Annotated in this window: 36 protein-coding genes and 1 tRNA gene; 19 read left to right on the top strand and 18 right to left on the bottom strand. The window is 36.7% G+C overall.

All coding sequences use genetic code 11. The features are described 5' to 3' along the window. Positions 1–266 precede the first annotated feature (266 nt). From EHC72_RS21485 to EHC72_RS21460, 6 genes are all read left to right on the top strand, one after another. Complete coding sequence (locus EHC72_RS21485; RefSeq protein WP_131539780.1) at positions 267–857, top strand: BfmA/BtgA family mobilization protein; 591 nt, start codon at positions 267–269, stop codon at positions 855–857. Positions 858–859: 2 nt separating this feature from the next. After that, positions 860–1,834 carry a DUF5712 family protein gene (locus EHC72_RS21480; protein ID WP_131539779.1) on the top strand — a complete coding sequence of 325 codons (975 nt, stop codon included), beginning with the start codon at positions 860–862 and terminating at the stop codon, positions 1,832–1,834. 102 nt (positions 1,835–1,936) lie between these two features. Next, positions 1,937–3,247 carry an erythromycin esterase family protein gene (locus EHC72_RS21475; protein WP_131539778.1) on the top strand — a complete coding sequence of 437 codons (1,311 nt, stop codon included), beginning with the start codon at positions 1,937–1,939 and terminating at the stop codon, positions 3,245–3,247. A gap of 603 nt (positions 3,248–3,850) precedes the next feature. Then, positions 3,851–4,969, top strand: a complete 1,119-nt coding sequence (locus tag EHC72_RS21470) for a hypothetical protein (protein ID WP_131539777.1) — start codon at positions 3,851–3,853, stop codon at positions 4,967–4,969. A 445-nt stretch (positions 4,970–5,414) separates the two neighbouring features. After that, positions 5,415–5,690: a hypothetical protein gene (locus EHC72_RS21465; protein WP_131539776.1), complete on the top strand. Its 276-nt coding sequence runs from the start codon at positions 5,415–5,417 to the stop codon at positions 5,688–5,690. A gap of 173 nt (positions 5,691–5,863) precedes the next feature. Then, positions 5,864–6,202, top strand: coding sequence for a hypothetical protein (locus tag EHC72_RS21460; protein ID WP_131539775.1), 339 nt, complete (start codon positions 5,864–5,866; stop codon positions 6,200–6,202). A gap of 46 nt (positions 6,203–6,248) precedes the next feature. On the opposite strand, the gene EHC72_RS21455 is transcribed toward EHC72_RS21460, so the two are convergent. The 3 genes from EHC72_RS21455 to EHC72_RS21445 are packed head-to-tail and all read right to left on the bottom strand — an operon-like array spanning position 6,249 to position 11,280. Next, positions 6,249–6,815: a TlpA family protein disulfide reductase gene (locus tag EHC72_RS21455; protein ID WP_131539774.1), complete on the bottom strand. Its 567-nt coding sequence runs from the start codon at positions 6,813–6,815 to the stop codon at positions 6,249–6,251. 26 nt (positions 6,816–6,841) lie between these two features. Continuing rightward, positions 6,842–8,230 (bottom strand): RagB/SusD family nutrient uptake outer membrane protein, encoded by a 1,389-nt coding sequence (locus tag EHC72_RS21450; protein WP_131539773.1) that lies wholly within the window; start codon positions 8,228–8,230, stop codon positions 6,842–6,844. An 11-nt stretch (positions 8,231–8,241) separates the two neighbouring features. Beyond that, entirely contained in the window at positions 8,242–11,280 is a 3,039-nt protein-coding gene (locus tag EHC72_RS21445; RefSeq protein ID WP_131539772.1) for a SusC/RagA family TonB-linked outer membrane protein, read from the bottom strand. Positions 11,281–11,943: 663 nt separating this feature from the next. On the opposite strand from EHC72_RS21445, the gene EHC72_RS21440 reads away from it, so the two are divergent. The 6 genes from EHC72_RS21440 to EHC72_RS21415 all read left to right on the top strand — a co-directional run bounded on the left by EHC72_RS21440 (position 11,944) and on the right by EHC72_RS21415 (position 17,432). Beyond that, positions 11,944–12,489, top strand: coding sequence for a helix-turn-helix domain-containing protein (locus tag EHC72_RS21440; RefSeq protein ID WP_131539771.1), 546 nt, complete (start codon positions 11,944–11,946; stop codon positions 12,487–12,489). A 248-nt stretch (positions 12,490–12,737) separates the two neighbouring features. Then, a complete protein-coding gene (locus tag EHC72_RS21435; protein WP_131539770.1) occupies positions 12,738–13,448 on the top strand; it encodes a hypothetical protein in 711 nt (236 codons plus the stop codon). A gap of 333 nt (positions 13,449–13,781) precedes the next feature. Continuing rightward, on the top strand, positions 13,782–14,864 hold the full coding sequence (locus tag EHC72_RS21430) for a helix-turn-helix domain-containing protein (protein WP_131539769.1): 1,083 nt from the start codon (positions 13,782–13,784) through the stop codon (positions 14,862–14,864). A 12-nt stretch (positions 14,865–14,876) separates the two neighbouring features. Beyond that, positions 14,877–15,320, top strand: coding sequence for a hypothetical protein (locus EHC72_RS21425; RefSeq protein ID WP_131539768.1), 444 nt, complete (start codon positions 14,877–14,879; stop codon positions 15,318–15,320). 175 nt (positions 15,321–15,495) lie between these two features. Further along, a complete protein-coding gene (locus EHC72_RS21420; protein WP_131539767.1) occupies positions 15,496–16,251 on the top strand; it encodes an SMODS-associated NUDIX domain-containing protein in 756 nt (251 codons plus the stop codon). A gap of 2 nt (positions 16,252–16,253) precedes the next feature. Beyond that, complete coding sequence (locus EHC72_RS21415; RefSeq protein WP_131539766.1) at positions 16,254–17,432, top strand: nucleotidyltransferase domain-containing protein; 1,179 nt, start codon at positions 16,254–16,256, stop codon at positions 17,430–17,432. Between the two features lie 1,063 nt (positions 17,433–18,495). Here EHC72_RS21415 and EHC72_RS21410 read toward each other — a convergent pair. The 4 genes from EHC72_RS21410 to EHC72_RS21395 all read right to left on the bottom strand — a co-directional run bounded on the left by EHC72_RS21410 (position 18,496) and on the right by EHC72_RS21395 (position 22,141). Continuing rightward, complete coding sequence (locus EHC72_RS21410) at positions 18,496–19,707, bottom strand: site-specific integrase (RefSeq protein WP_165585913.1); 1,212 nt, start codon at positions 19,705–19,707, stop codon at positions 18,496–18,498. 245 nt (positions 19,708–19,952) lie between these two features. Beyond that, positions 19,953–20,026, bottom strand: a tRNA-Asp gene (locus EHC72_RS21405). A 103-nt stretch (positions 20,027–20,129) separates the two neighbouring features. After that, positions 20,130–21,203, bottom strand: coding sequence for a peptide chain release factor 1 (gene prfA / locus EHC72_RS21400; RefSeq protein ID WP_131539765.1), 1,074 nt, complete (start codon positions 21,201–21,203; stop codon positions 20,130–20,132). 179 nt (positions 21,204–21,382) lie between these two features. Further along, entirely contained in the window at positions 21,383–22,141 is a 759-nt protein-coding gene (locus tag EHC72_RS21395) for a UDP-2,3-diacylglucosamine diphosphatase (protein ID WP_131539764.1), read from the bottom strand. 100 nt (positions 22,142–22,241) lie between these two features. Here EHC72_RS21395 and EHC72_RS21390 point away from each other — a divergent pair, with 100 nt between their 5' ends. The 5 genes from EHC72_RS21390 (at position 22,242) to EHC72_RS21370 (ending at position 27,826) form a co-directional block, all read left to right on the top strand. Then, complete coding sequence (locus tag EHC72_RS21390) at positions 22,242–24,368, top strand: prolyl oligopeptidase family serine peptidase (RefSeq protein ID WP_131539763.1); 2,127 nt, start codon at positions 22,242–22,244, stop codon at positions 24,366–24,368. A 40-nt stretch (positions 24,369–24,408) separates the two neighbouring features. Continuing rightward, positions 24,409–25,545, top strand: a complete 1,137-nt coding sequence (locus EHC72_RS21385) for a helix-turn-helix domain-containing protein (RefSeq protein WP_131539762.1) — start codon at positions 24,409–24,411, stop codon at positions 25,543–25,545. A gap of 73 nt (positions 25,546–25,618) precedes the next feature. Then, complete coding sequence (locus EHC72_RS21380; protein WP_131539761.1) at positions 25,619–26,290, top strand: DUF2306 domain-containing protein; 672 nt, start codon at positions 25,619–25,621, stop codon at positions 26,288–26,290. A 158-nt stretch (positions 26,291–26,448) separates the two neighbouring features. Further along, complete coding sequence (locus EHC72_RS21375; RefSeq protein WP_131539760.1) at positions 26,449–27,459, top strand: NAD(P)/FAD-dependent oxidoreductase; 1,011 nt, start codon at positions 26,449–26,451, stop codon at positions 27,457–27,459. Positions 27,460–27,505: 46 nt separating this feature from the next. After that, positions 27,506–27,826, top strand: a complete 321-nt coding sequence (locus EHC72_RS21370; protein WP_131539759.1) for a 2Fe-2S iron-sulfur cluster-binding protein — start codon at positions 27,506–27,508, stop codon at positions 27,824–27,826. Positions 27,827–27,908: 82 nt separating this feature from the next. Here EHC72_RS21370 and EHC72_RS21365 read toward each other — a convergent pair whose 3' ends face one another. Next, positions 27,909–29,600, bottom strand: a complete 1,692-nt coding sequence (locus tag EHC72_RS21365) for a S41 family peptidase (RefSeq protein ID WP_131539758.1) — start codon at positions 29,598–29,600, stop codon at positions 27,909–27,911. Positions 29,601–29,773: 173 nt separating this feature from the next. Next, positions 29,774–30,052, bottom strand: a complete 279-nt coding sequence (locus EHC72_RS21360; protein ID WP_233166910.1) for a hypothetical protein — start codon at positions 30,050–30,052, stop codon at positions 29,774–29,776. A 151-nt stretch (positions 30,053–30,203) separates the two neighbouring features. Here EHC72_RS21360 and EHC72_RS21355 point away from each other — a divergent pair, with 151 nt between their 5' ends. Continuing rightward, complete coding sequence (locus tag EHC72_RS21355; protein WP_131539757.1) at positions 30,204–30,806, top strand: porin family protein; 603 nt, start codon at positions 30,204–30,206, stop codon at positions 30,804–30,806. Between the two features lie 35 nt (positions 30,807–30,841). Here the strand turns inward: EHC72_RS21355 and EHC72_RS21350 are convergent, their stop codons facing one another. The 4 genes from EHC72_RS21350 to EHC72_RS21335 all read right to left on the bottom strand — a co-directional run bounded on the left by EHC72_RS21350 (position 30,842) and on the right by EHC72_RS21335 (position 38,838). Further along, positions 30,842–33,232, bottom strand: a complete 2,391-nt coding sequence (locus EHC72_RS21350; protein ID WP_131539756.1) for a gliding motility-associated C-terminal domain-containing protein — start codon at positions 33,230–33,232, stop codon at positions 30,842–30,844. 103 nt (positions 33,233–33,335) lie between these two features. Continuing rightward, positions 33,336–34,145, bottom strand: coding sequence for a DUF4397 domain-containing protein (locus EHC72_RS21345; RefSeq protein WP_131539755.1), 810 nt, complete (start codon positions 34,143–34,145; stop codon positions 33,336–33,338). A gap of 10 nt (positions 34,146–34,155) precedes the next feature. Continuing rightward, the gene (locus EHC72_RS21340; RefSeq protein ID WP_131539754.1) at positions 34,156–35,727 is read right to left on the bottom strand and encodes a RagB/SusD family nutrient uptake outer membrane protein; all 1,572 of its coding nucleotides are present in this window, start codon (positions 35,725–35,727) and stop codon (positions 34,156–34,158) included. A gap of 12 nt (positions 35,728–35,739) precedes the next feature. Next, positions 35,740–38,838, bottom strand: a complete 3,099-nt coding sequence (locus EHC72_RS21335; RefSeq protein ID WP_131539753.1) for a SusC/RagA family TonB-linked outer membrane protein — start codon at positions 38,836–38,838, stop codon at positions 35,740–35,742. Between the two features lie 238 nt (positions 38,839–39,076). Between EHC72_RS21335 and EHC72_RS21330 the strand changes: the two genes are divergently transcribed. Then, positions 39,077–39,823, top strand: coding sequence for a DeoR/GlpR family DNA-binding transcription regulator (locus EHC72_RS21330; RefSeq protein ID WP_131539752.1), 747 nt, complete (start codon positions 39,077–39,079; stop codon positions 39,821–39,823). 128 nt (positions 39,824–39,951) lie between these two features. On the opposite strand, the gene EHC72_RS21325 is transcribed toward EHC72_RS21330, so the two are convergent. The 5 genes from EHC72_RS21325 to EHC72_RS21305 form a co-directional block, all read right to left on the bottom strand. Beyond that, positions 39,952–40,305 (bottom strand): hypothetical protein, encoded by a 354-nt coding sequence (locus EHC72_RS21325; protein ID WP_131539751.1) that lies wholly within the window; start codon positions 40,303–40,305, stop codon positions 39,952–39,954. Between the two features lie 360 nt (positions 40,306–40,665). Further along, positions 40,666–41,025, bottom strand: a complete 360-nt coding sequence (locus tag EHC72_RS21320; RefSeq protein ID WP_131539750.1) for a hypothetical protein — start codon at positions 41,023–41,025, stop codon at positions 40,666–40,668. 18 nt (positions 41,026–41,043) lie between these two features. After that, complete coding sequence (locus EHC72_RS21315) at positions 41,044–41,310, bottom strand: hypothetical protein (protein WP_131539749.1); 267 nt, start codon at positions 41,308–41,310, stop codon at positions 41,044–41,046. A gap of 65 nt (positions 41,311–41,375) precedes the next feature. Continuing rightward, on the bottom strand, positions 41,376–41,750 hold the full coding sequence (locus EHC72_RS21310) for a hypothetical protein (protein WP_131539748.1): 375 nt from the start codon (positions 41,748–41,750) through the stop codon (positions 41,376–41,378). Positions 41,751–41,759: 9 nt separating this feature from the next. Continuing rightward, on the bottom strand, positions 41,760–43,169 hold a 1,410-nt coding region (locus EHC72_RS21305), incomplete at its 5' end, for an RHS repeat domain-containing protein (RefSeq protein ID WP_317126372.1).

Below are 43,169 nucleotides of genomic sequence, written 5' to 3'. Positions count from 1 at the left end.
TGGACTGGCATAAATCTCAATTATTTATACTTAAATATCTGAAATTCAATACAATAAAACAAATTTTAAAACTTGAAAATTGAATCTTTTATCAACAAAAAGAGGTTGCCTTTTTGAGACAACCTCTATTTAGAGAACCCTCCAGGGGTTCTCATGACTGCGGGAAGCGGTCAGACAAAAGAAAAAGGAACCCTTTGCAGGGGCTGATATATTTATATATAGTGACCGTTGATTAGCCATATAGCTAATCTAATAACCAATTGCTTATGCAAAAAGAAAAGCTGAACATAAAAAGGGAAACCTTAAGAACCATCAAGTATGATTCACAGATTGCGACAAAAATGGAAAAGGTTGCATTAAAACTTGGCCGGCCAAACAGACTGATATTTGCCCAAATGGTAGAATACTTTTATCGGAGCAAGAAAGATCCGCTGGATATCAATGACGAATTATTGAAGAATACGCTGCTGAAAAGCCACAAGGATTATATCGGTTTTATCAAAACACAGGAAAGTGACCTGCTTATTCCGATTAAAAGAGAAGTAGACAGGATGATCCGGAATCAGAAAGATATCGTTAACTTCTTCAACGATCAGGGTAAGAATACTAAATCCTTGCGCTCTGAACAGAAAGAAGTCTTAACCGGGCAACAAAATTTTGATCGAAAGCTCTCAGATATAGTGAGTATTATGACCGGCATATCTGCAACTCTATCCAAAAAGGAGCATCTTAAAAAGCAATTCCATTTTATATTCAGCAGTTATATCAAAAGCAGGGATGCATTCGGTATGATGACCCCGGCAAAAGAAAAAGAGGAGCTTATCCAAAAAATTAGAAACCAGATTGATTTTTTATAGCCATGTACATTAATATTACCGATAGTAAGGAAGCAAACAACAAAGGTAGCAGTGGCGGACTTGTTCATTATCTTGAAAAGGAGAACCGTATGGATGACCGTAAGAAGCCAGAATTTTGGTTTAACGCACAGCGCCAGGATGTTGAAGCCTATGAGGTGCGCAGCGCATTGGATGGAAATACCGCTAAGCTCGGTAGAAATGAAGCAAAGTTTTTCCTCATCAATATCAGTCCGAGCCAAAAGGAACTTTACCATCTAAAACAGAATTTTAGTAACGTAGACATAAAAACTGCACTAAAGAAGTATACTGAAATAGTTATGGATGAGTATGCAAAGAATTTCAGACGGATCGGAATAAATTCAAACAAAGACCTGCTTTGGTTTGCAAAAGTTGAGCATAACCGATATTATAGCTATAAGGACAAAGAGGTGAAAGATGGAGGCAGAAGACGTGGAGAAAAAAAGCCCGGTGACCAAATGCATATTCAGCTCATTGTTAGTCGCAAGGATATTACCAATAAAATAAAGCTCAGTGCGATGAACAGTTCAAAAGGCAGGAATGCTGAACATTCAAAAAAAATGGGACAGTTCAACCGAATGGCCTTTAAACAGTGCGGTGAAGCCCTGTTTGATCAGCAATTTAACTTTGAACGGAACCTGAAAGACACCCTCGCCTATGCCAATATTCAGAAGAACGGCAGTTTATCACAGCGGGAACAACTGGATATGTTGCAACAGGGAGCCTTACAGAACTATCAGAGTAAGTCAGTAGCCAATGAACTTGCCTCAGGTATTACAGAAGGGTTGTTTGAATCAACATCCGCAATGCTGGAAACAGTTGGAAAGACAGTCACAGATTTTCTGGAGATACTAATGGAGCCTGTATATGATCCGGGAATTACTAAAGATTCTGCTGAAGAGGCTGAAAAGATAAGAAGGAGAAAATTAAAGCAGAAAAACCAGGGAGTACAACGTTAATCGGGCAGAAGGTTTCCTTTAAAGAGAGGTTATAAAATTAAGCAGGAATTTAATGCCTTTTTTGAAACCCTTTCCTATATTAGTGGTACCAATCTATCAAATATGAATAAATTATCTCTTCTCCTTACAGCCAGTTTAGTATTTACGCTTTCTTCAATTTTTGCCCAAAATAATGTTGATTTCATTAAGAAAAATGCAGCAGAAATAGCTATTGATATCAATAATGAGGATTATACCGATTTTAATAAATTATCGGAGAGTATTAAGGACTCAAGAATAATTTTCTTAGGAGAAGAATCCCATGGGGACGGAACAACGTTTGAAACTAAGGCACGTTTAGTGAAATTTCTTCATGAAAAGATGGGATTTAATGTCCTTGCTTTTGAAAGCAGTTTATATAATGCTGAAAGAGCCTGGAGAGTCGCTCATTGGGATAAAGATCCGGCAAAAGTTATTCAAAATTCGACATTTGAACTTTGGGGGCAGACCCAGCAGTTCTTGCCCCTTGCCAGCTATATTGCCAGTTCTATCAAGACACCCAATCCACTTCGGGTAACAGGATTTGACCCTCAACTTCATGGGACATATTTAAGACGTGACCTGCCCGTTGACTTTTTAATGTTTCTCAAAGCTAAAAATATTGCTTTTAAAGATATGGCTGAACAAGATACATTTTATAGGGTGTATAATACTTTGAACTTTGGAGTAAAAAAGAATAATGTTGTAGATCAGGAATTAAAATCACAAATAATACAGAGATTACCATCATTTAAACGTATCCTAGATCAGAAAATCAGTGAGATATCCAATTTAAAACAGGATAGCCTTGTTAATTTCTGGAAACAATTCTGGGTATCAACAAGGGCTTACCTACCTGTAATTCTTGAACAGAAAGAAATAGAAACTGGTAATACTTTATCTAAAAGCACCCGAGACTCATTAATGGCTCAAAATCTTATCTGGATTGCGAAAAGTCAATACCCGGCAGAGAAAATAATTATTTGGGCCGCCAGTATGCATATTGGTAAGACTTACATCGAAACAAACGGAAAAGCGGAAAAAATTGCTGTTCCGACCATGGGGGACTTTTTAACAGACAGGCTCACTGACCGGTATTACTCAATCTGCTTTACTGCTTATGATGGGGAAATTGCCCAGTATTATAGTCCGACTGTTTCAAAAATAGATAAACCTTCTGCGGATTCATTTGAGACACTATTTGAAGAAGCTGGATTTAAAAACGCATATCTTGACTTAAAATCACTTTCAAAAACGAATAAAGGAAAATGGTTGAATGATCCCAGAAGTATGAGACCCTATGGTTATCATCCATTAGTGAGAAAATGGCCACAAATATTTGACGCAGTTATCTTTAACAAGCAAATGTCCAGGGCAATTCCAGTCAAGCAATAGGCCCCTGGCAGTTGGTCTTTCTCTAATAATCCATTAAGAAAGGCCTTAAGTCTGCTATGGGTAAAATATCGAATGATATTATCGCTTAGACTAAATATTGTAAGGTTAGGCGTTAATGAACCGTTTGCTCAGGTGTCTATCATGCATAAATATAATATTAGCTGCCCACCCCGCATTTTCGGCCTGCGAAATCCCCACGCTAGTCCCTTACAATTTCGCCCTTGCTCCTACACTAAAACCTGAAGCGTTAACATTTTCGTAAGTAAAATGGCTATTGGTTTGTCTTTCATCCAAACCTTCTCTTTTATTTGAATTATCGAGACAAATACTTCGATTATATTAAATAAAAAACGTTAAACCGTAATTTCGGGACAAATGTCTGCTGAATTTAATTTTTATTTCCGTAACTTAATGATAAGCAAAGGTTAGGGGCTCATATCCCAACCGGCCTTTGCTCTTCCCGCGTTCCTTTTTCTTAAAAAGGATAATAAACGCTGCTATCCAAAGCGGCACTAGAGGGATGCAATCAATTCACATGGTTTTTTAATTATAGCCCACCGGCCGCATTCACTGCGTAAGGAGGCTTCATTATATGATAAGAAAATGATTACAAGTATATATGTTATAAAAGCGTTTGCAGATCAGATTATCTCGCATTCGCAACAGGTTCCACAGGAACTTGTCCTCGCTTTCCGGCAGGAATGTGAGCGTTTCCGGGCATTGCTTTCAGAAATGATGTTCTCAATAGAAGACCCCGATAAACTTAGTTTAACCTTTTCAATTCATCATCAGGAACTAACGGGTTTAGCGAATAAACTGTTTCTTAAAGCTAACGCTTCTGGAAAAACGCTAAGGATAGCTCTTGAAATTGTCGTTGATCTGCTCCGGTTTATTGAAGAGAAATATGGTGGGATTCTTGGCGAAAATGCATTGGTTTGCGCATTTACCGTAAAAGGGGTTTCAAGAGAAGTTTCTGCATTGACCACAGAACTCAAAATGAAACTTCAGCATAAGGGAGTCTCCGCCCCTCTGCTTTTTCAACTTTTTAAAGCACATGATGATCTTTTTAGGGAAAACAGGTATCCCGCATTTACAACCGGGAACCTTAGGTATCTGGAAACCATTGCTCCGCAAATCCAGAAATTTGCGAACGACAAACGAGAAAAGGACTGGAACAAAAAACTGCGCCAATTACTCATTAAGTACAATTTCAATCACATGGGATTGTACAATTTTTTCGAAAATGAACACCAACAGCAAGTTCTTCAGGGAAGAACAACTCTGGACCGGCAGCGCTTGCTCTATAAAAAAGTTTTGGCAATAGAGCAGATCCAGGTTTTACCTAACCTATCCTATGACCCCAACGCCGAGCGGTTGAAGGACATGCTGCTCAAACACTTGCACCTCATGCAAGAAATGATGAAAGATGAAGTCAAAACAGGCAAGCAGGAGGTACAAAAACTCCGGTACAACGTGAGCGTAAATGAGCTTGCACTTGACTTTCATTACCGTTACGGAGAGAAGGAATTCATCTATAAAACCAAAAAGGAAGCTGCACAGGCCTTTTGCCAAAACAACAGCAGCAAACAGGTCAATGACATCTCCCCGCATTCGATGCTCAAGTTCGATAAGCTCGAACAATATGATGCAGCCATCAAGCTCTATCAGCGTAACCTGAGGATACAGAACAGGCTTATCGAAGATTTTGGCCTGAAGGACTGAAAAGTTTTTTTAAATAAAGGGGGTAGACCAAAACTACCCCCTTTATCATTTTCCTGCCAATTCATAATATGCACTTCCCATCCCTAAAAGGCAAAGATTACAGGTCTGCAATTGCACAGGCTCATCTTCCGAAAAACCAAATCACTCCCCCCTAAGTACTTTAAAACGATGCCAACGCAATGTTTTACATCCCCTGCCTTCCGTAAAATAAGCCATTAATTTGGGCTCAGTAAAGAGATACAGGCATGGCAAAAATATTAAAGAGAGATATGTTGGGGAGTACCGGGTTGTGGCCGCCAATTCCTGGCGGTGAAGTACCAGATGCTAAGAATGACAGTCCCCAAAGGCAAGCTGTCGTCTACAAAAAAGTTCCGGTCGGTACTGGTAAGAAAGCGCCGGAGCTGGTACAGGGAAGGTGGGTACAACCTTAAAGTGCAAACAATGAATGGGCAACTGGTGCCAAGGTCGTACCAGCGATTTTAAGAACAATGAAGAATTAAAAAGTAAAGAAGATGAAAACGTTAATCACAGCAAAAATAATAGACATTGCAACGAAAATATTCCAATGGGCAATGCGTGCCATTATGGCGATGCTGTTCCTGCGTTACATCAAAAAGTACTGCACTTTAATGGTTTGGAACAACGCCATGTCCCTAAAGGCTATCTTTTGTTGTCCTTACGCCCGAAAGAGGGTTATGGGCAGAATCATTTACCGGCGTAAATATGCCCTGTTTACGATAAACCCGGATAGCCCTGCCCGGCTATCCGGGAAACGAATATCAATGTATCGGGATACAATGGTATTCAGCGAGGTCTGCTAAAAGACAACCTTAATCTAAACAAAAATCAAAGTTTTTGGAATACTTTTTTGATATTATAAAAAGTCAAAAGCGTATGAACAAATTGTTCAACATCAAAAATTTAGCTATAGTAGCTATGTTTTCAATTATAAGTGTTGTTGGTTTAAGTGCCTATACAACTAAAATGGGAAATAAAGAGCCTGAAAAAAAAGCAGCCCTTTACTGGTATCAGGTTTCCTATGATGATCCTACTAATTTTCCGGATGGGTACATCAAAACCGGAACAGCAGTATATTCTCATGCAGAAAAAGCATCTGTAACCTCACCTTGTGCGGCTGGTAGTGCTAAGGATTGTTTGAGGGGCTTTACTTCAGAACTTTCTTCTCTTCCTAACGATGATGAAGGTACTGATCAGATTAAAAGGCCAAATTAACCTTTTATATAAATGGAATAGCCAATTTTGGGCTATTCCATTTCAATTACCGGTTATCCTTCTCCCAAATATATGCCTTGGTTAATTCAACTGGCTTGCCAAGCATCATGTTTTTAAAATCTTCCTGCGTAAACTCAGTAGTTATGCCCCTGATAATTCCATTTGGGTCAACCACAACAATATAAGGGCATGCCCCTATATGAAATTTGTGGAAAAAGACAGAATCGTATGCAATTGTAAGGTTGAGGTTTAACCTTTTTCTGTTCATCTCAAACAAAAACCTTATGGGTTTATCATCAGACTTCTTTGTGTATTGCGAGCCTGTATACCCAATTAATACAACTTTTGCTTTCGATTGAAATTTCTTTTGCAAGCTATCCATAGCTGGCATTTTCCTGAGACAAGAACTACAATATCTGTTCCAGCAATCCAGTATTAACCATTGCCCCCGAAAGTCATTAATTGTAACTGATGTTTTGGCGTAATGTTGAACATCTGTAAATTTAAAATCAGGACAAATGCGACCTACCGTTAATGGTGTATTTGATCCACTTTGACCATAAGCCATAGTACAAAAAAGAATCTGGATCATGATTAATTTAAAATTTTTCATAATTTAATTTTAGATACATTGAGAAACTAATAGCCTGGATTTTGCGTGAGTGCAGGATTTAATTGCAACTCTGAAAAAGGTATTGGGTACAACTCATCATGTGGTTGCCAGTTTGAACCTTTTTCAAGACCAAGTACTTCTGTTGATTTTCCTGTTCGCTTTAAGTCGAACCAGCGATGGCCCCACTCCGCAAAAAGCTCTATGCGCCGCTCCTTAGCAATGGCATTTAGGAGATCAGCTTTATTTATAGAGGGATAAGTACTTTGAATTTTGGGCAGCCCTGCTCTTTCTCTTAGCATATCCAAATCCACTATGGCATTATTAAGGTTATCCAGTTGTGTCCGTGCTTCTGAACGGATCAGGTAGATTTCAGCTAATCTTTGAACAATATAAAATTCGCTAACAGGTAGAGCCGCGTTAACTTTATATTTGTTGGGATAATAATAAGTTTGGCCATTTATAAGGGTACTTTTCATCCACGTTGTTTTGCGGTTATCTCCAGCTTCAAAAGAATTGAGGAGGCTTTCGGTAATTTTAAATGTTGGAATTATGGTTGTAGAAAATGGAACAAAGATGCCAGCTTCTGAAGTGTTGCCTGTACTCTTCATCAGTTGGAACAGTGTTTCAGTAGAGGAGGAGATAAATGCTGCATTAAGATTGCTTAGAACAAACTTATTACTATTGATTACCTGAGAGGCATATTGTTCAGCCAGGTTCCACTTGTTTTGATAAAGATACACCCTGGCAAGCAAAGCCAGGGCTGCGGCCTCGTTTGGCCGGGTATTTACAGCAGTTGAAAAACCTGGTTTAAGATTGGCAGCAGATTGTATCAGATCCAATGTAATCTGCTCATAAACCTTTTCTACAGGAGTACGAGGCATGGTACCATTAAGCCTGTAATCCGTAGTAAGCTCTAAAGGAACTGCCCCGAATAAATTAACCATATAAAAATATTCCAATGCCCTTATATACAACATTTCACCTAAAAGCTGCTGTTTTAAAGCAGGCGTTACCGTATTCGATGCATTAAGCCCTTCAATAGTCGCGTTAGCCTGAAAAATGATTTTGTAAGCATTACTCCAAAGGGTAGAAGCCAGAATGGCATTATCACTTGGAAGGGCATTGGCTTTAAAGGCATCATAGGTTGCATCTGCATTGGGGTTCTGAATTTCATCTGCTGACAGGCCGGTGTAAATAGTAATTGCGCCGTTATTAAAAGCAATGCTGTATGCTGTCATTTGATGGTATAGCCCCAGTGTTGCCGCTGTTGCCGTTTGATCATCGGCAAAAACTTTGGCGCGCTCCGCTTTCGAAATAGGGCTATCAACCTGTAGAAATTTTTTACACCCCGATAGGCTGCAAATGATTACCAGGGTGATGCAGGATATAAGCAGTTTGAATATTGAGTTTTTCATCTTCTTTATAATTAAAGCGTTAATTGAATACCTAAAACAATGGTTTTGAGCGGAGGAAGCATATAGAAATTTTGATTTTCGGGGTCCGCTCCAACATAATTGGTTATCGTTAAAACATTTTGTGCTTCGGCATAAAACCTGCAATTATTTATATGGATTCGCTTCAGCCATATTGATGGAAGCTTATAAGACAGGCTAATATTTTTAAGTTTGATAAAGGATGCATCGGTGTATATGCCGTTAGACTGGCGGAGATAAACCAGTCCTCCTGCTATAGCCCCCGAAGTAGAGGTAAATTTTTGGATATCAGTTTCATCTCCTGGTTTCTGCCACCGGTTAAGTACGACATCAGGTTGATTGTAAATTCTGCCGGGAGCCTTGGTGGATAACTGATTGACGTAGCTTAAGCCGGTTTGTTTTGTAAACTGGAAAAAGAATGATAAGTCAAAGTTTTTAAAAGATATGTTATTTTGAACCCCTCCATAATATTTAGGATCCCGGTTTCCAAAAAGTTGATAATCATTTGAATTAAACTGCCCATCGTTATTTACATCTTCTACTGCGTAAATTCCTGTTTGTGGATTAACCCCAAGGTATTTGTAAACGTTGATTAGGTTTAGCGATTCGCCAATTTTGTATTGACTGGCATAACTCGAATTGCTTAAACCTGGGAAAGCAAGCAACCTGTTTTTAGGAAAGGTAATGTTGAAGGATGTAGACCAGTTAAATTTGTCCGTACGCATGTTTCTGGTTGTAGCAACCAATTCCAATCCTGAATTTTCTACAAGGCCAGGAAAGTTTTTAACGACATTAAAAAAACCTGTTTGGCTTGCCAGCGAATAATTAATTAGCTGGTTTCCTGATCGGTTATTATAATAGGCTGCATTAACTAATACAGCATCTTTCCAAAAACCAAGTTCAATAGCAACTTCAAATTTTTTATTAATCTCCCAGTTATAATCTGAATTAAATAAACTGCTCGGGTATAAGCCCGGTACTCCATTATAAGTGTTAACCGTACTGCTCCATAAATTTAAAAACTTATAATCTCCAATCTGATCATTGCCGGTTGTACCATAGCTACTTCTTAGTTTTCCGTAGCTTAAGAACGAAAGGTTGTTTTTAACAAAATTTTCGTTTGCAAAAAGCCAGGCCGTACCTATTGCCCAAAAATCTGCCCATTGGCGGTCTGGGCCAAAGCGACTTGAACCATCTCTGCGTACTGATAGATTTAGGATATATTTATCTTCAAAGGTATAGTTTAGCCGACCAAATATGGCTGCATAGCGATATTGTACCTGCTCATTGCTGGCTGTAATATTACCGGCCGCCGCAATGGATTTGAGCAGTAAATCAGAATTGTAATTGGTGCCATACATCGAATTTGAATTGCCGGATTTGGACTGAAAAGTGCTGCCAATGAGTAAGCTGAATTTACCAAACCTGTTTACCTGTTGATAATCTAACTGAGGTTCGATAATCCAGTTTTTATTAACTGCATTTGCAAAAGCAGATGAAGATAATTCCCCCCTGTTTGGGTCAATGGCCGCTTGAGGCCTGGTTGATACTTCCTGTGATCTATAGGTTGTATACCCGAAGGTGCTTTTTATCACCAGGCCTTTCCAAAGTTTGTAGCTCAGGTGTAAACTGCCGGCTAAGTTTTCGTTAACTGAAGTATATTTTTCTTCTAATAAGGATAAGGGGTTAATCAGATCGTTAATTGTATTATAGGCTACCCCACTTTCAGCCCAGCTTAACTTCCCCTCAGCGTTGTATAAACGAAGGTTTGGAATGATATTGATATAACGGGTTAAGTCTGTTCTGGGCAGTTTATTCTTGTCGCTGGAATAATTTCCTGAAAAGTTGATGTTAAATCTTTTATCTGTGCTGCTATGATTTATATTAAACCTCAACGACCCAATCTGATCGGAGAAGTTACCGCCATAAACAGTGGTTTCTTTATGGTAGGTGCCGCTAATTAAAAAATGTGTTAAATCGCCTCCTCCGGTTAAAGTTGCCTGAATATTATTGGAATGAGCGGTGTTGCCAATCAGTAACTTTTTAAAATCTGTATATCTGGTCGTATCCCACAGCATAATATCTGGAGCATAACCCTTGCTTGATGGACTTGTACTTAATACATATCCATTATTTGAAAAAGCCTCTTTGCGCATTTGGATATACTCTTGTGTATTGAGCATATTCATGGTTTTTCCAACTTCGCTAAACCCAGAATACAGATTTAAATTAAAACGGGTTGAGCCTGACGCCCCTTTTTTTGTGGTAATCAGGATCACGCCATTTGCTGCACGGCTCCCATATATGGCGGTAGCATCTGCATCTTTTAAAACATCAATGCTTTCAATATCCTGAGGATTTATATTATTTAACGGGCTCAACCCACCACTGCTAATGGAGTTTGGATTATTTGCTGCGGAATTGATTTGATTAGTTGAAGTATTTCCGGCTTCAAATGGAACGCCATCAATAATGAATAAAGGATCGTTTTTGGATAGTGACATATCCAATGCACTTTGCCCCCTGATTTGCGCGCTAAAAGAAGAGCCTGCAACCCCGCTGCTTTGGTTAATAACCATACCGGGTACTCTGCCCTGAAGTGCTGCAAGAGGATTGGAAACGGGTTGCCTTTCTAAATCTTGAGCCTTTACACTGCTAATGCTACCGGTATTTAAGCGTTTAGTTGTTTGCCCATATCCTATAATTTGAATTTCGTCCAGATTTCCTGATTCCTCATTTAAAATGATGTTTAGAAAGGAGTGATTTATATCGAAATTAATTTCTCTGGTTTTATAACCTAAAAAGCTAATCACTAATGTTCCATCCTTATGTTCCGATTGCAATGTGAAATTTCCAGCCTTATCTGTTAGCGCCGTCTTCTTTGAAGATTTAATTTTTATTGTTGCACCCGGTAGATACTTTCCCGTCCCATTAGAGACGGTTCCGGTAATTTGTATTGGAATGGTTTGTGCATTTGCCTTAAAATTTAGGCATAGCAAGGCCAGTACGATGGTTATCGTTATTTTTTTCATGAATTTGGTTAGTTAGTTTAAGAAGATAATCCTAAAAGGAAAAAACAAGGCAGGCGATTATAGAAGAACCATTAACCAATTGAATACCTGCCTTAATTTTTACAAACTAAACCGGGTTTTTGGGTTTGAGGGCATAAAGTTTGTCAAAAGGGCAAGTCACACAGGGTTTGTGCGTTTCAAAGAAAACAGTATTATTAATGAATTTAGTGATTCGTGATTTCATTGTTTTCAGTTTTGACATCATATCAAAACCTCAAATCAATTTGTAGATAGGCTCCCTAAGGAGCCGGGCACCACTTTTTGATTATCCGCACAATGGGCCGCTTAGGACGGCTCTCCAAAAGGAGCTACTACCTTAAAAAGGTAGCACCAGGAAACAATCGCAAGTAGGCCCGGAGCCCTGGGTATATAGGGTTTCCGGACGCTCACTTACCCTCTGTTTCCTTAAAGTTCCTAAGCTTGTGCGGATTGAGGCTCTTGTGAGCACCCTTAATTATCTAATATTAAGGTGCTGCAAATTTAATATTTCTATTCTATTGTTTGTTTTAAAATTTTTAGTTTAAATATTTTGTTTTTAAGTATAAGTTAAAGATATAAAAGTGTTTTCAAATAAACAAATATGATTCTTTAAAATGAACACACTTTATTGTGGTCTTTTGTTAGATGGCTACATCGAATACTGTATCTAAAATTATTGGAAACAATGTTAATGAATTAAGAACTAAGGTAGGTCTTACTTTAGAGGGTTTAACTTTTGCTTTACAGATTTCTATTAGTTACTTAATGATGATAGAAAAAGGCACAGCTAATATCTCGGCAAAAATGGCGAAGAATATTGCTGAGTTTTTTGACATAGATTGTGAGAGTCTATATTCAAGAAAAGAGATTAGATTAAAGAAAATCATGGACATACCTTCAGTAAGAACCTTTTATAAGGAAAATGATAATAACCCCAATTTCTTTCTACTTAGAAGAGCTGAATATAGTGTAGCTTATTTTCTTAGAACCGTTTTAATTCATGATATGTTTATGTTAGTGAAGCATGATGCCGCCGAGATTAGACATTATTGCAAAAAGAAATACAACAAAGATTTTGGGAGTCAAGAACTATCAAGGGAATTAAGAAGACTTTATATAAAGAAAGTTCTGGATCGAGATAAAAAATTTGATAACGGTTCAGTGTATGAATATTGGATTTCAAAACTGTAATAGAGGGTAGATTCCACTAATTAAGTTTTGCATTAACAGTTTTGCTAAAATACCACGACAGTATTCCAAATCCCTCATTATTCTTGTTTCCATATTCTTACTGTTAGTTGATGTAGAATCCCTACAGAATAATATAGAAAAAAAATAGATATCCGGGTAAAAAAGATTAGATTAATTAATCTATCTGCTCAAAAAAATGTGGAAAACTCAGGCATCCTAAACAAATATAACTCCATATCTTGTTATCTATGAACGCCGCTCAAATACTAGAATTAGTCAAAGCCATTGGCCCACTATTGGGCGTCATCCTTGGTGCTGCCCTTACATTCAGCTGGACCTGGTTTCTCGCCAAGCATACCGACAAAAGAAAGCTTAAAAAACTGCTCTTCCACCTCCTGGAACTCCGGTACCACTTGGGCCGAGAGTCTGCGATTACCCAGTTTACCTTAGAGCTCAAGCCAGAGTTAATGAACAGACTAATGAAACAGTTTGATGGGGATTTTAAAATCAGCTATGAGGAATTCGTGTTCATGATGCAGAAAATGATGCCCAAGAATCCAGCTAATGACAATCGAATGACCCAACTAGAGGCGAACATTGACCAAGTAATCCTTGAACTGGCCGAAATCTACCCCATATTTGCCTACGAGCCTTCCGGCCAGTACCAGATCAAAGAACGTATCGCGCACATCAGCCACATGAGCGAAGTGCTCCATGAAATGCCTTTTGACTACAAAGCTTTTATCCAGCCCAAAATGAACAAAAACATCATGGACAACATCGAAAAAAACATCCTAAGTATCTCAGGAAAGATCGGGATGACATACGCTAGGGAAACTAGAAAGAAGCTTCTTCCCCCTGATAAAATCAATGCGGCAGAGGTGGAAGAATTTATTGACGAATACGTGAAAAAAATCCTGACGGCTATTGAGGCACAAAATAGTGCAGCGATAAATTAGATATCTGACCTGTAACCGTCAAACATTATATAAAAAGAACGATTCACCTGCTCCCAAGATCAGATTTGAGGTAATGTGATACACCAACTGTTAAAAAACACGGCAGACTATAAGACCTACATTCCCGAACGAGAAAACATGGATCTCTTCCTTTCCAAGTATGAAACACTTGTGTGCTATGAGTCGCCAGGTCGCAGAATAACGAAAAGAATCCCAAAAACCGAAAGAATTTGCAGAAAAAAATCAAGTGAAATCAGCAAAAATCCGGATTGTTGAAAATTCATGCCGTATAGTAAAAATAAATTTTATACATTTGACTATACGAATTGATTTATGAACATAGGAGATAAGATAAAACAATACAGGACGAAGAGCAATTACTCTCTTCAGCAACTGGCAACATTGTCCAATCTTTCCAAAGCTACAATCCAACAATATGAGGATGGGGCAATAAAGCCGAGTAACAAGGCATTGATAGCTGTAGCTGAGGCATTGAATATTGATGTATGGAAATTATTCCATATAGAAGAAGCTAACCTTGAACTTGCAGAATTTAGATTAGGGGATAAATTAATCGACTCCTCTGCTGAAAAAAAAATGATCTATAACCTTGTTGTAGATTACGCAGAAAACTATCTAGAAGTTGAGTCAATTCTCGATGCCGCTGTCGATTTTGAAAACCCAATAGACGACTTCAAAATACGGAACTATCAGGACGTAGAGAAGGCGGCATCTCGTGTGAGAAAAAAATGGAAATTAGCTAATGCACCTATTGACGATGTAACTGGACTGTTGGAGAATAAAGGTATAAAGCTAATTAATTTCAAAAGACAAACTGAATCTCCCGGTTTATGTGGTTACATGAAAAGTGGCGAACGCGATATACCTCTTATTCTAATTAATACCGATCATGAACATATTCGGGAGATTACCAGAAAGCGCTTCACACTAATGCATGAAAGTGCCCACCTAATCCTGAGTTTTGACGAGTCTGTTTCAAAAGATCTTGAAGAGAAACTCTGTAATACATTCGCCTCAGCAATGTTGCTGCCCGGAGAAACATTAGTAGATTATATCGGCAAAAACAGAACAAACATTTCACTTGAAGAATTAAAAGATCTGAAAGAAACTTTTGGCCTTTCCATCCAAGGTATTATTTATAGTGCACATCGAAGTGGCTTGATAACAGCCCAGATTTGTAAAAAATGGATAGACCTTTATGACCAGTGGTATATTGAGGGTAAAGATTTTGGCACCTATAAAAAGAGTATTGAAGAACCAAGCCGGTTGAATAGATTGATTGCAAGGGGCTACATGGAGAAAAGACTTTCCAAAGAAAAAGTATCTGAGCTACTGGATATTACCGTCGAAGAAGTTGATAGAAGATTTGGGACAAACCGATTTAGTTTACAATAAAAAAGGGAGACAATGTTTACATTCTATGATCTAAATGACCTATTGCTCCTTAACAATGTTCAGGTACTACCTAGATTGGGAGTCCCGATATTAATTCCAAGGGGAAAACTAAAAAGACATGAATTTGCTACCGTAAAACGGTTCGAAGGCTTAGCTGGCAAAGGTTATGTTAATATATTGGAATTAGATGATGCGGGCTTTGAATTTGTTATCCAAAACAAAAAGCGATATCGCAGCGAAAGTCATTCGTTTCTCGAAATGCTATATATTTCTAAATCAACTAATTCTACAATAATAGCGGAGGAGGATGAAAGCACAGTGAGATCAGCAGCGGCAGATTTTGGAATAAATGTCTATAATATGGATGAATTTAACACAGCAACGATAAACAACAAGGAATACTTTGACTTTATCAATGAAATAAAGCTTGAAAGGAGGAGAAAAATGGATCTATAGCCAGGACCGAGATCCCGGCCTACACGCCAATCGAGATAAGTTTATGGAATGCTTAAGATCTTGTTTTCGCAGAACAAATATATATTAAATCTTACAGCTTCCAAAAATTTTATTACGTGCGGCCTGATGTACCTAAACCGGTGCAAATGGAATTATTATGTTTTAAATTTTTAATATGGAAGCAATATTTACGCTGTTATTAAAACAGCTTTTCACTAAAAGTGTATCTGCCCTCTGGGATCATAAGGGGTTTCTATGGCTATACATTAGAACTCTTTTCGGCAAATACCGAAATAAAGAAATCAGGTTTTCCCTGAGTTACCTGATAAGGATCAGGATTCCCAATACCAATAGATATCTGCTAGTGATGAATAGGCGGATTGAAAATCAGCTTCAACCTGTTGGAGGGGTGTACAAACGCTATGGCGACGACAAACTTTTCGAGGCATGGGATTTTCGACCTGACAATACTACCAATGGGCTTGGACTAGATAAACTGAGTGAACAGGATCTTAGATTCAGGATAAAAGGCAAATACGTAATTAAAGCAATCAAATGGTTTGAGGAAGGTAAAGAAAGAGAGATAAGTGCTGACAGAGAATTCTGTGAGGAGCTTTTGCAAACAGGCATATTGTCTGGGAAGAAATTTGATCACATCAAGTATAAACAGCTCAAGAGGTTTTCAAAAAACCTGGTTTGGAGTGACTACCATCAGTGCTACGAAGTGCTTATCTATGATGTATTCGAACTCATCCCTTCATTGGCGCAGCAAGAGGCGCTAATAGCGCTCGACAATTTACCCTTAGATTTATCTCGTGGCTTCGCCACGACTGAATGTGCAGACATCGAACAACTTAGACTCTGCATTCAGGGAAAACAACTGGCCAAAATAGGACATCATTCAAAACTTATCATCAATCAAACTTTTTAATCATGGAAGATATATTTTTAAATTACCAATTACAACGTGAAGAGTTATTAGCCAGAATTGCTGAGAACCTTCAACTTGACAATACCAGAAAAGCAAGAATGGAACAAGCCTATAAGGCAATATCAGAACTTATAGATCTTGACGAAGGATTTTTCAAAGATCTTCAGATCGATGTATATCCACAGGGATCAGTGCTGACTGGCACAACCGTGAAACCATATCGCTCCTCGGAGTTCGACTTGGATATCGTCCTTCAGATCAACGAACTTTACCAGCTTTTCACTCCATTTGAAATATACGATGCACTTCTGAAAAAACTTGAAAATGATGGACGTTATTCCGATAAGATCGAGAAAAAGAACCGTTGTATAAGAATCTGTTATGCTAATGATTTCCATATGGATATCCTGCCAGGATGCATTATCATTAAAGGAAATACTACTTTAAAAATACCTGACAGAGCGCTACGGGACTGGGCGATTTCCAACCCTAAAGAATTCGCAGAATGGTTTCTCGCCAAAGCGAATATGACCATGAGCAAACCGATACTTGAGAGCTATTATCAAAAACTTAAAATAGAGCTTCGCGCAGAAACCCAAGAACTGCCAGATGATAGCTATTTCTTGAAAAAGCCACTGCAAAGAGCTGTACAATTGGTAAAAAGATACCGGGATATATTTTTTGATAACAACCGAGATTACGCTACCTCCAGTATAGTGATTACAACAATTATGGCACACAATTACAATGGAGAAAATTCCATTTATGAAACAATCGATAATGCTTTGAATAGAATACGTTTTCAGTTTGCGGATGCAATATCGCAAGGAAAGAAATTTCAAGTTGAAAACCCTGTTCTTCCAGGAGAACTTTTTACCGATAGCTGGACTGATCGCCACTACGATAATTTTTACAGGTTCATTGAAGATTTTCATAGTAAATGGATAAAGCTGAAGTCAGGGTTTGACACCAGTGGCTCCGCTTATGTTGAACTTTTCGATGAGGGGATTTATAAGCAGTCCTTAAAAGAGCAGATAACAGTTTTATCAAAATTTTCAACTTCCAAACGTACCATTGCAAATTCAATGATATTAACCGGCATTGCCCATACCAGCGGTTCGGGCCGTATTCAGGATCAGGGATTTGCTAATAAACCACATCATAATTATGGTGATAAGTAATGCCGCCGTTCAATGTAGGAGAAATTACCAGGACTTTCTATTTACGCAGAAAGTCCTGGTAGAATCTTACTTTCCTTGGCTTAAGGTCAGAATTGAGAACAAAATCCTTAAAGCTTTAGGTCAGCTCGAAATGTTTGGGGATTTCTTTCACATAGAAATTAGTTATTCACCATTTCTCCCCAACAGGTTCGATCGGATATACCTAAAAAATCCCGACATAAAATTCAACGACAAGATACACCTCTACCGTGATCTTAGTTTATGTCTTTATCATCCTGTGATAGATATGCCCTTAACCAAAACTATTCCCTTAGTGGATATGGTACCTTGGATTTCTGAATGGTGTATACATTATCAAGAATGGAAAAAATACGGAGTGTGGTTAGGGAAAGAAATTGCTCATTAATATTTGTCAAGAATATTGAATACAATAATCATTTATATCATAAAAATGGATCTAAAAAATTTAATCACCGAATTGTTGGCGGGAATTCTGTTAACATTACTATTCAGTTCAGAAAAAAAACTTCGCAAAGTTTCTGAAAGAATAAAAAATATAATCCTAGCAGTTAACAATATCCTATCCCATCCAATTGCTATAGCAGTACAGAAAATCCTTTTCGTTGTTCTTTTACTAGGCGCCTGGTTGTTGGGCACACTCACTTTTACCGAATATTATCTTTTACATAAAAAGTTATGGTTTTGCGTGATCAGTGGGATATTACCACTATGTGCGGTTATTCCATTGATTTATATCAATTTGAAATTTATCTTCGAAAAGTCTAGTAGTCCGGTTAGACCAAAGATTTCCTAATGAGTTCGAGCAAAATAGCAGTAAAATTTAATCAAAGACTAATATTTTTATTGAGAGCCTGACATCAAGGATTGATTGAGAGCGTTAATTTACACAAAAATGCAACAAATGTGGTTGCATTTTTTGTATAAAGTGCAAACTGGCTAACTTGAAGTAAACGCCGGATATGAGCAAAGATTAACAAAAATACACTAAAGAAATTAAACCTCACTGTATAACAATCCCCCTGTATTGGCTAAAAGCTTGAAGTCACTCTACTTGCCCGAGAATTTTTTGCATGTCGGAACCAATCTTATGGTCAAGCACTTTTGCATAAATTTGTGTTGTTTTGATACTGGTATGTCCCATCATTTTAGCAACGCTTTCAATAGGAACACCATTGTTCAAGGTTATAGTCGTAGCAAAAGTATGCCGGGCAATATGAAAAGTCAAATGCTTACTAATATTACACAGGTCTGCAATTTCTTTTAGATAAGCATTCATTTTTTGATTACTCATCATTGGCAACAAGGTATCTTTTACAACACATTGGGGATGGTTTTCGTAAGCTTTGATAATAGACAAGGCGGCTGGTAGGACAGGAATCCGGGAAAGTGTATCTGTTTTTTTCCTGCTTGTATATATCCATAAATTGCCATCAATGCCTTTTACCAGTTCAGAGCGCTTTAGTTTACATACATCTACATAAGCAAGGCCCGTATAACAACTGAAAACAAACACATCCCTAACTGTACCAACTCTCTCCATACTGAACTTCTTTTCCTTTATACGGCTTAGCTCTTCTTTTGTGAGGACTTCACGATGTACGGCATTCTGTTTTGGCTTGTAATTGAGATAGGGGTCAACAGCCAACCATCCGTTACCTAAACATATGCGGACAATTTTGCCGAGGTTTTTGATGTATTTGATTGCAGAGTTATTGCCACAGTTTCGGACGCTTCTAAGATAGTATTCAAAATCAACCAAGAAAGTAAAGTTGATCTTTGCAACGGGAACATCTGAAACATTATAATTTAACTGCATAAAGTCTTTAACATGCATTAGACAGGTTTCATAGCGCTGAAGGGTACTTCTTTCGTATTCCTTTCCGATGAGGCTTTTCATTTTTAAGTTGTGATCTGCAAAAACAGCAACAAGAGTCCGTGATTGCAGAGCTTTTCCGATAAAACGATTTTTAACCGTTTCTGCCGTAACGGTTTCATTCTCTATCGTCATTAATTGGTGAAGCTCCTGAGCTTTCGACTGTAGCTTATCCAGAAAAGCATTCAAAATCCTGGTATCTTCTTTTGTACCCGAGGCTCTTCCGGCCTGTGCGTTCCAGCGATTGGGATCGCAAGATTTTCCAGTTGAGGTTTCTGACCGTCTACCATCAACCGTAAACCTTAAATAAATGGCTACTGGACCGCTTTTGTAAGTGGAGCGCTTTTTTAAATAAAAAAGCAGATTCATGTTTGTTCTCATGACAAATGATTAAAATGAAACAAAATTGTTAATTCTGTCACTTACAGTCAAGATGTTTAATGATTGAACTAGCTTGTAAACAACTGTTTAAGCTAAAATTGGTGAGCATTCATATCGTTTAATGTGCTCACCGAATTGCTAACCTTTTTCTCGCGAAAAAATGAATAATTTGGTGTTCCCAGAAAACGAAAAAGCCTGTAAACATTTAATTTACAGGCTTTTAGTTAAATTTAAAACTATTTTCGCGGAATGGACGGGACTCGAACCCGCGACCTCCTGCGTGACAGGCAGGCATTCTAACCAGCTGAACTACCACTCCTTTTGTTCTTCTTTAAAGTTAGAACCTCTTGTCTCTTTCGAGGATGCAAATATAGAGACTATATCTTTATTTGCAAACTTTTTTTTCAAATACTTATAACTACTTAATTAACAGCACCTTCTTGCATTTTCTCAGCGTTTTCTGCAAACTGCAAAGCAGAAATAATCTCCTGAATATCACCATCCATTATGGTTGGTAGGTTATACATTGTTAAACCAATACGGTGTTCGGTAACCCTTCCCTGTGGATAGTTGTATGTTCTAATCTTTGCTGAACGATCTCCGGTTGATACCATCGTTTTACGCTTAGCAGCAATATCTCCGTTCTTTTTCTGCAATTCAATATCATATAGCTTGCTACGCAACATTTCCATCGCAATAACACGGTTACCCAATTGCGAACGTTCCTGTTGGCAAACTACAACAATACCCGATGGTTTATGGGTAAGCTGAACCTTAGTTTCAACCTTGTTTACATTCTGTCCACCAGCACCGCCTGAGCGAGAAGTTTGCAATTCAATATCCGCTGGGTTAATATACAAGTCAATTTCTTCTGCTTCAGGTAATACCGCTACAGATGCTGCCGACGTATGTACACGGCCTTGAGTTTCGGTATCAGGCACACGCTGAACACGGTGCACACCACTTTCGTATTTTAACTGACCGTAAACATCTTCGCCACTAACTTTTAAAATTACCTCTTTGTAACCACCGGCAGTACCTTCAGTTACATCAACGGTTTCAACTTTCCAGCCTTTAGTTTCAAAAAAACGAGTGTACATACGGTATAAATCACCTGCAAAAAGCGCAGCCTCATCACCACCGGTACCGCCACGAATCTCAAAAACAGCGTTTTTAGCATCTTCAGGATCTTTAGGAATTAACATCAAACGAATGTTGGCCTCCATTTCTTCCTGTTGTTTTAACAATAAATCTAGTTCTTCTTTTGCCATATCACGCATTTCAGGATCTTTCTCTACCGATAAAATTTCCTTATTTGCATCAATATTGCTCATTACATTTTTGTAGATTTTGTATTCATCCACAATTTTGCCTAAATCTTTATACTCTTTATTTAAAGCTGCAAAGCGTTTCATATCCTGAATTACATCAGGGTTACTCAATTGCTCTTCTACATCTTCCCAACGCAGCTTTATGGCTTCTAATTTATCTAACATAGTCTAATTTCAATTTGAAAACGTGCTTTACTGCATAGAAACGAGCAAATTATGATTTTGTTTCTGGCGGTATTAAGCAAATTAATCCCTAAGGATTTGATTTGGATACATGCCCCTGCAATAAAGAAATGCAAAAATAAGGAAAAAAGCTGAATTAGTTTGAGCGTAGAAATAATAGGTTACAATCTGTTTTTATCAAACTTATAATATTCTAATTTTAAATCTTCGCCGTCAAAAACGCCGTACGAAGAATAATTTAGCCACTCGCCAATATTTACGTATCGGCTTCCATTACCCAAATTAATATCTAAAGGTAAATGTCTGTGTCCGAAAATAAAGTAATCGAAATGTTCTTTTTTAAGTTGCTCTTTAGCATAAATAGCCAGCCATTCGTTTTCTTCACCTAAAAACACTTCTTTCTTTTCTCCTGCTGCACGACTACTTTTACTCCATCCATTGGCAATGCCAATACCCAAATTTGGGTGTAAACGAGCAAATAACCATTGACAAAATTTGCTTCTAAAAATTTTACGAAGGAATTTATATTTGGCATCGCCTGGCCCTAAACCATCACCGTGATGGAGATAAAACTTCTTTCCTCCCCGCTCAATAATCAATTCATCACTTATAATTTCCAATCCTATTTCTTTAGTAAAGTAATCTTTAACCCACATATCGTGATTACCCTTAAAAAAGTAAATTTTAATTCCGGCATCGGCCATTGCTGCAAGCTTACCCTGCAAACGAATAAAACCTTTAGGAATTACCTTACTATACTCAAACCAGAAATCAAAAATATCGCCCATTAAAAATAATTCAGCACAATTGGGCTCAATAAAATTAAGCCAATTTACAATGTGTGCTTCACGAAAGCGGCTTTCGGCATAGTTGGGTGTGCCTAAATGAAAATCAGAAGCGAAATAAATGTTCTTGCCCATGTATAAACCCAAAGGTAAAGAAAAAGCGCCAAGCAGAAAGCAAATAAGCGCCCAACATTAGTATCCAAAATCATATATTAGTAAATAAATATCAAACAAAATGAAAAACCCACTCATTTTAGGCTTATTTGCAATGAGTCTTTTTGCTTGTAAACAAGGCCAAAAACCCGCTGAAAAAATTACTTTAATGACATATCCTGAAACTAAGAAAGATGCAACAACCGATAATTATTTCGGAACAACTATAGCTGATCCTTATCGTTGGCTTGAAAATGACACCTCAGCGGAAACAGCTAAATGGGTTGCCGCAGAAAATAAAGTCACCCAAAATTATTTAGCGCAAATTCCTTACCGTGCAGATATAAAAAAGCGCCTTACCGAAATATGGAATTACCCTAAAGAAACGGCTCCATTTAAAGCTGGAGAGTATTATTTTTTCACTAAAAATGATGGCTTGCAAAATCAAAGTATCTGGTATATAAAAAAAGGAATTAATGGAAAGGAAGAGTTATTTCTTGATCCTAATAAACTTTCTGCAGATGGAACCGCTTCTGTTTCATTGCTTGGCTTATCTCACAATAAAAAATATATCGCCTATTCTATAGCTCAATCAGGTTCTGACTGGAGCAATATTTATGTAATGGATATTGCCAACAAAACAAAATTACCAGATGAATTGAAATGGACTAAATTTTCTGGTGCAGCCTGGAAAAACGATGGCTTTTATTACAGCAAATATGATGAACCTGCCAAAGGAATGGAACTTTCTGCAGCAAATAAATTTCAAAAAATTTATTTTCATAAGCTTGGTGATCCACAGAAAAATGACCAGTTAATTTTTGAGGATAAAAGTAATCCTAACTTATACTTTGGCTCTGGTGTAACCGAAGACGAGCGTTTTCTTATTATTTATGCTTCTGCTGGCACATCCGGAAATGCTTTATATTATCAGGATTTAAAGGATCCAGCAGGTAAAATTTCACTTTTGGTAAAGGGTTTTCAAAACAATCATAGTGTAATTGAAAATATTGGAGATCAACTTTTATTGAATACGGATTTAAATGCACCTAATAAGAAAGTTGTTTTAGTTGACCCTAAGAATCCACAACCAGAGAATTGGAAAACAATTATTCCCGAATCAAAACTACCAATTGAAGGGATTAACACTGGTGGCGGCTTTTTATGGGCTAATTATTTAAAGGATGCAAGTACACACATTATTCAGTTTGATTTAATGGGTAAGCAAATTCGTGAGGTAAAACTACCGGATATTGGCACTGTAGATGGTTTTGGCGGTTATAAAGATGAAACTGAATTTTTCTACACCTTTAGTAACTTTACCACTCCTGGTACAATTTATCGTTATGATGTTGCCAAAGCGCAATCAACACTTTATAAAAAATCGGCACTAAAATTAAATACCGATGGTTACGAAACGAAACAAGTCTTTTACCCCTCAAAAGACGGCACCAAAGTGCCGATGTTTATTGTACATAAAAAGGGAATAAAATTGGATGGAAATAATCCTGTTTTCCTTTATGCCTATGGAGGATTTCAAATCAGTTTAACGCCTGGATTTAGTTTATCGCGAATGTTGTTTATGGAAAAAGGTGGCATTTATGTTCAGCCTAGCTTACGTGGTGGTAGCGAATATGGTGAAGAATGGCATAAAGGTGGAATGCTGGAAAAAAAGCAAAATGTTTTTGATGATTTTATTGCCGCGGCAGAATACCTCATTAAGGAAAAGTATACCAAACAAGGAAAAATCGCTATTTCTGGAGGTTCAAACGGGGGTTTACTAGTTGGGGCTTGTATGACACAACGGCCTGATCTTTTTAAAGTAGCTTTACCTGCTGTTGGTGTTTTAGATATGCTCCGCTACCATAAATTTACTGTTGGCTGGGGCTGGGCAGTTGAATATGGCACTAGTGACAAAAAGGAAAATTTTGATTACCTGATTAAATATTCACCTTTGCACAATGTTAAAAGTGGTGTAAATTATCCTGCAACTTTAATTACAACAGCGGATCATGATGATCGTGTAGTGCCGGCGCACTCTTTTAAATTTGCGGCAACTTTACAGGAAAAATATAAAGGTCCTAATCCGATTTTAATTAGAATTGAAGCCAAAGCCGGACATGGCGCAGGCAAACCGACAACCAAACTCATTGAAGAATCTGCAGATATCTGGAGTTTTGTTTTCCAAAATTTGGGAATGAATTGGTAAAAGGAGATATAAATTGGATCATTTGATAGGCATAATATAAATGATTCCTAACGCTTTGCTACTAACTGGTCCTGCACAAGGCATTTTCCTGATATTGCTTTTAAGTTCAAAGCGGAAAAACTCAGATGCAGATAAATTATTAATGTTATGGCTGGGCATAATTTCTGCCCAGTTATTATTTTATTACGATAATTTATCGGGCTTGCCTGTTATTTCAGATTATATTCAGTTACTATGCTTTTCTCTGCCTTTAGCCAGTTCTCCGATTTTATTTTTATACACGCAGTCGTTATCCTTTGGCAATAATTTCAAATGGAAAAATTTATGGTTCCACGGTCTTTTTTATCTCTTTTTTAATATCGCTCTTTTTTATCTCAATTTGACCATTCCAGGTGCCGTTGTAATACATAATGTCTTTCCCAATTTTAATAATGAAGTACCCAAAACTGCTGCCTATTTCTTAATGACTTTAATGGCGATCGTTCCTGGTTTCTATGCCATACTAAGTCTTATAGTGCTTTTAAAACATCAGAAGCGACTTCCTAACAACTATTCTAACACCGAAAAATTAAATCTAAACTGGTTAAAAAGTATCGTTATATCATTATTGTTTTTATTCATTTTGTTATTTTTGCTTATTAAGTATGGTGTAAATTATACTTTCGTTACTTCTCAAAATTTATTCGCCGTGGTCGGCTGCATCCTGAGTTTCTACATTTTTTTCATCGGATACTTCGGCTTACGTCAAACTACCATCTTTGTCGATATACCCACTGCAACACCTTTCGAAAAAGTACCTGAGTCAAAAGCATTATATAAAAATTCAGGACTTAGCAATGAATTGGCGGAGAAGATGTTTGATCAACTGAAAACACATATGCAAGAGAATAAACCTTATCTGGATGAAAATTTAACCCTTAATATGCTTGCTGTTCAATTAAATTTTTCAGGAAATCAGTTATCACAAATCATCAATCAAAAAGCCGAAACGAATTTCTTTACCTTTATAAATACCTATAGGGTTAATGCGGTAAAATACAAGCTAAAAGATCCATCTTTTTCTCATTATTCGATTCTTTCCATCGGATACGATTGTGGCTTTCAGTCAAAATCATCTTTTAATAAGATTTTCAAACAAATCGCCGGAAAAACGCCTTCTCAGTATCAAAATGATTAACTATAGGTCCACCCCTACATTTTAAGACTTAAGCACATTGTTTTCCAATTCCTTTGCTAAAAAAACATAAACAATGGAAAGTTTTTCAATACTACACAAAGCGAATATTATTATACATGTAAGCGGGGGTTCATTGGCTTTAATAATTGGCTTAACAGCCCTGATGACAAAAAAGGGCGCTAAGCTCCATAAATACATAGGGAAAGTTTTTCTAATCTTGCTTGCTGTTGTAATTATTACAGGACTTATTGGTGTTTTTGTTTTTGGCAGAAACACCTTCCTGCTAGTTATCACAGTACTGAGTGGTTATCTGGGTTATTCCGGTTATAGAACTCTGAAAAAAAAATCCAGCCAACTAGAAATTATAGATATTGGCATGGCTACATTCTCGCTTTTGTGTGTAGCGTATTTCCTGTTCTACTTCAAAAGTATTGGAATGATCTGGAATCCGATTATTATTTACAGCACAGTTGGTTATTTAATACTCGTTACCGGATATGATCTTTTAAAGGGACTGATACCAGCTGATAAATACAAAAACCTCTGGCTGTATGAGCACATCCTAAAAATGGTAAGCGCTTTAAGCGGCCTGTTTTCTGCCTTCTCCGGAACTGTTTTTCCACAGTACCAACCATACAGTCAATTTCTTCCCTCAGTTTTAGGAACAATGGTTGCGCTTGGGTTTATGTACAGTACTTTTAAAAGAGCTAAAAATAAAACGACTAATCCCATAGACCAATTATAATTTGTTACAAATACTTAAACCACTTTAAGTTTTGTTTTTTAATTATAGAAAGGATATAAAATACTGAAAATTAATTTCTTGCAGAATTATCTGGAATATTTCTAAATAACGATGTTGATAAAAGTTTATTTTGTAACTTTGCATCAAATTTTTTTTGAATGATCTCTACTGATATAGCCGTAATTGGCGCTGGTCCGGTTGGTTTATTTGCCATTTTTGAAGCCGGTTTATTAAAAATGCGTTGCCATTTAATTGATTACCTTCCACAGGTTGGTGGTCAGCTTTCTGAAATTTATCCTAAAAAACCGATATACGATATTCCGGGTTATCCTTCTGTTTTAGCTCAGGAACTTATCGATAACTTAATGGAGCAGGCAAAACCTTTCCATCCAACGTTTACTTTGGGCGAGCGTATTGAAGGTTTAGAAAAGCGTGGCGAAGCAGATTTTGTTTTAACAACCAACATGGGAACCATTATTGAAGCCAAAGTTGTTGTTATTGCTGGTGGCTTAGGCTGTTTTGAGCCTCGTAAACCTGCTGTAGAAAACCTGGAGAACTTTGAAAATGGTAAAGGTGTAAACTACATGATTCTTGATCCAGAGAAATATCGTGATCAGAAAATGGTAATTGCTGGTGGTGGTGATTCAGCTTTAGACTGGACCATTTACTTAGCAGAAGTTTGCTCTGAATTAACCTTGATTCACAGAAGCGAAAGTTTCCGTGGAGCGCCAGATTCTGTTGCAAAAGTAATGGCATTGGCAGAAAGCGGAAAAATCAACTTAGTTTTAAACAGCAATTTGCACGCTGTACACGGAACAGATAAGCTTGAAAAAGTTGAAATCGTTCAAAATCGTACAATGGAAAAATCTGTTGTAGATGCCGATCACTTGATTCCTTTGTTTGGTTTAAGTCCAAAATTAGGCCCTATTGAAGAATGGAACCTGAATATTAGCAAAAGTGCCATCGAGGTAAACACCGATGATTACTCAACCAATATTCCGGGCATTTATGCAATTGGCGATATCAACACTTATACAAACAAGTTAAAATTAATTCTTTGTGGTTTCCACGAGGCAGCTTTAATGAGTCATAGCGCATATCAATACATGAATCCTGGTGTAAAATATACCATGAAATATACAACTGTTAACGGCGTAGCTGAATTTTAATTGGGTTTATCTTATATTTGCTTTTTGTTTATAAGTAACCCGAAACATGGAAGAAAACAACATTAACATATATATGCAGGAGCCGGACGGCTCAGTAACAGAGCATGTGGCGCCAACTGATATGGGCCTTAGCCTTATGGAGTTTTTAAAGGCATCAGAATATGATATTTTGGCCACTTGTGGCGGTATGGCTTTATGTGCTACCTGTTGTGTAGATGTTTTAGAAGGTGAAGAAAAGCTTAACGAAATGACGGATGATGAATATGCAATGTTAGATACCTTGCCAGATTTGTTGCCAAACTCTCGCTTAGCTTGTCAGCTTCAGTTAAACAACAACATGGATGGCCTGAAAGTTAAATTGCACTAAACTTACTCCAATAAATAATCAAAAAATAAAAGCCCGGTATACGTAAATGTAACCGGGCTTTCTACTTATAATTTTATCCTTCTTAATTTACAGAAGCTGTATCTTTAATTGGTTTCCCAATAATTTTATAATTGCCATCTCCCTTTAATATGGCTAGCATTTGCGTTTGATTACCAAATAGTGTTTTAGCCGCAGCTAGCTCTTTATCGTACTGAAAACTTTGTTCAATGCGGCCTTTTTCATAAAAATAACGACTTACAATTTGTGATTCAAGTATACGCTTAATCTCCATTTTATGGAGAGCTAAATCTGATTTCTTTGATGAAGTAAGTTTATATTTTAGATTTTCTAAATCAGTTTTAACTTCTTCAGATTTGTTTTCTTTTTCAGCCTCAGCACGTAAGTCTGAAAGCAAACGTTCTGTTTTACTTTGATACGTTAAATCTTTATCCGCAAGGCTATTGGTAAAGGCTGCATAATCAGCATCAGAAACCTGAAAACCTTTTGCTGATGGCACACTTGATTTATTTTTTACATATTGATTAATGTAAGAAAAGAACAAGTTTTTGTTAAGCATTGAAATCGTAATCGGGCTCAGTTTCGTTGCATCCGTTAATACATCAGGATAAACACCATTGCCACTGTAAACGTTTCTACCGGCTTTAGTTTGAAACATAGTAATTGCAGAATCGGCAAAGCGCTCTGCTCTACCATCAGCATCTTTATGGGCATAATCTAACTTTTGGATGCATCTTCCTGATGGCGTATAATATTTGGCTACCGTTACCTTTACAAGGCTATTGTAAGGCAGATTAAATGTTTGTTGCACCAATCCCTTACCATAACTTCTTTGTCCTATTATAATTGCTCTATCAAGATCTTGTAATGAACCTGCAACAATTTCCGAAGCGGAAGCCGAATTTCCATTAACCAATACCACCAATGGCACTGATGTAGATATGGGCGCCATCTGGGTTTTATAAGTAATTGTTTTCTCAACGTTTTTACCTTTTTGTGTTACAATAAGCTGATCTTTATTTACAAAAAGGTTTACTATTTTAACCGCTTCTTGTAAAATACCGCCACCATTATTTCTTAAATCTAACACAATGCCTTTAGGGTTTTCCTTATTTAAACTTAACAAAGCATCCTTAACTTCCTGACCAGAGTTTTCAAGGAATTTATCTAGTTTAATGTAACCAACACCATCGCCAACCATTCCAAAATAAGATACGTTAGGTTGTTTAATTTCTTCGCGAATAAGTTTCTTTAAAAGTTCTTTTCCTTCACGCACAACAGCTAAATCTACAGTACTTCCTTTTGGTCCTCTTAATAAATGGCTAACCTGACTGCGATCTTTTCCTTTTACTTCTATTCCATTAATTTTTAAAATCTGATCGCCAGGTTTCACTTCCTGTTTATTTGCAGGATAACCTTCGCTTACATCATTAACATATAACTTCCCATCAATAAATACGGTGCTGGCACCAATACCACCATATTGCGTACTTACATATTTAAGTTTATAATCTTCAATTTCCGATTCAGGAACGTATTCTGTATATGGATCGAGGCTATCTAGCATCGCATCAATGCCTGTTTTCATTAGTTGTGGAGCATTAGTATCATCCACATAATTAATGTTGATTTCTTTATAAAGGGAAGCGAAAATATCTAGGTTTTTAGAAACCAGAAATAAATCTTCTTTAAAAGAAAAGGATATAATTGCAATTCCGGCGACAAGTGCAATTATGCCATATTTAATTTTTTTCATTGTATATGCTTTAGCAGGCCTTGAAAAAACGCCTGGAATATTTATGAACTGTTGACAATTTGTACAAGGTAAATGTACAAAAAGAGATAAATATTAGAAACTACCTATTTACAGTTAATTGTAATTAAGCAGCTACTCAAGAAAATTAAGAATGAGAAAGAAAGAATTTTTGATTAAAGTCTATTCCCTTTAGTATCAGCAAGTGCTTTTTGGATTGTAAATTCTATATAAGTACGATCGCGTTTTACAAGGCGCATTAAATCTAGAATCAGCTGATCTTCGTTACCAGGTGTAAAATCCAAAGGCTCATTGGCAAGGTCGCGATATTTCCTTAAGAACTTTGTTTTTACTTTAAATGCAGTTTCTGCGGTAAGTTGAAAATTAGCCATAGCAAAATTTATTTCTGCAAAAGTAAAAAATATTTGCGGCTCTGCCGATAGCTTTTTATGCATAGTGACAAAAAAAGGTGAAATTAGCATCGATTTTACACACGATAATTCTGTTAAAATTGCGTTATAGTGGAAAAAAGGTTTAATACCTTAAATTTTAACAATAAAAATCATGGCCTTAATTGGCTTAAACCCTAAAAACAAATCAATACAAATGAAAAAGATCATCATCCTTATTGTTTTCCTAACGGCAGGTTGGGCAACATCACAAGCGCAAACCTTTAACCTTGGGGTTAAGGCAGGCGTAAATCTTGCTAAAATAAATTCAGATTTTGCGGGTGAAGAAAATCGTTTAGGTTATCAAATTGGGGCTTGGGCACGCATTGGTGGCAAAAGTTTTTATGTACAGCCAGAGGCTTACATTGGTAGTAAAGGCAATAAATTTATCAGCTTTACCAATAATAACAACAATGAAGTTGCTGCAGAAGGTAAAGTAAAATTTACTACATTGGATATTCCTGTATTATTAGGTACAAAATTTGGCGCAAATAATTTAAACTTTCGCGTAATGGCGGGTCCGGTTATTTCATTCGTTTTGGATGATAACTCTACCTTCAATTCTGCTTATCAGCAAGCAACAGATTTTAGCAATTATAAAAATCAAGCTTTCGGTATTCAAGCAGGTGCTGGCGTGGATATAGGTAGTATTTCTGTTGATTTACGCTACGAAGCCGGATTAAGCAATATCAGCAAAAGCGATAGATACAGTCAAAAACCGAATTTATTCCAATTGAGTTTGGGCTTCAAAATTATATAGATTAAAGATAAAAAAGCAGCTTTTAGGCTGCTTTTTTATTTAATGATGGTTATGCTTCCGCTAAGCTTGCCACAATCTGTTTTCAAATCAATCAAATAATAATATACGCCTACCGATAAAGGTTTCCCATTAAAAGTTCCATCAAATTCTTTAGTATATCCTTTAGAATAAAAAAGTTGATCCCCGTTTCTGTTGAAGACATAGAAATCAGCATTAGGATAGTTTTCCACACCTAAAATTTTCCAGGTATCGTTAATGTTATCACCATTCGGACTAATAGAGTTTGGCACGTTTAATACTTCATTTCTAAGCTTCTTGAAATCTATTGTCTCGCTATTTACTTCGCAACCATATTTATCTTTAACAAAAAGTTTATACTTGCCAGGGGCTACTCCCTGAAGCAATAATCCGTCAAAAACTAGATCGTCATTTTCATTTTTCCACTGATAATTGAATGGCTGAGTGGAGCCTACAATATTTATATTGGATACGCTGACTGTTTTTCCATCACAGCTTATAAAAGTTTGCATTTGAGTTAAATCAATAACTGGAAGTTGTGCTACTCCAACACTAAAAGTGCCAGCAACATTTTGGCAACCATTTCCATTTGAGCCTGTTAAAGTATAAGTTCCAGAGGGTACATTTATTAGCATTTCATTATTACTTATTACCTCTCCATTTGCATTTGTCCACGTAAATTCTACTGGTGTTTCTGTGTTATAAGTGATAATTGAAATAGATCCGTTATTTTGTCCGCAGCTTGTGGGCGTAATCAAAGCCTTACTGATATTGTAAGATATATTTGTGTTTTTAATGGTATAAACAGATGATATAGATTGACAACCTCCTGGCTGACCAGCTTTTAAATAATAACTACCTGCGGGCACATCGGTAAGATCTTTATTTTGCCCTACCAATTGGTTACTGGTATTATACCATTCAAAAACACTTGCATCACTAATGGATAATTTACTAATACTTCCTTTAGGATTTCCGCAATAGGTATCTAAAATCTCCAGCTTAACACTAGAAATTAAAGGTTTACTAAATCCAGAAGTGGCTCCATCCGCATTTGTACCGGTACTTGTTAAACCCAAAGCCACCGGCCCATTATATTGCCATGTACCATCGGCATTTGTGGCAACTGTGGCAAGCCATGTTTTGCCTTGACAGTCGGGGCAATCATCATCTGCAAAGAGCTCTATAACTGAGTTAGGAAGATAAGTTCCACTGGCAGAATTTGTACCTATAAAGTCAATTTTAGACTGTGTAATTGTTTTTTCGGGTGGAAGATCCTTAAATTCAATTCCTGCGTTTGTATTGCAGTAAATACTATTCTTTAAAATAGATACAGGGTAAGAAAAATCAATTTGAATTGCCTGTTCATTATATGCAATTATATTTTGATCTGCCATATTACTTCCTCCAATTACGCCGGCCCCACAATTATAAACCTCAATACCATATTTAGTATTTCCAAAATTCATTGAATTTAAGCCTGCACCTATAGTGTTGTGATTAATTTTGTAGGTATTCTTTATGTTGTCAATTCTGATTCCTGTAAATTGAGATACAATATGGTTATCACTAATTGTTAAATTTACGGATTCGCCGTTGGCAAAAATCCCTGTTGATTGTACTGCTGGAAATGTTTTTGTTTTAGCAATATCAAACCCAATTACATTAAACGAAATCATTACATTTCCACTTAAACCACCTAGCGAAATTGCTACTGTATTTGAACTTACCAAATTTCCATAATCTTCTGTTGGGCCACCAATTGTTGAATTGGATAGATAGCTTAAATCTATCCCGACTGAATTAGGTGCCGAAGTCATCCCCGTAGGATCAAGCCCAATAATGTTTGATGAAATAGTTACTTCTTTTTGATAATTTATTGAAGTAGGCGAAATAATTGAAGTATAATTATTTCCGAATCCATTTTGTTTATTGGGTGCACCAATTTTTATTCGCAGTGTATTTTTCAGAAAAATACCTGCCTTTCTTTCGTCTGAAGGAACACCTGCCTGCGAGAGAAAATTACTAAAATAAAAACCATAAATTTCAACATCTGAAACCCCATCAATCACCAATCCATTAAAAAATGTAGAGGCGGCTCTAACCAATCTAATCTTAATACTGGTATTTCCTAAAAATGACGTAGGCTGAGATGTTGCATCAATAATTGTATTGGAAGTTAAAGGAGGTAATTCTTCTGTTAAGTTAATGATTACATTTGTTACTGAACTTGCAGGAATATTAAAATAAATATAATCCGTAGTTACCGATCCATTTGCATTTGCACTTAAAATTGCTTCTCTTAAAGAGCCAGGGCCTGAATTATTGTTGTTTGTAACGGTAAATACCGAAGCTTTTAATGAAATAGCCAAGATAACTAGCAAAACCGAAAGGTAGATAGATTTCATAAGCTAATAATATGGACGTATTTACAAGATACTAATAATATACAAGTGGTTAAAAAAAATCCCCGGGCGCACTGCCGGGGATTTCAAAGATTTAAGCTTTCGTTTATCTGTTTGCTGTATTATCAAGCAAAGGTCTATTGGTTGCAGTAGCTGAAGTTACTGTCATATCACCTCTAGAACCAACAGTATAAGTTCTTCCAGCTTGAAGCGCTACTGTGCCATTGGTTGACGCATTTCTAGAAATAACATTTGTTGATGAAGATGGGTATCTTACATACAACTCATAAATTCCAACAGGAATACCAACAAATTCAGAACCCGTTTTATAGGCAATATTTGTTGCTACAACAGTTTCAACGTTCGTTACTGTGTTTTTTACCACCAAATTCATAGGTTGCGTACCATTTGAAATAGCGTTTACAAATCTCACGTAAGTTAAAGCATTGTTCATAGCAGGCAATTTATCTTCAACATAAAAAGATTCTGAAGTTTTAGTTGCGCTAGTATAAAGTCCACTAGTGTATAAAGAATAGTACTTTCCATTAGCTAGCGTTGCATTAATTTCTGTAATTGATACGTTTGGATTTGCGGCAGCATTCGCTGGAATCTGTGCATTTACCTTATATGTACCTCCAGTAATTACACTATAATTTGCACTTGGATATACCGAACCATAAGTTATGCCTGCAGTACTTTCAGACCCCGTAGCACTTAGTACGCCAGCTACTTTTACGCCATTTGCATAAAAGTTAACTGATGGTGCAGATGAAGCAAAGTTAAAATACTTTATCCTTGCGCTATTCGCCTCGTCCAAAGGGATATCAATCACTTTAAGTGTATTGTCTTTTTTACAGGATAGACCAAATACCGAAACCATCATTACGGTCAGTATACTTATATATTTTCTTTTCATTTTAGCTAGGTTAAGGTTGAATAATCCAGGTTTGTTTTGTGTGATAATCTACTGCTAATCCACCAATTGCTTCTAAGGCAGTACGATTCCAAACATACTCAGAATTGTATCTAGGACGGACTCTGTATGCAGGTTTACTGGCATTATCAGAAAATAAAGTTGTTGGAAAAACGTAACCTAAAAATATCTGCTTACCTGTAGCTGGATCAGCATCTGTATAGTGGTATCTTCTCATATCCATCCATGTTTCTAAATGCCCCCAACCCCATTGTGCAATATATTTTTGACACATAATCTGCGTAATGGTTAAATCTCCAGAATTTGCAGGTACAATAGTTGTAGAGGTTAAATAAGCTGTTTTATCTGCGCTAGAAATCTGAGAAGCAGATTGATTATCATCTAAATTTCTGGCGTTAACAAAATCAATGTGCGATGAAATTCCGTTTATGTAAGCTTGTAATGCTAAAGGTTTATCTCCCTTTTTAAATGCAGCCTCTGCTTTAATAAATTGAAGCTGAGCATATGTCATAATTGGCAATTTACACTTATCAGAGAAGATGTATCTACCTTGAGTATTTGCCGCTGGTGCGGACGTAGAAGGTAAATTCCAAAAATTATTTGGCAATTGTGCTGCAGAAAAGCCAACAATACCTGATGCAGTTACAACACCTCTGTAATTACCATCAGGAGACGGCGCTAACATTCTACTCATTCGTGGATCCACAACTCCTGTAAATTGAGTGCCATTTAGCAAATTCACAATAAAAGTAGTTTGTCTGTACGTTTGCATATTGCCTCTGGTTGGGCCTAAAAAATTCTTATCATCGTTACCAGTAACACCTGGGTATGTCATTAAAGCATCATCCGAATTACTTGTAAATGATTTATCAACCGCTGCTATTACATCATCAGGTTTGTAAGTTGATTTATTGCTGTAGTGATTTAAGTTTAAAGCTAACATCCCATAAGCTAATTTTAGCCATTTTGAACGATCGCCTTTATAAATAACATCCGTTTTACCTAAAAACGCAGCATCAACAGCACCGTCTGTACGCTGTAAGTTTGCTATTGCTAGCGTTAATAAACGCTGTACTTCCTGATAAGCAAACTCCTGACTATCGTAATCAAAAGCATATTTAGTAGGATCAAAAGCTTGTTTTATTACAATCTCCCCATGAATATCTGTTAAGGTTTGCCAGCCCCAAGCCTTTAAAATCTGCCCAACGCCTAATAAATCCCAGCGTTGTTCGGCTTCTGCCTTAGTCATCATATCAACTAAATTTTGGCCTAAACTCCAATAAACATCTCTCCAAAGTTCAGCACCATTATCAGATGAGGCATCATAGCCTTGTAAATCCCAGGTGGTACCTGCCGTTGTTGAAGTCCAGTTTTGTGTATATCTACCAATAAACCTTCCATCGTATTGTGGCGCAGTAACTGCCCAGTGCAACATTGGCGACAAATATAAATTGGCTGTTACCGTTTGTGGTGCATTTGGATTGGTATTTACATCCAGATATTTTTTACAACTACTAACGGTAAATAATAAGCCAGCTAGTAATATTAAATATATTTTTTTCATAATCTTATCTTCTTATAATCCAATCTTAATTCCAAAGTTTAAACCAATTGGCATTGGAAAGTTTCCATAATCAATACCTGATGCACCTGATCCTCCAACCGCAGCCGTATTACCATTTACAACAGGATCTAAACCTGTATAATTTGTAATCAAAAACAAATCTGTTCCAGTTACGAATACACTTGCGCTTTTTACAAAGTTTTGTTTTTTAAGCATGGTTTGTGGTAAGCGATAGCTAAAGGTTACATCTCTCAATCTGATCCAGTTAATATTTTTTTCTATAAATAATTCCTCACTCGCATTGGTGTAATAACCATTTTGGTAATAAGGAATAAAAGCAATATTATTTGCTGTTGGATTAGAAGAATTCTCTTTACCATCTTGTAGTACTCCAGGAATAATTCTAGGGGTCATACGATCTAATGTATTTGTACTTAAACCTAAAGTAGTTAAGAAATGTTGCGTTGCGTTTAATACATCTCCACCTTTTCTAATGTCTAACAAGAATGAAAGCGACATATTTTTATAGGTAAAGGTATTGGTTAAACCAATTGTAAAATCAGGTTGTCTGTCATAACCAGCGTCAATAAATGTAGTTGAACGAACCGGAACACCAGTTGTTGGATTAATTAACAACTGACCTTGGTTATTACGCAGATAAAACAAACCGGTTAATGAACGTGTAGAGTAACCTGGTGTATTACCGTTACGAACGTTTCCATATAACCATGTATCAGAAACATAAGATTCTGGAAGGCTATTTGGCAATGAAAGTACAGTACCTTTTGCCGACTCAAAATTCGCCAAAACATCCCATGTAAAATCTTTTGTTTTTACTGGTGTTCCACGTAATGTTAGCTCAATACCTTGGTTACGCGTTGAACCCCCATTCAAGTTTAATAAGATAAATCCCGTTGCATAACTTCCTCTAATATCGTTTACAATTTGATCTGTTGTTTCTTTACGATACACCGTTACATCTAAACCTAAACGATTGTTAAAAAATGCAAGCTCAGTACCAAACTCATACGATTTTGCAAATTCTGGCTTTAAGCCTGGGTTAGGTCCAGTAAAACCGTAGCCATAACCACCATTAGTTGTTGTTTTGTTTTCTAACGTTGGCACATAAGCGTACGGACGAGCATCTTTACCCACGTTGGCATATGCAGCCCTTAACTTACCGTAAGTAAATACGTTTTTAAGTGATTTGAATTCAGGCACATCGGTAAACACAAAACTTCCCTGAACTGATGGATACCAGAAAGAATAGCGATCCTTTGGAATAGTAGATGTACGGTCATTCCTAATTGTTCCTGTTAAAAATAAATAGTTTTTGTAATCGAAAGTAGCTCTACCAAAAAAACTAACTAAACGGCGTTGAGTAATTGTTGTTCTTACTAGTTTAGTTCCAACATTATTTAAAGAGTAAAAATTAGGATCCAAAAAGTTCTCACCGTAACCTGCGTCAACATTCGATTTTAGGTTCTGTAAGGAGTTACCTAATGTACCATCAAAGGAAATATCGTTTGTTAATTTTTGCTTTTTAAAGTTGATTAAATTTTGCAAGTTGATGTTTCTGGTTACATCGTTAGCCACATCAATTGTACCACCTCTACTAAATGCCGCAGCACTTTCTGGGTGACGAACAATTAAATTTTGGTTAGTGTAAGAGTCTACCCCAATATTAGTTTTAATATCAACCCAACTGAAAGGTGTTATAGTTAACCCTAGGTTGGAAATAATACGGTTTGTTTTCGAATTGATAACGTTTTTATTGATGTTAAAATAAGGGTTATCAATCTCAGCATTACCTATCGTACCTAGAGATAAAACTTTTCTTGTTCCAGAAGGAGTTAAATAATTTTTTGCATCATCTGTTTGTGGCCAAACCAATAAACCAAGTAGCGGTCCGATACTCCCCTTTAAAGGCTGATCGTTTACCGAATAACTATAATTCATGGATAAATCTGTTTTTAACCACTTATTTATAATCCCTTGTGATGCACCAGTAAGGTTAATTCTTTGATAAGCAGAATTTGGTACCACGCCTTGCTGATCTGTGTACCCAGTAGAAATACGATAATTTAACTTTTCAGAACCACCTTCAAATGATAGATTATGCTTTTGGGTAAAACCTGTTTGAAAGAAATCCTTTACGTTATCATAAAGTTGAGTTCCGGCAGCGTATTCAGGACCAAAATATTCGTAAGCACCATTTAAAGTTGTAATTACATTACCCGACCCTGATGTACCAATTCCATATTGCTTTTGCAATTCAGGATAATTTCTGGTTGTTTCAACTCTAAAGCTATTTGAATAATTTACAGCTCCTGCACCAGCTTTAGCTCTTTTTGTTGTAATTACAATGGCTCCATTTGCAGCATCAATACCATAAAGCGCAGCAGCTTCTGGTCCTTTTAAAACTACTAAGCTTTCGATATCTTCAGGATTAATATCGGCAGATCTGTTGGTAAAATCTACACCACGATTGCTAAATGCTGTGTTTGAACTCGCATCAGATACAAAAGCCGCTGTGCTTAAGGTTTTGTTATCTATCGGCAAACCATCAACAATCATAAGTGGTTGATTGCTTCCACTTATAGAACTTACACCACGTATTGTAATTGAGGATGATGCTCCAGGTACACCTGATGAACTAGTTACTTCTACACCAGCCACACGACCCTGCAATGCATTAATGAAGTTTTCGCGTTGTGTTTCTGCAATTACAGCTCCTGAAACGGTTTGTTGTGATGTTCCAAGTTCTTTCTTTTTAACTGTATTACCTAGTGCAGTAATTACAACTTCATCCAAGCCCTTAGCCTCAGATTTTAAGGTAATATTGATGGAAGTATTTGCTCCAACAGCACGCTCCTGTGTAATGTAACCTATGTAAGAAAAGGTTAGTACATCAGTTTTTAATGCTTTAATTGAGTAAACACCCTCACCGTTGGTTTGGGATACTACGGTGCTTCCCTTTACTCTGATGGAAACTCCTGGTACAGGCCCGTCTTCTGACGAAACCTTACCTGTAACGGTTATTTGTTGCGCAATGGCGTGAGCCAGCAACAAAAACGTACCGATAAAAATTAAGAGTAGTTTTTTTCTCATAAACTGTCGATTAGGATTTGATTAAGTTTAGTTGTTTTGTTAGTTGTTTGCCAAACACGCATAATAACGCATTCTTTTCCAATATTTAGCTAATATCATAAATGTTTTTCAATAAAAAAACAAACAAGAAAGATTTTTGCTCCTAGCACACAACATTTTATTGCACAAAAACGCAAAAACACGCAAAACACAAAAAAGCTAAAAATCTTTTTATACATTAGCTAAAACCAAACACCTTATGTTAAAAAAAGAACGCCACGATTTTATAATGCGCCAGATTAACTTACACAACCGTGTATTAACCTCTGATTTGGTACAACTGCTAAATGTATCTGAAGACACCATCCGAAGAGATTTACAAGAATTGGTTGATGATGGTTTGCTGTTTAAAGTTCATGGTGGCGCTTTATCAAAATCTTACCATAGTTCTTTTGATGACAGTACGGTTTACGCTCGCGATAGCAAAATAACAATAGCAAAAAAAGCCACAGAACTAATAAAAGATGGAATGGTGGTTTTAACTGGTGGCGGAACAACCATTTTAGAGTTTGTAAAACAGTTACCTAAAGGATTACAGGCTACTTTTTTTACAATAAGCCCATTAGTTGCCGTAGAATTATCAAAATACAATAATGTTGAAGTGATTTTAATTGGGGGATTATTCTCAAAAAACTCACAAATAACCTATGGAGGACATGTAATTGGACAGCTTGCTGAAATAAAGGCTGATTTATGTTTGATGGGAACCAGCGCCATACATTCTGAAGAGGGGTTAACGGATACAGATTGGGAGATTAATCAGCTAAAAAAAGCCATGCTGGCTTGTTCAAAAAAATCGGCTGTGCTTTGTATTTCTGAAAAATTGGATATTACTTTAAGATTAAAAGTCTGCCCAATAGAAAGTATAGACTATTTAATCACCGAACTGGATAGTAAACATGAAGCTTTATCGAGCTACGGCTCAAAAGACATAAATATTTTATAAGTTTTTAGACAAAAGGTGATGTTCTTGCTACCGCTTACCTGTGTTGGCAGGGAGCTCTTATTGTTTTGAATGCATCAGTTAGTTTTAACCCATCGGATTTCAAATCCGTTTTTATCTTTATTCCACTTTTATCTGAACCCATTCCTTTCATAAATAACCACTTCAAGCCTGATAAAAGAACTTCTATCTCCAAAAGCATCCAGTGCCTCGTTTGCCAATCTAAAATTCTTTGCAGAAAAAACAGCCCATGAACCATAACTTTCCTTTTTATCATCTGCATTTATTTCTTGTCTTTCGGTATAACTATCATTGATATTTATATATACATTTCTTTTTTGTCCAGTAATAACTTCAAAAGCGCTTTTAGCATCCTCCTCAGTAAATTTAACCCCACCAGTAACTGAAATAATCTCCATCCCGGCAGGATCAACAAACCTTATCGGATTATTAAAACCATAATTATACTGCGAGTGCTTCCTCATCTTCTCCGCCAGCGGATAATTAAAAGGAGCAATGAAAATTTGCTCCTTTTCTTGTTTAGGGTTAATTTTAATTCAGGGCTACTTGAAATGTACGCTAAATAAAACAAAGTCTAATATGCTTTTGCCTCGCTCAGATTTATTCTTTCGGATTTCAAATCCGTCTTTATCTTTAATTCGAGATGCCCTAAAAAACATCTCGAATAGCTGGCCAGGCTTTCATTTACTATTTTGGTACAAGCGGGACGCTCGCACCAGCGGAGAAATACAGAGCCCGAATAAAACCTAAAGTGATTAAAGATCAAAAAGATGCAATATGAAAAACCCTTAACTTAATGACATTGACCTTGCAGTAACGAGGGGCTACTTTCTATATGTATCTCTATAGTCCAAGATAGCTTTTACTTCACTATCCTTATAAATAATCAACTCTAATGATCCTTTTCTCTTAGATAACGAGTCTCCTATTTTAATTTTATATTCCCACCTTCTAAAAATCTGATATTTATAACCGCTAGCCAATACAGCTATTTTAATATTGTGATTTTGCTTATCGAAATATAAAGAATCTACTTTGCCCGCAAAATTTTCAGCCAAATCACTATCCTTAATTACCTCTTCTGTTGTTCCGTCAAAAAAAACTAACCAGAAAAAAAAGCTAAATAGCAATATTACTGGAATAATGAAAATTGAATATAAGATGATTTTACTTGCTCTATTCATTTTTATAAAAGCCTTAAACTAATACACCCAAGTTCTGCCAATACTATACATTGCTGAAGCACCAACTTTCATGCCTTTAGTCAGAGAGGAGAAACCAACCTGTGAAGTTTTGTATCCATTTTTATTTGCCCCAAAATTCTTAAGGTTTAATGCATCTAATCCTGCAACATGAGAATCAAGACTTCCACCTTTTACCCATCCAACTGAAATATTTACACCACCGCCCGCGATAACTTTAACATCTGCAGATCCAGTAGCAGAGGTCTTTATACTTTCGGATTTCAACTCCCTCTTTATCTTTAGTTCGAGACGACCTGCGAAAAATTAGAATAGCTTGGGCAACCGAATACTTAAAAAATGTCAGGAAGTAATAAAATACCTAAAATGCTAAGGATCGACCCAATAAAATAAATCCAAAAAAGTATTTCACCTAACCTATATTTTCTCTTTTTTTGATTTTCAATTTTAATAAAATCTGCCTTTCTCGTCCTATAAAGGAAGAAATAGTTTATCAACATGAGTACGATAGTTAGCATTATCGCAACAACAGCAGCAAAACTTTTTGTTGCGGTAACAACTCCTCTGGGATTAAATACAATCTTATACACCACCCCAATATTCCATGCCTGGAGAAAAGTAATTACCATGAAAGTAGCTACCGAGGGATCATCTTCTTTTCTTGTCTTTTTTAATAATCTATATAACCAATAAAATATAGTTTTCATTTTCATTTATTATGGTGAAACGGTAGTATTATCTCTAGGTAATATCATTGGATTTCTATAGCTTTTTCCTGTAAAATGAGAATCATCAAACGCAGCTTCTCCCAAAATCATAATAGCGCTGGTTAGCAGATTAGCTTTGAGCCCCCATTTACCAAAGTAAGACCAAGCACTCATACCTAAATGAACAGTTGTCTTAGCACCACCCTGATTTCCAGTCAAATACATAGCGCCATCAACAATAAAACCCGTTATTGCAATACCAGTACCTATGTTGCTTGTTATTTTCTGTACTGAAGAGGAAGATATCCATGATATTTTACCTTTGATATTTGTATAAAATATGGCTTTTCCTGCATTATAAGTTACAAATAACTCTGCCCCATTTGCGGTTGTTCCTAATGCTGATGAAATATTACCGATTTGTTCCAGCATATTTTTTGACGATTCCCGGCTTAATGAATTGTATTGTAAAAATCCTAGCTGTTTGCCAACAAGTTTATCATAATCAATTCCTTTCTTTTCTGTTCCGACCTTTATCAAGCCCATATTACTACCGTTCCAATTGGAAGGATCATCTACTTGATATATGGAATTATCATTGTCATTAGTATGTTTAATAACATTCCCTCTTCCATCAATTACAGTTGACTTTATACTTTTAGTCTCGTCATTAGCATACATTCCATCAACATCAATAAACCTAATTGGATTATCAACAGCGTAACTGTATGGACTAAATCTCTTTGACACTTCAGTAAACGGATCCACCACGTTCCAACGCCCTATCACCGGGTCATAGAACCTTGCTCCGTAATCATACTGCCCTAACTCTTCCTGCAACTCCTTGCCATTATAAAGGTACTTGTTTACATTTGAATTTGGAATCCCCATTTTCCTTAGTCCAAAAGCAAAATAATCGTCCCTTTGGATTACCTCTGCCAGTTGTCCGTTTGGATTCTTGTAAAAAGTAGCCCTCACATTACCTAAATGATCGGTCAGGTTATATTCGTAACTGTAATCTGTTCCGTTTCTTCTCGCTACACCTTCCTCTGTCTGGATAAATTCTATCACACCATTGGTGTATTGGATCCCAGCTACATAATCGGTGGTGTTTATGCCACTAACTTTCTTTAGTTTTTGTCCTGCGGCATTGTAAGTATAAGTAATGTTTTGGTTCCCGCTTACCTGCGTAGGCAGGTTGAGGTAGTTATAGCTCAGGTTAATCCCTTTTTGGCTATCGCTCTTTAAATTCCCATTTTCGTTGTAGGTGTAACTACTGTTGGTAAAACCACTAATCTGTGTCAGTTGGTTACCTGTGTAACCTGTATAATTGTTGGTCCCAGCGTTATCTCGCGTCAGGCTGGTGATGTTACCCATCACATCATAACTAATTGCCTCACCCAGGTTAGGGGAACTGGC

Source organism: Pedobacter nototheniae, from assembly GCF_004335085.1.
Lineage (GTDB): Bacteria > Bacteroidota > Bacteroidia > Sphingobacteriales > Sphingobacteriaceae > Pedobacter > Pedobacter nototheniae.
The sequence above is the reverse complement of the archived record's forward strand: the minus strand, read 5'-3'. Positions and strand labels throughout refer to the sequence as shown.

What these genes read in the sequence shown, in the direction of transcription:
- EHC72_RS21470 (WP_131539777.1), top strand. Translation starts at nt 3,851, where the DNA reads ATGATTACAAGTATATATGTTATAAAAGCGTTTGCAGATCAGATTATC.
- EHC72_RS21410 (WP_165585913.1), bottom strand. Translation starts at nt 19,707, where the DNA reads ATGAGAACAAACATGAATCTGCTTTTTTATTTAAAAAAGCGCTCCACT.
- EHC72_RS21465 (WP_131539776.1), top strand. Translation starts at nt 5,415, where the DNA reads ATGGGCAACTGGTGCCAAGGTCGTACCAGCGATTTTAAGAACAATGAA.
- EHC72_RS21445 (WP_131539772.1), bottom strand. Translation starts at nt 11,280, where the DNA reads ATGAAAAAAATAACGATAACCATCGTACTGGCCTTGCTATGCCTAAAT.
- EHC72_RS21425 (WP_131539768.1), top strand. Translation starts at nt 14,877, where the DNA reads ATGTTTACATTCTATGATCTAAATGACCTATTGCTCCTTAACAATGTT.
- EHC72_RS21480 (WP_131539779.1), top strand. Translation starts at nt 860, where the DNA reads ATGTACATTAATATTACCGATAGTAAGGAAGCAAACAACAAAGGTAGC.
- EHC72_RS21370 (WP_131539759.1), top strand. Translation starts at nt 27,506, where the DNA reads ATGGAAGAAAACAACATTAACATATATATGCAGGAGCCGGACGGCTCA.
- EHC72_RS21330 (WP_131539752.1), top strand. Translation starts at nt 39,077, where the DNA reads ATGTTAAAAAAAGAACGCCACGATTTTATAATGCGCCAGATTAACTTA.
- EHC72_RS21320 (WP_131539750.1), bottom strand. Translation starts at nt 41,025, where the DNA reads ATGAATAGAGCAAGTAAAATCATCTTATATTCAATTTTCATTATTCCA.
- EHC72_RS21335 (WP_131539753.1), bottom strand. Translation starts at nt 38,838, where the DNA reads ATGAGAAAAAAACTACTCTTAATTTTTATCGGTACGTTTTTGTTGCTG.
- EHC72_RS21350 (WP_131539756.1), bottom strand. Translation starts at nt 33,232, where the DNA reads ATGAAATCTATCTACCTTTCGGTTTTGCTAGTTATCTTGGCTATTTCA.
- EHC72_RS21440 (WP_131539771.1), top strand. Translation starts at nt 11,944, where the DNA reads ATGGCTACATCGAATACTGTATCTAAAATTATTGGAAACAATGTTAAT.
- EHC72_RS21375 (WP_131539760.1), top strand. Translation starts at nt 26,449, where the DNA reads ATGATCTCTACTGATATAGCCGTAATTGGCGCTGGTCCGGTTGGTTTA.
- EHC72_RS21475 (WP_131539778.1), top strand. Translation starts at nt 1,937, where the DNA reads ATGAATAAATTATCTCTTCTCCTTACAGCCAGTTTAGTATTTACGCTT.
- EHC72_RS21345 (WP_131539755.1), bottom strand. Translation starts at nt 34,145, where the DNA reads ATGAAAAGAAAATATATAAGTATACTGACCGTAATGATGGTTTCGGTA.
- prfA (WP_131539765.1), bottom strand. Translation starts at nt 21,203, where the DNA reads ATGTTAGATAAATTAGAAGCCATAAAGCTGCGTTGGGAAGATGTAGAA.
- EHC72_RS21455 (WP_131539774.1), bottom strand. Translation starts at nt 6,815, where the DNA reads ATGAAAAATTTTAAATTAATCATGATCCAGATTCTTTTTTGTACTATG.
- EHC72_RS21365 (WP_131539758.1), bottom strand. Translation starts at nt 29,600, where the DNA reads ATGAAAAAAATTAAATATGGCATAATTGCACTTGTCGCCGGAATTGCA.
- EHC72_RS21325 (WP_131539751.1), bottom strand. Translation starts at nt 40,305, where the DNA reads ATGAGGAAGCACTCGCAGTATAATTATGGTTTTAATAATCCGATAAGG.
- EHC72_RS21460 (WP_131539775.1), top strand. Translation starts at nt 5,864, where the DNA reads ATGAACAAATTGTTCAACATCAAAAATTTAGCTATAGTAGCTATGTTT.
- EHC72_RS21415 (WP_131539766.1), top strand. Translation starts at nt 16,254, where the DNA reads ATGGAAGATATATTTTTAAATTACCAATTACAACGTGAAGAGTTATTA.
- EHC72_RS21390 (WP_131539763.1), top strand. Translation starts at nt 22,242, where the DNA reads ATGAAAAACCCACTCATTTTAGGCTTATTTGCAATGAGTCTTTTTGCT.
- EHC72_RS21395 (WP_131539764.1), bottom strand. Translation starts at nt 22,141, where the DNA reads ATGGGCAAGAACATTTATTTCGCTTCTGATTTTCATTTAGGCACACCC.
- EHC72_RS21435 (WP_131539770.1), top strand. Translation starts at nt 12,738, where the DNA reads ATGAACGCCGCTCAAATACTAGAATTAGTCAAAGCCATTGGCCCACTA.
- EHC72_RS21430 (WP_131539769.1), top strand. Translation starts at nt 13,782, where the DNA reads ATGAACATAGGAGATAAGATAAAACAATACAGGACGAAGAGCAATTAC.
- EHC72_RS21310 (WP_131539748.1), bottom strand. Translation starts at nt 41,750, where the DNA reads ATGAAAACTATATTTTATTGGTTATATAGATTATTAAAAAAGACAAGA.
- EHC72_RS21485 (WP_131539780.1), top strand. Translation starts at nt 267, where the DNA reads ATGCAAAAAGAAAAGCTGAACATAAAAAGGGAAACCTTAAGAACCATC.
- EHC72_RS21355 (WP_131539757.1), top strand. Translation starts at nt 30,204, where the DNA reads ATGAAAAAGATCATCATCCTTATTGTTTTCCTAACGGCAGGTTGGGCA.
- EHC72_RS21450 (WP_131539773.1), bottom strand. Translation starts at nt 8,230, where the DNA reads ATGAAAAACTCAATATTCAAACTGCTTATATCCTGCATCACCCTGGTA.
- EHC72_RS21420 (WP_131539767.1), top strand. Translation starts at nt 15,496, where the DNA reads ATGGAAGCAATATTTACGCTGTTATTAAAACAGCTTTTCACTAAAAGT.
- EHC72_RS21360 (WP_233166910.1), bottom strand. Translation starts at nt 30,052, where the DNA reads ATGCATAAAAAGCTATCGGCAGAGCCGCAAATATTTTTTACTTTTGCA.
- EHC72_RS21340 (WP_131539754.1), bottom strand. Translation starts at nt 35,727, where the DNA reads ATGAAAAAAATATATTTAATATTACTAGCTGGCTTATTATTTACCGTT.
- EHC72_RS21380 (WP_131539761.1), top strand. Translation starts at nt 25,619, where the DNA reads ATGGAAAGTTTTTCAATACTACACAAAGCGAATATTATTATACATGTA.
- EHC72_RS21385 (WP_131539762.1), top strand. Translation starts at nt 24,409, where the DNA reads ATGATTCCTAACGCTTTGCTACTAACTGGTCCTGCACAAGGCATTTTC.